Genomic DNA, 56,606 nt, shown 5'->3' on the forward strand with positions numbered 1-56,606 from the left:
GACGGCACTCGACACTGGGCTATAAGAGCCCCGTCGAGTTCGAGGAGAAAGCCATATTAGCTTAACCTCGTGTCCGACAAACCGGCAGCAGGCCAGTCTGGCTGGATAATGCGCAGTGCATCGTTGACCCCCATGATGGTAGGCCGCTTTGGGCCTTTAGCGGCTGCGCCGGGGCAGGGGTTCGGACGTCCGCTAAGGGCCGAAAGCGGCAGCGGTGGGGCAGGGTTCCGAACGGCGGCTTCGGGGAACCCGCACCGCAGCGCAGCCTCTCCTCGTGAACGGCAGGTAAGGGTCGGGAGCGTCTGTGGCGGGGCAGAGGCGGGACGGGCGCTTTGGGGCGACGAGCCACAGTCAACCGGAGCGCTAGGGCCTGCCGCGCAAGGAAGGTCAGGCGCTCTGCCCTGCGGTGCAGCGAAGGTCAGCTTCGAGCCGAAACTGGGCTTTCACATCCGGAATTGAAAGCTATTCAAACAAGAGAAACGACGATTTTTTCGCCGGAAACACCGGTCTTCTGGAGGGCCAACGCGTCCTGAAGCGCGTGAAGCCCATGGCCTGCGACCCGCGGTTTCGGTGCGGCTTGGTAGCGGCCTTGGGCCAGCGCGGCGGGCAGGAAATCTCGGTATATCATTGGTCCGACATTATCGTCCTTAAGCGCTGTGCCGTGGATGTGGCCAACGACGACGTCTTTGCGGAAACCCTCGGGTGCCGGGAGTGTCGCGGCAATCATCTTCCTGCCTTCCGCGCGGCTGACGACCTCGGCGCAGTCATGCAGGTTGCCGGTGGCATGCAGCGTCCCCGCAAGGCGGCGTCCCTCCAGTGCGGAGATCAGGCGCTCGGAGCACGTCTCATTGGTGTAATCGAAGACCTCCGCCGCGCCGAGTTTCTGTAACATCCCGGCATTGGACGCCGAAGCGGTAGCAAAGACGGTGTAGCCGGAGGCTACGGCCAGCTGGATGGCATTGCAGCCCACGCTGGAGGACCCTCCCCAGACGAGAACCACTTCGTCCTGCGCCTCTGGCGAGAGAGACGGCGGCAGCAGGGCAAGCTGCGTCTTGCCGTAAAGCCCCCCGGCCGCCGTGCCGAGCCCCAGTGGAAGCACGGCGGCCTCGGCAAAGGATAATGTCGCGGGGATCGGCGCGGCCATGTGATCGGCCACGATCGTGTATTCCTGGAATGCGCCTTCGGCGGGCCTGTTGACCGTGGTGCTAACGGCCTGCCCAACCACGCGGTCACCAATCGCGAAACGGGTGACATCGGGCCCGACTGCCGCCACAGTGCCCGCCACATCGCTGCCGGTGATTATCGGGAAGGTCAACCACGGGAGGCTCATTCCGCTCTGCAGTAGCCAGTCCAGTGGATTGATCGCGATGGCGGCGTTCTCGATCAGGATCTCGTTGCCTTGCGGCGTGGTGATCGGGGCGGCGGCAATTTGCAGCGTCGACGCGTTATCGTGCTGCCAAGCGGCCATTTGGGTGGGTTCGGTATGCATCGCACTCTCCAGAGGTTTGACAGGTCCTAGATGGCCCTGTTCGGCATGGATATTAATGGGCATAATAATCATCGTATCATTGACTTGAGGGAACGAATGATCGGCGGTGGAGAATATGCTGAATTGCGGGCGTTCATCATGATCGCCGAGACCCGCAGCTTTCGCGAAGCAGCCGGACGGTTGGGCGTGACACCCTCTGCTCTCAGCCGGACGATCAAACGCCTCGAAGGGCGCCTCGGTCATCGCCTGCTGAACCGCACGACGCGAAGCGTTTCTCCGACTGAGGCGGGACAGTCGCTATACGCCCGCCTCCTGCCCGCCGTCGCCAGCCTTGAGGAGGCTGTCGATGACACCCTTGCCCGGCGGGGCGATGCTAAGGGAACAGTAAGGCTCAATCTGCCGCGGCTCGCTGCAGAGGTGCTGTTGATGCCGCGGCTCGCGGAATTCTCGGCGCTCCACCCTGGCATCCACCTCGATATCGTGATGGACGATGCGCTGAGCGATGTCATCGGAAGGGGATTCGACGCGGGCATCCGTCCCCAAGAGTTGCTGGAAAAGGACATGATCGCCGTCCGATTGACCCCGCCTTTCCGCAACGCCGTTGTCGGCACGCCCGGTTATTTCGCCGTACATGACGTTCCGCAGTCTCCGCAGGACCTGAAACGACACCTCTGCATCAATTACCGCTGGGCAGACAGCCGTCAGCCATATCGCTGGCCGTTCGACGGCCCGGACGGCCCCTTCGAAATCAACGTCGAGGGGCCATTTTCGGTCAACGATACCGGCCTCTTGAAAGACGCGGCGCTCTCCGGCACGGGCCTGGCCTGCCTCAGTGAACCGATGGTGGCGCCGCATGTCGCGCGCGGTGAACTCGTCGAGGTTCTCGAGCCATGGTGCAAGCAATACGCGGGGTTCTTCCTCTATCATCCGAGCCGACGTCAAACACCTCTAGCGTTACGTGCACTGATTACGTTTTTGACCGAAAGCCAAGCTCGCAGAGGAGCAGTTGCTCCGGCGCCGTGACGCTGACGACGGACATAGGAACTCAACGCCCCCCCGGAAATTCCTGAAGGCCGTCTGGTGGCGATCCGATTGTGCGACGGGCGCTTGCGCTACCCGCTGAGCACCCTTGCGCGCATCAGGCCAGCATCGCGGGCGGGCGGCACGCCGAACTCCCGGGCATATTCGCGAGAAAATTGCGAGGGGCTATCGTAGCCGAGCTCGAACGCCAGGCGGGCGACATGGGTGGGTGTGGCATGCAGCCTGCGCCGCGCCTCGTAGAGCCGCAGGCGGGTCCGGTATTGCAGCGGCGACATGCCCGTCTCTGCCTTGAAGCGCCGGTAGAAGGTAGGCACGCTCATCCCCGACGCGCTGGCCAAGTCCGCGGCCCGCAGAGGCCCTGTGTAGTCTGTCCTTATCCGTGCGATTGCCTTTGCGATGCCCGAGTGCCGCCCCCCATTTGCGACCAACTTGCGCAGGATCGGGCCTTGAGGGCCCTGAAGGAGCCGAAACAGGATCTCCTTTACGATCAGCGGACCCATCACGTCCAGATCTTCGGCCCTCTCGAGAGTTTGCAAAAGCCTTCGATAGGCATCGAGCAGGTCCTTATCCGCCGGATGGACGGCGAAGGCCCGTGTACCGGATCTGGGCACCATGGGCTCTGAGCGCTGTGCCAGATCGGCGATCAGCGCGGGATCCGGGCGCAGTGTCATCGCGAGGTAGGGGCGCGTTCGCGAACATCCCAGAATCTCGATCCGCGTGGGCAGATCGATTGCGGAGGTATATGTGTCGCCGACACGATAATGCAGGGCGTCATGTCCGATCGAAAGGCGCTTCTCGCCTTGAAGGGTGAGGCTGACAATGGGGTCCTGCACCTCGGGGACCAGCTCGCCGGGCGTGATCACCTTGAGAAAAGACACTGATCCAAGGGCCGTACGTGTCTCGCCCTTGGGCAACCGGTTAGCCAGGCGGCTCACCAGCTTTGGGAAAAGTGAAGTCATGGACAGCACGCTGGTCATCACTTTGCCTTACAGCAAAATGAGAATATTATGCAAGCTATCGAGTATATCGGGCACGTCTCGATCTCCTTCGTCCTCCATATCAGGGAGGCACTCCGGCATGTCCTGCGGTCCCGGCAGGGGCGGCCGTGCCTCAACTTGACAAAGCAAGGAGACCCCTCCCATGGATATCGAGAAATCCACCATCCTCATCACCGGCGCGTCGTCCGGCATTGGTCTGGCGACAGCCACCGCGGCCATCGAACTGGGCGCACGGGTTGCCCTGATCGCCCGGCGCGCGGACCGTCTGAGCGAGATCGCGACACGGCTTGGTCCAGATGCCATGGCGGTTGCATGCGACGTCACCGACCCTGCCCAGATCGCGCGCTGTGTGCAAACGGTCCTCGACACGTTTGGCCGGATCGACGTCCTGGTAAACAACGCCGGCCGTGGCTTCTATGCCAACATCGACGAGATCGACATCGCCGGATATCGGGAGCTTCTGGAGCTCAACACGATTGCGCCATTGGCGATGATGCAGGCCGTGCTGCCTCAGATGCGACGGCAAGGGCGGGGGACGATCGTCAATGTCAGCTCCGGTGCGACGTTCGGTGCCCTTCCGGGGGCCGGTGGCTATACCAGTTCGAAGGCCGCGTTGAACATGCTTTCGGATGTAGCGCGGATCGAATTGGCCGAGACGGGCATAACCGTTTCCACGATGTATCCCTTTGTAACCGACACCGAGTTCTATGGCGCCGTCCAGACAGGGGAAAACGCGGCCGAAGCGGAGCTTGAGGCCGTAGGCCAAGCGATCCACGCCCCGGACCGCGTCGCAGCAAAGATTCTGGGGTTGATCCGATCCGGCGAAGGAAAGGATGATCTTGTCCCGAAATCATTCGGCGGAAGCCTGGAGGTGTAGCCCTCGGGCTTGATGGGCGTAGCCCGGACACGGGAATTCCTTGGAGGATTGCAGCGAAAGCTGCCATTCGGCGTGTAAGCGCGAACGGCAGCTTCGTCCCGCATAGCGGTCGTCTGGGCGGTGGAGATGCTGCGCGCCTCGCGCATGTCCGGTTCGGTGAAGCCGCGCTGCGGCGATGAGCCGACCGGCGAAAGGCAGCTCAGGGCCGGAAGCGCCATGGGGCAGGCAGGGACCGGACGTCCGCTGTGAGCCGGTAGCTACGGCGGCCGCGCGGGGTGGCATGGCGGCTTCGGGCCGAGAGTGACGGCGGTTCGGTGGCTGGCTGAACGGCGGCTATGGGCTTAGAGACACTGAGCACTTCAAGTTTGGTCACGCAGTTCACCGCAAAGCCGCGTCAAGCCTACGAGCCATTGCGGTCGTTCGGGTTTCGTAGCCATACTGCTGCGATGGCATCTTGCCGAGGGCTAGCTGAAACGGCGAGGAGTGCTCCTTGGATAGCATTACTGTGCAGGAGAGATTTTGATGCCGGAATGGTTGGTGGATTTAACTCAGCCTCAGGCCACGCTTGGATCTGGAGTGATTACATTTCTGGGGGCTATCGCAGCCGTTGTACTTGGTTGGTTGTTGTTCAGCGGAAAAGTTAAGGACATAAAATCAGCGCTCGACACCACAGATCAGCTTTTGACAGCACATCAAGCCAGAGTTCAGCAGTCGCTTGCAGACGTTGAAGAAAAGTTGAGCAGCTTGACTGCTAGCACTGCGCAAATCAGAGCGGACGTATCGGATCGGCAGGCAATTGATGAAGAAGAGGCTGAAGCGCCAGACGTACAAGCTGGTATACACGAGCTAAATTTCGAGGACCTGTCTTTCAACTGGTTGAAGATCCGAGATCGTCTCGAAGAAATCGCATCAGACACACGAATCGACGGTCGAACAGCAGCGAAGTACTCCCGTATAGACCGCAGAAAATACGCAGACCTTGTTGCCTCTCTGAACAAGGATGGCGAGCTCGGAGACAAAGGAGAAGAGTTTCTAGAAGCTGCTCAGATTTGGGCGTCGCACCGGTCGAGAAAGAAGGAACCGACACAGGACTCTATCCAACGCATGATTGACTTGGCACTTCTACTCGCTCCTGCGTAGCTGGTTTCAGGCGTTTGGCTCGGCTTAAAGGGCGCGTTCACATTATTTACGTCGGCAAGACCCGCACCTTCGACTTTATTCTGTCAGGCTATGCTTCACGCATCCAAGGGTGTCCGCTCCGACAAAGCTGCGCCACAGCGTCGGGACGCCCCTTGAGCGGCAGCTTTGGGCCGGAAGCAGACCAGCGGAGGTCCGCTTCGGGCCGGCAGCGAGGGTGGTCGGGCAGGGTCCCGAACTGCGGCTTTGGGCCGGTAGCGTCTGCGGAGGGGCAGTAGCTGGACGGCCGCTGTGGGGCGACGAGCGACAGTCAGCCGGAGCGCATAGGGCCTGCCGCTGGGGTACGGTCAGGCACTCTGCCCTGCGGTGCAGCGAAGGTCAGCTTCGAGCCCATACCCACCGTCGCACGTTATGGTAGGCTGATCGAATGACCGCGTCCCGGGACTATTCATTTCGCAAAGCGATCCTGGACGATCTTGCCTTGCTAACGGCGTGGCAATCGAACCCGCATGTTCGAGAGTGGTGGGACGCAGACGAGCCGTATGCCGAAGCGGATTTGGCCGACCCTCGGGTCGCTCGCTGGATCGTTTCATTGGGTATGCGGCCCTTTGCGTTCATGCAGGACTACACGGTCCACGGCTGGGAAGAGCACCATTTTGCCCATCTTCCCAGAGGATCGCGGGGGATCGATCAATTTATCGGTGACCCCGGCATGGTCGGCATCGGGCATGGCTCGGCGTTCATCGAGATGAGAATGCGGGTTCTCTTCGATGAGGGCACACCTGTGATCGCGACCGATCCGCATCCGGACAATGCAAGGGCGATAGCGGTTTACAAGAAGCTCGGTTTCGAGCCGTCAGGACCGCCCCAGAAGACCGGATGGGGCTTGATCTTGCCAATGACTGCACGGCGGTAGGCAGAGCGGGTCCAACGACAACTTTGTCCGCACAGCTGACCTCCGCGGACTAGCCGATGTCGCATGGGCGTGGCAACGGCCGCTTCTGGGAAGCTGCACCGCGGCCTCGGCTAGGCACGTGAAGGTCCGCAATGGGCCGGAAGCGGCGGAGGCCAGGCAGGGTACCGAACGTCGCCTCTGGGCCGGATGCGTCATAACTCTGACAGGCTCGATGACGTCCGCCTTGAGCAGCGTCCGACTTAAGGTCCGGCAGGGCTCGAAAGACCTGCTCGGATCAAGAGCCGGTGTGCGTGACCACGCTGACGGACGGCAGGTTTGAAGAGGAACAGGCGGCCCTTAGCCTAGGCGATGGGCCGACTGTTCTAGAGGCCAAGCACGTGCAGGCTACGGCAACTGAGCAACATTTTCTTTGGGGGTGTCCGCAAACCGTGTTGGTTCGCTTCGTCATGACCCAAAAGGGCCCATCTTCCTCCGCTTTTCCAGCGGAGGACGCCCTTGCTACACCGAGACTTTCGCCGTTTTCTGGATGCCCTCGGCGACCTGAACCCGGCTCAGATCGAAGACGCACAGACGAAAATCCGGGATCTTCGCCACAAGACGGAGGCGATCTCGGAGATCCAAGCACGGACAAACCAACACCACAAGTGCCCGTTCTGCGGCGACGGTCGTCGCCAGAGATGGGGCCGCACACGAACCAAGGTCCAGCGCTACCGATGCTCGGGCTGCAAGAAGACCTACTCGGGCCGGACCGGGAGCGCCATCGGCCGCATCCATCGCCCTGACCTATTCGTGGCCGCTCTGAGAGATATGCTGGGACTTCCGCACCGCAGTCGGTGCGAAAGCTCGCCAAGCAGCTCGACCTCAACAAACACACGATCTGGCGTTGGCGGATGCTCGTGTTCTCGATCATCGGAAACAGCAGCGTAGGGGCGAGCTTCTCCGGGATCATCGAAGCCGATAAGACCTATCAGCGGGAGTCGCGTAAAGGCTCACGGGAGTGGGTTCGATACTTCGCCGACACCCAGAAAGTGCCGCAGCCTCCGCGTCCCCGATGGGAAGACTTTACCACCAAGGGGCTGAAGATGATGCGCGGCCTCTCGAAGTGGCAGCTTCCCATCCTGACCGTCGCCGACCGCGGTGGCTCTCGCCTTTTCCGGAGACTGCCGAACCGCAAGAGCGTAACCGTAGAGCGCGCCATGACGCCCCTGGTGCCGAATGACGCTGTGCTCTGCTCGGACGGAGGCAATGGCTACAAGAATCTCGCGTCGGCGCGGGGCCTGGAGCATTTCGTAGTGGGCAGCAAGCCGGGCACGCGTGTCGCGGCTGGCTGCTACCACATCCAGAACGTCAACTCGCTCCACGCCCGATATGGCAAGTTCATCAAGCCGTTCTGCGGGCCGGCCACGAAGAACCTCGACGGCTATATCCGCTGGTTGGAGGTGCGGCTGGCGGGGATGCGCCCGGCGGAGATTGTTCGCGCAGCGTAGAAGTGGTGTCGCGTAAAGGTCCCCTTCGAGGCTATTTGCACTGATGCCGCGTCGCACACGAATTGCGGCTGCGATGGATCTTTCTGCGACTGTCGCAAGGGGTCGCGTGCGAAAACCCCGCACCTGCTGGCGGCTCGAATATTGCGGCTAACCCGAGACGGCGGAACCGCTCAATCCGACTGTCTTTGCGACGCGCCCTCTAACAAACCACTGACCGATGATCTGTTGACGCTCATTCGTGATCCCTCAACATTAGGCCATGAGCAGCCAACCGAAGATCGCCGGCAGAACTTCGACACCGATGCGGCCCGCCGATCCAGACCCTTTCTTGCTAAGCGGTCTAACCGCCATTGCCGACCCGACCCGACTGCGCATCCTGACCGCGCTACGCGAGGGTCATGAGGCGTGTCGCGAGATCGAGGGGTATGTCGGCATCCACGTCTCGGACCTCGCCCGGGTCGTCGCCATGACCCAACCGGCCGTGTCGCAGCATCTCGCACGTTTGCGGCAAGCGGGTTTGGTCAAGGTTACCAGAAAGGGGCAATACGCTTATTACCTGCGTGATGAAGGTGCGCTGGCACGGTTGCGCAAAGCGATCGCAACGATTTGACGGCCGGAGCCAGGCTATCGACACTGCATGCAACCTTACATAAGTTATTGCGCATAGACTTATGAATGGTGGCCCGCATGTCTTTCTTCACCATAGCTCGCACCATCCGTGCGCCACTCATGGCCTTCTTCGCGATGGGCATCTTCTGGGGGGCGTGGCACGCCCTTGTCCCTGACGTGAAGATCGCCGTGGGGGCCGATGACGGCGCGCTCGGCCTGGCGCTCCTCTGCGTCGCGCTTGGGGCTGTCCCGGCCATGGTTCTGGGCGGACGTCTGGTGGACCGGATCGAGCCGGGGCTACTGCCGGCGACCGTTTTGGCCTTCGGCGTCGCGGCCGTACTGCCAGGCCTTGCCGGCTCGCCAGTAGAACTCGGCGCTGCCCTGTTCGTCCTGGGATTGGCGTCCGGTATGATGGATGTCGTGATGAACGCGCGTATCGGGGCGATCGAGGCGGCAACGGGCGTGCGCGCGATGCATATGGCGCACGCCCTGTTCGCGGTCGTCTACCTCGTAGTGGCGCTCGGCACCGGCGCGGCGCGCGACGCGGCGCTGGACCCCCCGGTGATCCTTACGAGCGTCGGCGCTGCGATCGTCGCGTTAGGTCTGGTCACGGCACGCCTCGGCCGCGAGGATCGGATCGCAAGGCCGGACTTGGACGACGTGACACCCGACGCCGATGGACTCGTTCGCCGCCGGATCGACGGTCCTGTCCTGTTGTTGGGAATCATCGCCTTTGCCGCCTTCCTGTCCGAAAACGGGTGGCAGTCCTGGAGCGCCTTGTTCCTGGAGCGGACCTTCGAGGTCGATCCGTGGCTGGGATCAATGGGACCGGCCGTGGTCGGAACGGCCCTCGCCGTGGGACGGTTCGGCGGCCAGGCGCTGGCTATGAAGGTCAGCGATGCCGCCCTGATTGCCGGGGCAGCCATCGTCGCCATCGCGGGCGGTACGGCGATGGCCCTGGCACCGTCCCCCATTGTCGTCTTCGCTTCCCTTTTCGTCGCGGCGGCGGGCGCGTCGGTCATCGCACCCTCCGCGCTGAGCCTCGCTGGACGCACAGCGGAGCCGCGCCGCCGTGGTGCGGCCGTCGCGACTGTCGGGGTGATCGCCTATACGGGCTTCTTCGTGGGGCCTGCGATGCTGGGCTTTGTTGCGGACGCCGCGGGATTGCGCACCGCCCTCGGCATGATCGCCGTCGTCCTGGCGTTCGTCATTCCGTGCTTGTTGGTCCATCACGCCTGGTCGGACGCTTATTTGAAGCGCCCGGTTTCGACGCAGAGGAAGGACGGTCTCTCGTAACGGATGTCCATGCTTATGCCGCCTGAACCGATCCTTCGTCCATAGCACAGCGAACGGCAGGAAAGTCTTGCATAGCGGACCAACACGGATTGCGGACACCCCCTTTTTTTTATGGGGCCCAATAAGGTGAGCCTGATCCTGCCGTAATTGGCGGCGCAGCACAAAAAGATGAGGTGTCCTGACCTCGGGCGCCGTCTGCGGTGTGACAACCAAGTGGTCTCTGGTTCGCTGAATTTGGGGAGCGAGGGCAATTGGGTGAGGATGATCGTTGACGTGCTCATTGCGAAGCGGTCCTTGCGCCTCCTACCAGCAAGTTGCGCAGGGGCCGCAGTGTAAACATCGGGGACGTTGACGATTCAAGGTCGACATCAGCCACCATCGCTCAGGTTCGTCAGTACTCGCACGATGGTGCAGTCGCCGATCGTGCAGAGTGGCGACTGGTCCCGTTTTGGTGCGGATTGACCCGTAGCAGGTGCTCCCATGAAGGCCAAAACGGTGAACATCTACGGGGTATCCGGCGAACATTACCTCTGACGCTGCCCTCCGAAGGCAGAGGCCATAGGTTCGAATCCTATCGGGTGCACCATTTCCCAAGCGACCGAATTCGAAGCGTTAGCTTTCCATCGGTGAAGAGCCGAGTTTCCAAGCATCTGCTCCTGTTCTGCGCCGCGAACGACCCCAACGCAGTCGGCGGCTGGGGTGTCGTGGGCGATCTCCGAGAGACGTGAATCTCATATTCACGCGCTAGTCTGGCTTGTTCTTGTACCGACTTCGGCAAGTGCGGCGGCGCACGGTGTCCACGGCCCTGTCGACCGGGGGCACCGTGCGTCCCCCAGCACTACCAGCGTTGGTGGACGTGCGGCGCGATGCGTGTCTCGTAGATGTCGCGAACCGCATCCATCGCATCGGCCGAAAGCGGCGCCAGGCCTCCTGCCGTGGCGTTGGAGCGTGCCTGGTCGGGAGTCTTGGCTCCTGGGATGGCGACCGTCACACCGTCGTTCATGAGGATCCAGCGCAGCGCGACCTGGGCCATGGGGACATCCGCCGGCAAGACCTCCTTCAGAGCGTCGACCGCATCGAGCGCCACGTCGAAGGGGACACCCGCGAAGGTCTCGCCCACGTCGAAGGCCTCGCCCGCGCGGTTGAACTTGCGGTGGTCGTCGTCGGCAAAGGTGCTGTCCTTGGACATCTTGCCGGTCAGAAGGCCCGACGCGAGGGGCACGCGGACGATGACGCCGACGCCTTTCTCTTTCGCGCGCGGCAGGAACAGGTCCGCCGGCCGCTGGCGGAACATGTTGTAGATCATCTGAACCGAGACCACGCCCGGATACTCGATTGCCTTCAGACCCTCCTCGACCTTCTCGACCGAGACGCCGTATTCGCCGATCTTGCCCTTCGACTTGAGGTCGTCGAGCGCGCCGAAGACCTCGGGGCGATAGAACACCTCGGTCGGCGGGCAGTGCAGCTGCACGAGGTCCAGGCGCTCGGTGCCCAGGTTGGCCAGGCTGCGGTCGACGAAGCCCTCCATATTCTTGGCGTTGTAGCCATCGGCCTCATGCGGATCCAAGCGGCGGCCGAGCTTCGTTGCGACGAGGGGTTTGTCGCCGCTCCGCTCGCGCAGGACCTGGCCGATGATCTTCTCGGACCGTCCGTCACCGTAGACATCCGCGGTGTCGATGAAGGTCACACCCTCATCGAGGGCCGTGTTCAGCGCCGCCCTCGCATCCTCCTCCGAGACCTCGCCCCAGGTCCCCCCGATGGCCCAGGCGCCGAAGCCGATCTCGGAGACCGTCCAACCGGCCCGTCCGAATGTGCGCGTTCCAACCATGAGATGCTTCTCCTCCATTAGACTGGACCGGGTACGTAGTCCCTGGACGACGCTTGAGAAGGCGACGGGCCAGAGGAAGGGGATTGCCGGAAGGGCAGGGGCTTTCACAAAAGGCCGGTTTGGTGGTCTGGAGCGTTCAGCTCCCGCTTGTGGGAAAGCGTATGCGAGGCCAACGCTGCGGTCTCGACCTCCATCCCCGGAGGGCGGGGGGGCTGACCTGCGCTGCGCCGGGTGCGGAGGTCGCCTAAGGGCGGATAGTCGCCATTCACCGTATTGAGCATCAACGAATAGGGTAGAAAACTTCACGCGCGATTTGAAAACGAACCATGTGCTTCAACTTTGACAGGTCCGACGGCGAGTCAATCTTGTGGATCATGCGGTGGCAGGTTGGGCAGAGTACCATGAAGTCATCTGGCACCTTGTAACGCCTTGTTTCCCCCTCGCTGAGACCATGCAGTGGTGCGGCATGATGTACGTCGAGCGGCGTTTCATAGGCGGGACCATTAAAACCATAGTCGCGTTTGGGATCGAGACCACAGCATTCGCAGATCGGAGGTTTCGCTTTTAAAACTTCTTTACGCACTTTTGCGGAGCGTTCAATCCGACAAGAAAGAACGTAGCGTCGCGTCTCATCTATATCTCGCCCGTTTGCCTCTTCCTGCATCACCTCACTTGGTGTCGTTCCACCACGGTTCACCAGCGCTTCGTATGCGCGAAGCATCTGATGTAGGTCAGCTTGAAGAATGTCATCAGTGAACATGCCTGCCGTGTAGGTCTTCCCAAAAGAATGTCCGGCCTCATACCCGGCTGGAAGTCCAGCAATAGAGCCAAGATTAATAGGAGCCTCAGAAAAGTGCTTTGCAAATTCAGGGACGCGATCAGCCATATCGCGTGCCCGACGTTTCAGTACATCGCGACCGCGGGTCTGTCCGAAGTCATTATATATGGCCGTAGTTCCCTGGTTCATCGATAGTGTGATCGTCTGCTCGTCCGGATTGATCAGGTAAACTACGTAAAAGCCCTTTGTCGCAGTTTCGGTAATTAAGGGGTCAAAAAAAGCCAGCCAGGGTACGGACGCCCATACGCCCTGTCCGACGCTAGCTCTGACCTTTAGATCAACGGAGCGAAAGGTCAGGAGATTTTTTGCCTCCACAGCTATGTCGCGTCTTACGAAGTCGCCAAATTTCGAATTTGTAAAAGGCTTCGCGCGCTCATAGGTGTATTCCATGGCGAGGCGAGAAAGTTGTTCTGCAAGCATGGTGAACCTAACTCCGATAGGCGCTACCATACGTCATGAAATTTGCTGCGCAACCTGTTTGAAAGGTTCTGATTTTAATTACTCGCTGCACTTACTGGCGTTCGCCGACTATCCGCCGTCGGGCTGACTGGGTTCATTTGCCGCGACACACACGAACGGTAGCTTAGGGCCGCAATCCGACGAAGGTGGGCCGCTGGTCTAAGGTCGGGAAAGGCCGATATCCTGCAGGCTTACGGCATCCACCTCATCCGCAGGGTCAGCCTCCTTGACCCGGCCCGGGGAAAGGCTTCTTTATCCAGCATGACTGACCTCTCCACCCAATCGCTCGATCAACTCACCATTGACGAGGCGTCCCGGCCGTCGGCTCCGCCTGTACCGGCGGCGACGGACAGGCATCGCCGTCAGGGGCGACAGCTGGCGGCGATCCATCGGCACTACCTGATGGAGATGGCGCAGATCGGCGCGGTCCTGGCGCGGATCGAGGCGAAGGACAGTCCTCCCGAGCATCTGAAGCGGATCGTGCTGTCTCTCGACATGGCCGAGAACCTTCGCGCCTTTGGCTCCCTTTGCGGGCATGAGTGCCAGGTGCTCAAGTTTCATCACGATATCGAAGGCGCCGACATGTTCCCCCGGATCGAGGCCGCCGGCGGAGGCATGTTTCGGGAGGTCGTGGCCAAGCTGCTCTCCGAGCACGAGGTGGTGCACGAGCTGATTATTCGCCTCGATCAGGTCGCTGACCGGTTGGTCGAGGATCCAGGGGAGGCCAACTTCCTTGAGGCGGCCGCCACCTATCGAAAGCTGGAAGAGGTCGTGCGCTCTCATTTCAAATACGAGGAGACGGAGCTGGTCGAGGCCATCGGCTATTATCTCGGATCGATCTGACGCTGCACGCCCGTGATGGCTTCTGTACGTCAACTTTGGCCTGTCGACGGCTGAACCCGGGCGGGGTGCCGACGGTCAGCCAAGGGCCGCCTGTGTCGACAGTCCATGATGGTCGTCGATGCAGACCTGCGCCGTCGCAGGCCGCTTCAAGCGCGACTGGTGCTACGCCTCGAGGATGCGCGGGCCCGCATCTCGTCCAGCGCGTCCCCGTTCTTGCGGCCCCAGTCATAGACCAGATCGACCAGATCGACGAAGCGCCGACCGAGCGGCGTGAGGCTGTAGCGCACCGCGGGCGGCACGACGCTCTCGACGTGGCGCTCGATCAGCCCGCTGGCCTCCATCTCGCGCAGGGTCTGGACCAGCATCTTCTTCGAGATCCCCGGCAGGCTGCGCTGCAGAACCCCGGTCCGCGCCTGACCCCCATGCAGGGCGTGCAGCGTGTGCAGGATCATGCTCGTCCATTTTGTCGAGAAGATCTCCAGCACCCGCCGTGGGGCGCAATCCTCGCGCCATTCCTGCTCTTCGCTGCCAGACTGCATGGTTACCTCTTGGTGCCTACGTCCCGTTTTGGTGCCGTCTAGCGCGGCACCGCCGGGACTCCTAGGTCGGATGCGACACGCGATGGAGAAAACGACATGACGAAACGCGCATTGGTGGTTGGCGTCACAGGCATCCAGGGCCGGCCTCTCGCAGATCAACTGGTCGCCGAAGGGTGGCAGGTTTACGGCCTCGCTCGAACGCCCGGGCAGCAGGCCGGCGTGACCCCGGTGGCGGCCGACTTGCTGGACCCCGACAGGCTCGCAGAGGCCCTTGAAGGCGTCGCCCCCACGCATGTCTTCCTCACGACATGGATGAGGATGGACACCGAGGCGGAGAACATCCGCGTCAATTCAGAGATGGTTCGCAACCTTCTCAATGCCCTGCGCCCCGCGGGCTCGGTCGAACATGTCGCCCTGGCAACCGGGCTCAAGCATTACCTCGGCCCCTTCGAGGCCTATGCCAAGGGCGCGCTGCCCAAGACGCCGTTCCGCGAGGATCAGGGCCGTCTCGAGGTGGAGAACTTCTACTACGCCCAGGAGGACGAGGTTTTCGCCGCTGCCGAACAGGATGGCTTCAGCTGGAGCGTCCATCGCCCTCACACGGTCATCGGCAGCGCCCTCGGCAACGCGATGAACATGGGCCAAACACTCGCCGTCTATGCCACGATCTGCCGCGAGACGGGGCGGCCCTTCCGCTTTCCGGGCTCGCAGGTGCAATGGAATGCGCTGACCGACATGACCGATGCCGGTCAGCTCGCGGCGCAGATGGTCTGGGCCTCGACGACGCCGGAGGCGAAGAACGAGGACTTCAACATCGTCAACGGCGACATCTTCCGCTGGAGCTGGATGTGGAGCCGCCTGGCGGAGTGGTTCGGCGTCCAGGCCGAGGAGTTTGACGGGGTTGAGCGCCCCCTTGAACAGGAGATGGCCGGCGACGCCGAGATCTGGGCCGAGATTGCTGACCGCCATGGTCTGGCCGAGCGCGACCTGGGACGGCTGGCCTCGCCATGGCACACGGACGCGGATCTGGGCCGCCCGATCGAGGTGGTCACGGACATGTCCAAGAGCCGCAACCTCGGCTTCACAGGCTACATCGCGACGGACAGGGCATTTTTCGACCTGTTCGAGAAATTGCGTGCCGACCGGATCATTCCCGGCGCCTGATCCGGTTCCGGGGCCCGGGGGGCGTTATGGCTCCCCGGGGTGGCTGCAGATCCAGAGGTCATGATGTTGGGCGAGGGGAGGCCAGAAGGCCCCGAGGCTACTCCTGTGCCCCGGGAAGGGACCCGCGGATGATCGGCTGCATCGGCACCAGCGTCTCGACCTCTTCCATCGTCTCTTGCAGGAGGTAGCGCACCGCCCTCGCGCCCATCTCCTCGTGCGGCAGGGCTATGGTCGTCAGGCCCGGGCGCAGGTAGCCGGCGATCTCGTCGTCGTCGAAGGAGACCAGCGCGACCTCTTCGGGGATGGCCAGCGCCGCCTCGCCGAGCGCCTGGTATGCCCCGAAGGCGAGGCGGTCGTTCAGGCACAGAAGCGCGCGGGGCCGGGTGCGGCGGCGCAGCAGGCGCTGCGTCAGGGTATGGCCATTCTGCGGCTCCCAGTTCCAGGCGCTCAGCTCCACCTCGAAGGCCATCCCGCGCGCGGCCATCTCGTCGCGGATGCCGGCGAGGCGGCGGATCACGGATTGCGAGCGGAAGAGGCCTTTCTCGGCCCCCGGCTCGTGCCCCAGAAGCGCGATGCCCTCGGTCACGCCGGCCTCGGCCAGAAGCGTGACGGCTGCCCTCCCGCCTTCGTATTCGTCGGGCAGCACGGCGGTGGGGCACTGCTGGCTGGTCCCGTTGAGCATGATCGCCCGCAGGCCGGGCGGTATTTTCGGCATGGAGACCTCGCGCGCGCGCATCGAGGCGAAGACGATCCCGTCGACCTGCCGGTCGAGCGCCGTCTCGATCGCCTGCGCCTCGCGCCCCGGCTCGCCGCGCGTCTCCAGCAGCAGCAGCATGTGATCCGCCTCCTCCGCCGCGGAGAGGGCGCCACGAACCAGCCCGCTGGCGAAGCGGGTGCTGGCGACATGGTCCGAGATGAAGGCAAAGCTCTTGGTACGGGCGGTGCGCAGGGCGCGCGCGGCGACGTTTGGGCGGTAGCCCAGTTCGGCCGCGGCGGCATGGACGCGCTGATGCGCCTCGGGCGAGAGGCGGGTGTCGGGGCGTCCCGTCAGGATCATCGAGGCCGCGGCCGAGGACAGGCCGGCCCGCCGTGCGACATCGGCCAGCGTCACACGCTTGCGCCGCGCGCCGCGCGGCGCCGGGGGAGGGGCATCTTCTGGTGACACGCGGGTAGATAGCCGGTCAGCCAGATGCTTGACAAGTTGCTAAATCCGTTTAGCAGTCCGCGACATGAGTTTCGAACACGCCGATCACTGGGTCTGGGATATCTGGTTCGCCGAGGACGGCGACCTGTTCCACATGTTCTACCTTCATGCGCCCCGGGCGCTGGGGGATCCGCACCTGCGGCACCGGAACGCGCGCATCGGCCACGCCACATCGGCCGATCTTCGCGACTGGACCGATCACGGGCGCGTCTTCGACGCGGGTCCCGAAGGGTCTTTCGACGCCTCAGCCACCTGGACCGGCAGCACGCTGCGCGGCGACGACGGGCTCTGGCGCATGTTCTACACCGGCTCGGTGTTCCTAGAGCCGGACACCCACGCCAATATCGAGATGATCGGCCTCGCCGTGTCGCGCGATCTTCAGCAGTGGGGGAAGCGGCCGGGCGTCGTCCTCGCCGCGGACCCGGCGCTTTACGAAACGCTCGGCACCTCGGACTGGCCTGAGGAGGCCTGGCGCGACCCCTGGGTCTTCCGGCCCGAGGGCGAGACGCTCTGGCACATGCTGGTCACGGCGCGCGCGACGCATGGCGCGGGCGACGACCGGGGCGTGATCGGCCACATGACCTCCGAGGATCTGGAGCATTGGACGCCGCAGCCGGCCCTCAGCGCGCCCGGCGCAGGTTTCGCGCATCTCGAAGTGCCGCAGGTCGTGGCGGTCGAGGGGCAGCGCTTTCTCGTCTTCTCCTGCGACGGCGCCAAGCTCTGCGGTGAGCGGGCGGGCCAGCGGGGCGGCGTCTGGGCCGTCGCCATCGAGGCGGATCTGCCCGCGGGCGGCTACCCGATCCACGAAGCGCGGCTGATCTGCGACGAGAGGCTTTATGCCGGGCGCGTGGTGATCCGGCGCGACGGGCAGGCCGTGCTGATGGCCTTCGAGAACGAGGGGGAGGGCGGCTTCATCGGCCGCGTCGCCGACCCGGTCCCGCTGACGCTCTCTGCCGACGGTCGCGGGCTGGTGCCCGCGCAGGAGGTGTCGGCATGACGGAAATAGCGGGCACCAGCGCCGCCGGATTTGGTGCTGTCGAAGAGGCCTTCCGCGCCGCCTTCGAGGGGCTGCCGCAGATGGGGGCCGCTCTTTCCGTCTGGCGGGACGGCGTGCCGGTCGTCGACCTCTGGCGCGGCGTGGCGGATGCCCGCACCGGCGCGGGGTGGGAGCGGAACACGGCGGCTGTCGTCTTCTCCTGCACCAAGGGCCTCATGTCGATCCTGATCGCCCAGGCCGTCGAGGCGGGGCGGATGACCTACGACACGCCCGTCGCCGCGCTCTGGCCGGAGTTCGCACAGGCCGGGAAGGGCGATGTGACGGTCGGCGATGCGCTGGCCCACCGTGCCGGCCTTTCGGCGCCGCGGGACTGGTTGTCCGAGGATGACATCGTCGACTGGGGGCGGATGACCGCGCGTCTCGCCGCGCAGGAGCCGCTCTGGTCGCCGGGGCAGGGCTACGCCTACCACGCGATCACGCATGGCTGGCTGGCGGGCGAGATCCTGCGCCGGGCCACCGGCCTGATGCCGCGCGAGGCGGTGGTGCAGGGGCTGTCGGGCCCGATGGAGGCCGACGTCTGGCTGGGCCTGCCCGAGGCGCTAGAGCCGCGCGTCGCGCATAGCCGGACCGCGCCCTCGATCGTCCAGATCTGGGCGCAGGAGGCGGGGCGAGACAGCCCCGAGGACCCGCATTGGCCCTACCGCGCGATGACGCTGGGCGCCGCGCTGCCGCCCGAACTGGTGACGGAGCAGGGGGGCTTCAACGCGCCCCGGCTTCACCAGGCGCAGATCCCCGGCGCCGGCGGCATCGCGACCGCCCGCGGCCTTGCCTCCGTCTGGTCGGGCACTGTCGCCGGCGCGGGGCGGCTGCTCTCGGCGCCGGTGGTGGCGGAGGCGACGCGCGAACGCTCGGGCGGCGCGCCGGTCTTCGACGCGCCCGGCCCCTACGCCCGCTGGGGCGCGGGCTTCCAGCTCGACTCGGAGGCGAGGCGCTACCTGGGGCCCGCCAGCTTCGGCCATGACGGGGCCGGGGGGCAGGTGGCCTTCGCCGATCCCGACGCGGGCATCGGCTTTGCCTTCGTGACCAACTGGATGATGGCGACGGAAGATACCCGCGCCACCCGCATCATCGACGCTCTGAGGGACGCGGTATGAGCGGGGCGGGATCAACGCGCCGGACGGCCGCCGGCTGAAACCTTTCAGCGGGCGGAGACTGCCAAGTGTACTTCAGAGGAGGAGACGACACATGACCACGATCCGCACCTTCACGACCCGCTCGCTCGCCGTTTCGGCGGCCGCGCTGATCGCCGGCGCCGCTGCCGCGCAGGACGCCCCCGGCTGCGGCACCGAGCCGGTGGAGCTGAACGCCTACTTCGAGACAGGCTTCCCGCTGCCCAGCCGGCTGGCCGAGGCCTTTACCGCGCAGTTCCCGGATGTCACCTTCGACATCCGCGAGGACCAGTTCGCCAACCTGATGGAGAACTCGCCCCGCCTTCTTTCGCAGCCCGGCGCGCCCGACCTGATCCGCCTGCCGTCGATCAGCGATCTCGTCGCCAACGACCTGCTGCTGAACCTCGATCCCTATTACGACGCCTACGGCTGGGACGCCTTCCCGGAAGGCAACCTCGTGCAGATCCGCGTCGCCGATGGCGGCCGGCCCCGCGGTGTCGGATCGCTCTACGCGATGGGGCTGAACTACTCGCTGACCGGCGTCTTCTACAACGCCGCGCTGGCCGAGCAGATCGGCATGACCGAGGCGCCGCAGACCCTGGAAGAGCTGGACGCGCTCCTCGCCGCCGCCAAGGAGGCCGGCGTGCAGCCGATCGTCCAGTGGAACAAGGACACCGGCGGTCTCGCCTTTCCGCTGCAGAACCTGATGGGCAGCTACGGCGACCCCGAACCGATCAATGCCTGGATCTTCCAGCAGGAGGGCGCGACGATCGACACGCCCGAGAACCTGCAGGCCGCCGAGCATCTGCAGGGCTGGGTCGAGGCGGGATACTTCACCCGCGACGCCAACGCGCTCGATTACTTCACCATGATGAGCCGCTTCACGAACGGGCAGGGCCTGTTCATGTTCAACGGCGACTGGGAAAGCGCCAACCTCGAAGAGCAGATGGGCGACGATGTCGGCTTCTTCCTGATGCCGCCGCTCGAGGAGGGCGGGCGCCAGGCGACCATGTCCTCGCCTCTGACCTTCGGCATCGGCGCCAATGCCGCGCATCCGGACTGTGCCGCCGCCTTCCTGAACTGGGTGGCGACGGACCCCGAGGCTCGGCAGCTCAACGTCGAGATCGGCGGCTCCAACCCCGGCGGCCCCGCCGACATGGCGCTGCCCGAGGTGAACCAGGACTCGCTGATCGCCGAGACGCTGGAGGCCGGGCAGGTCATCGCGGCCGACGACGGCGCGATGGACTTCATCGCCAATGCGACCGGCGCGATCTTCGCCGCCGGCTGGACGCCCGAGCTGCAGAAGCTGGTCGGCGGCGTGCAGGACGCCGAAGGGCTGCTGGACGCGGTGCAGGACGAATACGAGACGCAGCTGTCGCGCTGATCCATGACCAGTCTCGCTGATCACAACCCAGGCCCGCGACCGATGCGGGCCCGCACCCCGGCCCCGCCGCCCTCGCGGCGGCGGGCCGCGGCGCGGCGGCAGGCGGTGCTTTTCATCGCCCCCGCCTTCCTGGCCTATGCCTGCTTCGTGCTGGTGCCCCTGTGCATGTCGCTGTTCTACTCGACCCTGAACTGGGACGGCATCGGCGAATGGAGCTTTGCCGGCCTGTCGAACTACGTCACGGTGCTGACCGACGACGACCTGCTGCAGATCATCGGCAACGCCTTCGAGCTTGTCCTGTGGTTCACCGTCGTGCCGGTCTGCGTCGGCCTCGCCGTCGCCTCGGCGATCCGGGGCCAGATGGCCGGACGCTTCGGCACCGCCACCCGGACCATCCTCTTTCTGCCGCAGGTCATCCCGCTGGTTGCCGCTGGCATCGCCTGGAGCTGGATGTACGACTGGAACGGCGTGGTGAACCAGGCGCTCGTGCTGGTCGGGCTGGAAGATCAGGTGCGGGGCTGGCTTGGTAATTTCACCTTCGCGCTGCCCGCCGTGGGGCTGATCGGCGCCTGGGTCCTGCTGGGCCTGTGTACCATCCTGCTCGTGACCGGCATCGCCAAGATCGACGGCTCGCTCTACGAGGCGGCCAAGCTGGACGGGGCGCGCCCGCGGCACGAGTTCCGTTTCATCACCCTGCCGGGGCTGCGGCAGGAGATCGGCGTCTGCGTCACCGTCACCATCATCCAGGCGCTGTCCTCCTTCGACATCGTCTATGTCGCGACCTCGGGCGGGCCGGGGATCGAGACGACGGTGCCGGGGCTGGAGATCTACCGTCTCGCCTTCGCGCATCGGCAGGTCGGCCTCGCCTCGGCGCTGGCGATCGTGCTGATGATCCTCGTGCTGGTCTGCGTCCTGCCGATCCAATGGGCGGTGAGGGAGCGGAAATGAAACGCTGGATCGCGACGACACCCTGGGCCTCTCGCGGGCTGATCCTGATCCTGATGGCGCTGACGCTGCTGCCCTTCCTGTCGATGCTCTCGGCCGCGCTGGCGCCCTCGGGGACCTACCCCTCGGGCCTCGAATGGCCCGAGGCGCCGGCCTGGGGCAACTTTGCCCGGGCCTGGGAGGTGGCGAACATGGGCGCGCTGCTGTGGTCGAGCACGCTGATCGTGCTGGGCACCGTGCCGGCCGCCGTGCTCTTCGCCACCATGGCGGGCTTCGGCCTTGCGCGGCTGACGGCGGGGCGGGGGCGCTGGTTCTACCTCGTCTTCGTGCTCGGCCTGACGCTGCCCTTCGAGGCGGTGATCACGCCGCTTTACTACGAGATCCTCGCCCTCGGCCTGCTCAACACGCGGCTCGCGATCATCCTGCCGCTGATCGGCCTCTTCATGCCCTTCTCGGTCTACTGGATGCGCGCGCATTTCCTGAACGTGCCGGCGGACCTGTCCGAGGCGGCGCAGCTCGACGGGGCGCGGCGGTGGCAGGAGTTCCTCCTGGTGCAGGTGCCGCTGGCCCGTCCCGCGATCATGTCGCTGTCGATCCTGCTGTTCCTCTGGACCTGGAACCAGTTCCTGCTGCCCGTCGTGCTGGTGCAGGACCCGGACCGCCGCACCATGGCCGGGGCGCTGGGCGCCTTTCAGGGCCAATGGGGCACCGACATCCCGCTGCTCTGCGCGGGCTCCCTCATCATTCTGGCGCCGACGGTGATCCTGTTCCTGATCTTCCAGCGCCAGTTCGTCGCCGCCCTGCTGCAGGTCGCCGTGAAAGGATAAACATGGCCGGTCTGACACTACGCGACGTTCGCAAGACCTACGGCGGGGCCGAGGTGATCCGCGGCGTCGATCTGGAGATCGCCGAGGGCGAGTTCACCGTATTCGTTGGCCCCTCCGGCTGCGGCAAGTCCACGCTCTTGCGGATGATCGCCGGGCTCGAGGAGATCTCGGACGGCGAGATCGAGATCGGCGGTGAGGTCGTCAACGACGTCGAGGCGCGCGACCGCGGCGTGGCGATGGTCTTCCAGTCCTATGCGCTCTACCCGCATATGACCGTGGCCGAGAACATGGGTTTCGGCCTGCGGCTGGCCAAGGTGCCCAAGCCCGAGCGGGCGAAGGCCGTCGAGGAGGCCGCCCGCATCCTGCAGATGGAGCACCTTCTGGATCGCCGCCCCGCGCAGCTGTCGGGCGGGCAGCGCCAGCGCGTGGCCATCGGCCGCGCCATCACGCGCCAGCCCGAGGTCTTCCTCTTCGACGAGCCGCTCTCGAACCTCGACGCGGCGCTGCGCATGGACATGCGGATGGAGCTTGCGGCGCTGCACCGCGACCTGAAGGCGACGATGATCTACGTCACCCACGACCAGGTCGAGGCGATGACGCTGGCCGACCGCATCGTGGTGCTGGACAAGGGCGTCGTGCAGCAGGTCGGCAGCCCGCTCGATCTTTACGACCGGCCCGTCAATGTCTTCGTCGCCGGCTTCATCGGCTCGCCGCGCATGAACCTGATCGAGGTCCGCGTGGATCGCGCCGATGCCGCTGGCGCCGTGGTCTCGGGCGCCGATCTGGCCGAACGGGCGATCCCGGGCCTTCGGGTCGAGGCCGGAGAGACATTGACCCTTGGCATCCGTCCCCACGCGCTGCGCGCCGTCCCCGACGGGCCGCTGCGGGGCACCGTCGATCTCATCGAGCGGCTGGGCCACGAGACGGTCGCCGGGCTGCGGCTGCCGGGCGGGGCGCAGGTCACCGCCGCGCTGGGCGGGCGCACGCCGCTGAAGATCGGCGAGCCGGCGACCCTCGATTTCGACGACGAGGAGCTTCACGTCTTCGGCCCGGACGGCGAGGCCATCCGCTTCAGGGACTGACCGGGCTTAGCTGCCGGGTTCCCGAACAGCGGCGCGGGGCGGGATCACCCGCGCCGCGCCGTGCGTGGGTCGAGGATCGCTCGCGGGATGCCGCGGGCGACGGCACCACGCGCCGTCAGCGCCGGGCGAAGACGACGTAATCGTCGAGGTACTGCCAGACCGTCCCGGCCTCGCGCAGGCCCGCGCTGCGCAGCGCCTCGATGTGGTAGCCCAGCGTGACCTTGGCAGGCGGGGCCTTCCCCTCCCAGACGCGAGCGCGGGCTTCTGCCGCTGCGGAAAGCCAGGGCTGCGCCTCGGCCAGGGCGAACCAGGCGTCCCAGGTGTCGGTGCCGGACCCGAAGGCGGCCTCTTGGTTGGCGGCATCGTCAGCCTTCGCAAGGCGGTCGAGAAGAGGCTGCGTCTGCGCGTCGAAGTAAAGGTGGTCGGCGTTCATGAAGATGCCGCCCTCGCGCAGGAGGTTCGGCAGCCGGAAGTAGAGCGCCGAGAGGGCCTGCGGCGAGAGCCAGTGCAGCGCGGTAGAGCTCACGACGGCATCGAAATCCCCCAGCGCCGCAAGCGCCTGCGCATCGTCGAGATCGGCCTCGCGGACCTCGACCCGCGCGTCGCCGGCGAAGACCCCGCGCGCGATCTCCAACAGCACCGGGTCCTTGTCGACGGCGGTGATCTGCGCCTTGGGCAGGTGCTGAAGGATCGCGGCGCTCAGCGAGCCCGGCCCGCAGGCGAGATCCAGCACTCGCGGTGCCTCTCCGGCCGTTCCCGCGATGAGGTCGGTCATGATGTCGAACCGCTGGTCGCGGTGCTTGATGAAGGCGGTCTGCTGGGCGTCCCAGCGGCGCAGCAGCTCTTGCGGTGAGAGGCTGGCGTCAGTGGTGGGCATGGAAAAGCTCCTGGTTCTGGCCGTCCAGCGGCCGTTCGGCAAAGATAAGGTGCAGCCCGCTGTCGCGGCGCGGCAGGGTCGTGACCGAGACCTGCCAGACCGGCTCCAGCAGGGCGGGGGTCAGCACCGCCTCGGGCGGGCCGGAGGCGATCACCTGCCCCCCGTCCAGCAGGGCGAGGCGGTCGCAGTAGCGGGCGGCAAGGTTCAGGTCGTGCAGCACGATGACCACCGTCAGCCCGAGGCTGCGGATCAGGCCGAGCACCTCGTGCTGGTAGCGCAGGTCGAGGTGATTGGTCGGCTCGTCCAACAGCAGGATCGGCGCCTCCTGACACAGCGCGCGGGCGATCAGCCCGCGCTGCGCCTCGCCCCCGGAGAGGGAGGCGAAAGGACGCTCCGCCATGGCGCCAAGGCCGACACGCTCCAGCGCGTGCTGCGCGGCGGCGGCGCCCCCGGCCCCGAGGCCGGGCATCAGCCCGCGATGTGGCAGCCGCCCCAGCGCCACGACCTCGCGCAGGCGCTGGCCGCTGTCGTCGGGGCGCTCCTGCGGAACGACGGCGATGCGGCGGGCGATCTCGCGGCGCGGCAGGGCGCCGATATCCGCGCCCCCCAGCCGGACCTCCCCGGCATCGGGGGCAAGGGCGCCGTAGAGGCAGCGCAGCAGTGTCGTCTTGCCGCTGCCGTTCGGCCCGATCAGGCCGAGCACCTCGCCGCGGGCGACGCGCAGACCGGCGTCCCGGATCAGCCAGCGGCCGCCCCGCGCGACACCGAGTCCGCGCGCCTCGATCACTGGAGGGCGTCCAGCTCTTGCGACAGGCGCTCCGCGCCTTCGACCGACAGCGGCGACGGCGGATCGGTGAAGGGGAACGGCAGGGCGACGACGCGCCCCTCCTGCACCGCCTGCAGCCCCGCGAGGCTGGGGATTGCGGTAAAGGCATTGATCTGCGTCTCTGGCGCGCCGCTGGAATAGAGCAGCACGACCGTCTCGGGGTCGCGGTCCAGCAGGTCCTCGACACTCACGTCGAAGACGCGCTCGGGCATGTCGGCATAGACGTTCTCGAGGCCGGCTGCGGCGAAGATCGGCGTGATCATCGACTGCGCGCCATAGGGGCTCAGCTGCTGGCCGCCCGACCAGACGTAGATCGCCGCCGCGCGGGCCGCGTCCCGCTGCGGGCGGGCCTCCAGCCTGTCCAGATCGGCAGTCAGCGCCGCATTGGCCTCCTCCGCGGCGGCGCCGAGGCCGAGCATCGCGCCATAGGTCGCGACTTCGTCCGTCACCCGCTCGAACCCGGCGGGCTGCGCGGTATCGAAGGCGGGGCTGTCGCAATAGGCGGGCGGCGAATACGTCGCGATGCCGGCCTGTGCCAGCAGCGCGCGGTCGACGGCGTTCTCGGGCGCGAGGACGAGGTCGGGTTCCGCGTCGAGGATGCTCTCGATCGAGATGACCGCGCCGCCGGTGGCATTGGTCTCGGAGGTGATCAGCGGGATCTCCGCCAGCGCCTCGTAGATCGCGGGATCGTAGATGCCTTCCAGCGGCTCGGAGGTGCGGGCGACCACGCGGTCCAGCCCGCCGACCGCCGAGAGGAGCGGGATCGCGTCGCTGTTCACCATGAAGATGCGCTGCGCGGGCGCTTCAAGCGTGATCTCGGTGCCGCAATTCTCGAGCGTCAGGGGAAAGCCGTCCTGGGCGAGCGCGGGGCCCGCGCAGAGCGCGGCAGAGAGGGGGAGGAGCATCCGGAGCAGTATCATCACGGGCCTTTTTCTTGGGGTCAGGGTCTTGGGGCGGCGTTGCGCAGCAGAAGCAGCAGCAGCGGCGCGCCGATCAGGCCGGTCACGACGCCGATCGGCATTTCCTGCGGCGCAAAGAGCATCCGGGCGAGAAGATCGGCCAGCAGCAGCACGATGGCGCCCAGCAGCGCGCAGGTGGGCAGCAGGATCGCATGCCGCGCCCCGGTGAGGGCGCGCGCCATATGCGGCACGACGAGGCCGACGAAGCCGATCCCGCCGGAGCCCGCGACCATGACGCCGACCGCGAGGGAGGTCCCGACCATCAGCGCCAGCCGCGCCGCACCGGGCCGCAGCCCGACCGCCAGCGCCGTCTCGTCCCCCGCCGCAAGCGCGTCGAGCGGGCCAGAGGCGAAGGCCATGAAGACGAGGGTCACTGCCGCGACCGCCAGCGCCACCTGCGCCGTGATCCAGTGCACCGAGGCCAGCGACCCCAGCAGCCAGAACATCACTGACCGGCTCGCCTCGGGCGAGTCGGAGGCGAAGATCAGGAAGCTCGTCGCCGAGGTCAGGGCGTAGCCCACCGCGAGACCGGCCATGATCAGTCGAAAGGGCACGACCTCGCCCCGCGCGCCGCCGATCACCAGCACCAGCAGCATCGCCAGCACGGCGCCGGCGAAGGCCGAGGTCGACAGAAGCAGGATGCCCGTCCCCGAGAAAACGAGGATCGCCAGCGCCGCCCCGGTCGAGGCGCCTGCGCTGACGCCGAGGACATAAGGGTCGGCCAGCGGGTTGCGCACCACCGCCTGCAGCGCGGCCCCCGCCAGCGCCAGTGTGGCGCCAACGGCGATGGCCATCAGCACGCGCGGCAGGCGAGAGAGCCAGACGATGGCATCGGTGCTGGCCGGCCAGTCGCCTTGCACCGGCCAGTCGAGGAGATGGTGGCCGAGGACGCGCAGCACCGTCCCCGGCGGGATCGACACGGGGCCGAGGCCGCAGCACAGCATCGCCGTCAGCGCCAGCAGCAGCGTGAGGGCCGTCAGGATCGCCGCGTCTCGTGTCAGGGGGGTAATCGCGCGAGAGGGGCCTGCCATGCGGCGCCGCCGGACCGCTTGGCCCGCAGCGCCGCCCGGCGGGATCGGTCGGTCGGTCATCGGCGGCCCAGGTCTCGTCGTCAGTTACATTATGTTATACCGTATCATAGGCTGGGCCAGTAGCGGGGGCAAGGGGACCGTCATCTCCCGCAACGCGCGGCTGTCTCGGGAGAGGGGGCGGCGCGACAGCCCTGTGCCGGCCGGGGTCAGACCCGGCCGGCGCGGCAAAACGGTCAGCCGATGCGGCCGCCGCCCTGCTTGGTGATCGCCACGACCGAGGGGCGCACCGGCAGCGCCTCGTCGAAGTCGGGCCAGCGGGTCGAGAGGTCTTCGTAGTAGGAGGGGCGGCCGAAGCCTTCCCAATCGTCGCCGCCGTCGCCCGGGTGCTGCACGGCGACGAAGAAGGTCGCCATGTCGGGCGTCGGCTGCGGGCCGCACATCTCGGCGCCGACCGGCACGCGGTAGAACAGGCGCGAGGTGCCGCGCGCCTCGCCCTCGGTATCGACGGCCCAGACGCCGTCGGTGCGGCCCGTGGCGCTGGCGCTGTTGCCGTCGGTGGTGACCCACAGCCGCCCGTCGGCATCGACGGCGCAGTTGTCCGGCATGCCGAACCAGCCGTTCTCGGTCGTCTCGGTCGAGAAGGTCGCGCCGACCTCGGCGATCGAGGGATCGCCGCATTGCACCAGGATCTCCCAGGTGCCGGTGGTGGCGGCGAAATCGCCGCCCTCTTCGGCGATCTCGATGATATGGCCGAAGGCGTTCTCGGGCCGCGGGTTCGCGGCATTGGCCTCGTCGCGCTTCGTGTTGTTGGTCAGCATGACGTAGACGCGGCCATTGGTGCCGTTGGGCTCGATGTCCTCGGGGCGGTCCATCGGGGTCGCGCCCAGAAGGTCGGCGGCGCGGCGGGTCTCGATCAGGACATCGGCCTGGCTCTCGAAGCCGTTCTCGGCGGTCAGCGGGCCCTCGCCGAAGGTCAGCGGCATCCAGGTCACGCTGCCATCCTCGTCGAAGCGGGCGACGTAGAGCGTGCCGTCGTCGAGAAGGTCCATGTTCGCGGCGCGGTCGGCCTCGTCATAGGTGCCGGCGGTGACGAACTTGTAGACGTAGTCGAAGCGCTCGTCGTCGCCGAGATACATGACCACCTGGCCGCCGGGGGCGACGATGTTCTGCGCGCCCTCGTGCTTGAACCGGCCAAGCGCGGTGCGCTTCTTCGGCGTGGAGGTTGGATCCTCCACGTCGACCTCGACGATCCAGCCGAAGCGGTTCGGCTCGTTCGGCTCCTGCGCCAGGTCGAAGCGGGTCTCGAAGTTGCCCCACTCGTAGCTGCCGCCCGGCACGCCGTAGCGGTCGTAGTTGCCGGCCTCGGCCTGGCCCTCGGGCAGCACGCCCAGGAAGTAGCCGTGGAAGTTCTCTTCGGCCATGATGTAGGTGCCCCAGGGCGTCACGCCCCCGGCGCAGTTGTTCACGGTGCCCAGCACGCGGGTGCCGGCGGGATCGGCGGCGGTCTGCAGCCGGGCATGGCCGGCGGCGGGACCGGTGATCTCCATCGGGGTGCGGGCGGTGATGCGGCGGTTGCGCGCGCCGTCGAGGACGACCTGCCACTTGCCGCTGTCCTTGCGGATCTCGACGACGGTGCCGCCATGCGCGGCCATCTCGACACCGACGCGCCATGCGTCGGCGGGCGCGATCGACAGCTCGGCATCGCCCTCGGCCAGCTCCTGATCGGCCTTCGTGACCACGCCCGGGAACATCAGGTGCTCGTTGGTGTACTCGTGGTTCACCACGAGGATGCCGTGCTCGGAGGAGCCGTCGATCGGGATGTAGCCGACGAAGTCGTTGTTGTAGCCGAACTGCCGCTCCTGCGACTGCTCGGACTGGTTGTCAGGGTCGAACGCGGGCGCGTCGGGGAACAGAGGATCGCCCCAGCGCAGCAGGACGTCGGCGTCATAGCCCTCGGCGACGTGGTGGTCCGCGTCGACGCCGGCTGTCACCTCGGGAAAGGAAAAGGCGCTGCCGGAGGTCTGCGCGGCGGCGGGCGCGGCGTCGAAGGCGGTGCGCCCGACGGTGGCCGCGATGGCGGTCGTCGCCAGAGAACCTTGCAAGAAGCCCCGGCGCGAGAAGCGGGCGGCGATGATCTCGCCCATCGTGCGGCTGTCGGTCGGGTTGCGACCCGGTCCGTCGGCCGCCTCGAGCTGGCTTGTGCGGAAGGTCTGGCTGGGTTTGCGAGTCATCACGGCGTCCTTGCCTGGAAGGTGGAGACGGCGGCCCGGGGCCGCTGCGTGGCCCGACCCGTAAGGCGATGTGATGACGGTGCGATGACACTCGGGCCGGGCGCCGGCGGCCTGTCGCGCTTGCCGCGGACACGAAGGTCGGCCTGAGGGGCTGGCCGTTCGCCGAGGGAGTGGCCCCGTCTCTCCGGAACTTGATCTGATCCCATGGCCAGGGCGTGTTAACGAATTCGGCATAGCCTGCACGACGCGGCAGGCGGTGCGGTCCCAAGGGGAGACAAAGATCATGCGGTCATGTCGTTCAGCCTGAAGCTCGAAAGCGTCAATCGCAGGACCGACAGGGCCGTGTTCCGGCTGATGGATGGGCCGCTCGGCAACCGGCGGGTGGTCTCGGTCGAGATCCCCGTGCCCGCCGAGGCGCGCGGCCGGCCCGACCGCGAGATCATCGAGATGCTCGAACCCGAGCTGGAGCATACCCTGCGCCAGGCGCTGAACAGGGTTCTCAGGGACTAGCGCGCCCCCTGATGCCGCCGCCGCAACAGGGCGGTTGCAATGCTGTCCCACCCGCGTAGCCTGACGAGGATACGAGAGGGGGACATGATGAAACGTCACGCAGTGATCGCGGCCTTGCTGGCCGCCGCGCCGGCCACGGCGCAGCAGGCGGCCGATGCCGTCACCACCGAGGGCACCTCGACCGGGGAATTCCAAGGCCTGGGAGAGGCCGCCTCTGCGGCCATGCAGTCCAAGATGGACGGCCAGCCCACCGAGGCGCAGGACTGGATGGTTGCCGCCGCCAACCCGCTCGCGGTCGAGGCCGGCGCCGAGGTCCTGCGTCAGGGTGGCACGGCCGCCGATGCCATGGTCGCCGTCCAGACCGTGCTGGGCCTGGTGGAGCCGCAGAGCTCCGGCCTTGGCGGCGGTGCCTTCCTCGTCTGGTACGATGCCGAAAGCGGCGAGCTGACGACGCTCGACGGGCGCGAGACGGCGCCCATGGCCGCCACGCCGCAGCTGTTCCAGGACGAGAGTGGCGAGCCGCTGTCCTTCTACGACGCCGTCGTCGGCGGGCTGTCGGTCGGCACGCCCGGCACGCCGCGGCTGATGGAGGCGGCGCAGGAGAAGTGGGGCACAGCCGAATGGCCGACCCTCTTCGATGCCGCGATCGACCTGGCCGAGGGCGGCTTCGCCGTCTCGCCGCGCCTCGCGACGCTGGTCTCCGATGACGCCGAGCGGCTGCAGCGCTTCGACGAGACGGCGGCCTATTTCTTTCCGGGTGGCACCGCCATCGCCGAGGGCGACATGCTGGTGAACCAGCCCTATGCCGATGTGTTGCGGCGCCTCGCCGAGGAGGGCTCCGCCGCGTTCTACGAGGGCGAGATCGCGCAGGCCATCGTGGACCGCGTGCAGGGGGCAGAGGGCAATCCCGGTGTCCTCTCGCTTGAGGACCTGCGGCTTTACGACGTCGTGGAGCGCGATGCCGTCTGCGCCGATTATCGCAGCTTTGAGGTCTGCGGCATGGGCCCGCCGTCGTCCGGCGCACTGACCGTCGGGCAGATCCTCGGGATGATGGACAGCTTCGACCTCGCCTCCATGAGCGCGCAGGATGCCGAGGCCTGGCGCCTGATCGGCGATGCCTCGCGCCTCGCCTTCGCCGACCGCGGCCGCTACATGGCCGACAGCGACTATGTCCCGATGCCGACCGAGGGGCTGGTCGATCCCGCCTACCTTTCGGGGCGGGCCGAGCTGCTGGAGGGTGACGATGCCCTGCCGGAGGTCACCGCGGGCGAGCCCGAGTGGCAGCACGCGATGCTCTGGGGCGACGATCAGTCGATCGAGCTGCCCTCGACCAGCCATATCTCGATTGTCGACAGCTACGGCAACGCCCTGTCGATGACCACGACCATCGAGAACGGCTTCGGCTCGCGCCTCTTCACCAACGGCTTCCTGCTGAACAACGAGCTGACCGACTTCAGCTTTGCCACGCATGAGGACGGCTATCCCATCGCCAACCGGGTGGAGCCGGGCAAGCGGCCGCGCAGCTCCATGGCGCCAACCATCGTGATGGAAGACGGCGCGCCCGTCCTCGTCGTTGGCAGCCCGGGCGGCAGCCGGATCATCGGCTATGTCGCGCAGGCCATCGTCAACTGGGCCGATTTCGGCATGGACGTGCAGCAGGCCCTGGCCGCGCCGCACCTCGTGAACCGCTTCGGCACCTTCGACCTTGAGGCCGGGACGGAGGCCGAGGCGCTGGAAGGCCCGCTGCAGGATCTGGGCTTCGAGACGGAGGTGCGCGACCTGACCTCCGGCCTGCATGCCATCGAGATCACCGAGGGCGGGCTGCGCGGCGGCGCCGATCCGCGGCGCGAGGGCATCGCGCTGGGCGAATGACGAAAGGGGCCGGCGCCGCGCGCGCCGGCCAGCCTCAGCCCGCGAAGCGGGCGCGCGTGCGGTTGGCGAAGGCCACGAGCGAAAGCATGACCGGCACCTCGACCAGCACGCCGACGACCGTGGCCAGCGCCGCCCCCGAGGACAGGCCGAAAAGGCTGATCGCCACCGCCACCGCCAGTTCGAAGAAGTTCGAGGTGCCGATCATCGCGCAGGGCGCGGCGATCCGGTGCGGCACCTTCAGCGCCCAGGCCGCGCCATAGGCCAGCGCGAAGATGCCGTAGCTCTGGATCAGGATCGGCACGGCGATCAGCGCGATGACGCCCGGACGATCCAGGATGGTCTGCCCCTGCAGTCCGAAGAGGATCAGCACCGTCACCACCAGCCCGATCACCGAGGCCGGCTTGGCCCGCGCGGCAAACCCCTCGATCGCAGCCTCGCTGCCCAGCCAGCGCCGGGTCAGCAGCCCAGCGATCAGCGGCAGCACGACGTAAAGCACCGTCGCCAGCACCAGCGTGGACCAAGGCACCGCGATCTCTGTCACGCCCAGCAGCAGCGCGACGATGGGGGCGAAGGCCACGACCATGATCAGATCGTTCACCGAGACCTGCACCAGCGTGTAGGTCGCATCCCCGCGCGTCAGCTGCGACCAGACGAAGACCATGGCCGTGCAGGGCGCGGCGCCCAGCAGGATCAGCCCCGCCGTGTATTGCGCCGCGTCCTCGGGCGCGATCCAGGGCGCGAAGACATGCTCGAAGAACAGCACCGCGAGGGCGGCCATGGTGAAGGGCTTGATCAGCCAGTTCACCGCCAGCGTGACCAGCAGGCCCTTCGGCTGGCGGGCAACCCCGGCCACGGCGCCGAAATCGACGCCGACCATCATCGGATAGACCATGGCCCAGATCAGCACCGCCACCACGAGATTGACCGAGGCAACCTCGGCCGCCGCCACCGCCGCGACCAGCTCCGGCGCCAGCGCGCCGAGGGCGATGCCCGCCGCCATCGCCAGCGCGATCCAGAGGCTGAGGTAACGGTCGAACCCGCTCATGCCGGGACCTCCTGTGGGGGGCGCAGCCGGTCCGCGCCAAGCCAGCTCAGGCCGACGAGCAGCGCGGCGGTGCCGAGGCAGGCGGGCAGCCCGCCCAGCTGGTAGGTCAGCCCCGAGAGCAGCGTGCCCAGAAGCCGCCCCGCGGCATTGGCCATGTAGTAGAAGCCGACGTCCATCGTCACCCGCTCGGTCGTGGAGAAGGCGAGGATCAGGTAGGAGTGCAGCGCGGAGTTCACCGCGAAGAGCGCGCCGAAGACCAGCAGCCCCGCGACCAGCGCCAGTGTCAGCCAGGGCGAGGGTGCGCCCGCCGCCCAGACCAGCAGCGCCAGCAGCGCCGGCACCGCGAAGAGAAGCCCGGCCCAGCGGCGGGCGTCGCGCACCAGCGCCGCCTCGGGACGGGTTGCGGCGCGCAGCAGGCGCGGGGCACTGGCCTGTACGCCGCCGTAGAGGATCGTCCAGAGGGCCATGAAGCTGCCGATCATGAAGAAGGCGGCGCGGTTGCCGGCCTCTGACCCGTCGGAGAGGACGGCGTAGAAGTAGATCGGGATGCCGACCACGAACCAGACGTCGCGCGCCCCGAACAGGGCCAGCCGCGCCGCCGAGAGCCAGTTGATGTTGCGGTCCGTCGAGAAGACCTCGGTGATCTTCGCGCCCTTGCGGCCCTGCGGCAGGCCGGCGGGCATCTTCCAGACGAGCAGGCCGAGGATCAGCGCCAGCACCCCCGCCATGGCCAGGACCGAGGGCACGAAGCCCGCCAGCGCCAGCAGCATGGCGCCCAGCAGGAAGCCCAGCCCCTTCACCGCGTTCTTCGACCCAGTCAGCACCGCAACCCAGCGGAAGAGGCCGCCCTGCGCGCCGGGCGCCAGCAGCTTGACCGCGCTCTTGGCGCTCATCTTCGACAGGTCCTTGGCGACGCCCGAGGCGCCCTGAACCGCCATGACGTAGCCGACCGAGGGCCAGAGCGCCCATGCCGGGTCCAGAAGCGCCAGCGCCAGCAACGCCGCCACTTGAAGCCCCAGCCCGGCAAAAAGCGTCGAGGTCAGGCCGAAGCGGGCGGCGATCCAGCCGGCGCAGAGGTTGGTGACGATGCCCGCGACCTCGTAAAGCACGAAGAGATAGGCCAGCTGCACCGGCGAGAAGCCGAGGGCATGGAAATGCAGCAGCACCAGCATCCGCAGCGCGCCGTCCGTCAGCATGAAGGCCCAGTAGGCGGCGGTGACGGCGATGTAACCCGTCAGCCCTTCGGGGCGCGCGGTAGTCATCGCGCGGCGGCGACCATGCGCACGACATCCGCAAGGCGGTGCGCATAGCCCATCTCGTTGTCGTACCAGGCGTAGATCTTCACCTGCGTGCCCGCCACGACCATGGTCGAGGGCGCGTCGACGATGGCAGAGCGGGTGTCGTTTACGTAATCGGCCGAGACGAGGGGCCGCGTCTCGTAACCGAGGATGCCCTTCAGCGGCCCTTCGGCGGCGGCGCGCAGGAGGGCGTTCACCTCCTCCACGCTGGTCTCGCGCGCGACCTCGAAGACGCAGTCGGTCAGCGAGGCATTCAGCAGCGGCACCCGCACAGCATGGCCATTCAGCCGGCCCGTCAGCTCGGGGAAGATGGCGGTGATCGCCGTGGCCGAGCCGGTGGAGGTCGGGATCAGCGAGTTCAGGGCGCTGCGCGCCCGGCGCAGGTCCTTGGCCGGGCGGTCGACGATGGTCTGGGTATTGGTCACGTCGTGGATCGTGGTGATCGAGCCATGGCGGATCCCCAGCCCCTCGTGGATCACCTTGACCACCGGCGCGAGGCAATTGGTCGTGCAGCTTGCGGCGGTGACGATGCGGTGGGCGGCGGGATCAAAGGTGTCCTCGTTGACGCCGTAGACGATATTCGCCGCGCCGTCCGCCTTGACCGGGGCGCTGACCACGACCCGCTTCACGCCGGCTTCGAAATAGGGCGCCAGCGCCGCCTCGGTCCTGAAGCGTCCGGTGCAGTCGACGACCACATCGACGCCCTCCAGCGGCAGGGCACCGGGCCGGGCCTCGGCATGGACGGGCAGGCGGCGCCCGTCGATGGTGATGCCGGTCTCGTCGGCGGCGATGTCTGCCGCCCAGCGGCCATGGACGCTGTCGAATTCCAGCAGATGGGCATGCATCGCCGGATCGCCCATGGCATCGTTGATCCAGGCGATCTCGAGGCCGCTGTCCAGCAGCGGGCGGAGGGCCAGCTTGCCGATCCGGCCGAGGCCGTTGAGCGCGATCACGGTCATGGGGCGGTCTCCTCGATGAGGGCGGGTTCGGTGCCGCCGATCTCGTCGGCGCGGGCCTGCAGCGCGGCGCGGTCCAGCGTCTCGACCGGCAGGGCGGTGAAGGCGAGGATGCGGCGCCGCAGCGCGCCATAGGCCTGCTGCAGGGCGAGGCTCCGCTCGGCCTCGGTGCCGCCGGCCTGCGCCGGGGCGGGCATGCCCCAATGGGCGCTGATCGGCTGGCCGGGCCAGGCGGGGCAGTCCTCGTTCGCGGCCTTGTCGCAGAGGGTGACGACGAAGTGCATCGCGGGCGCGCCCTCGCCCCGGAAGGGCGCGAGCGCCTTGGGCCGCAGCGGGGCGGTATCGTGCCCCTTGGCCTCCAGCATCTCGATCACGGCAGGGTTCGGGGCGGCTTTGGGATCTGTGCCGGCGGAATGGGCGGCGAAGCGATCCCCCGCCTCCGCCCGGAGGATCGACTCGGCCAGAAGCGAGCGGGTGGCATTGCCGGAGCAGACGAAAAGCACGTTGAACCGGCCATCCGCGCCGGGGGCGCCGGGTCCGGCGCCGGCGGGCAGGGGCGAACAAAGCTCGGCCCGGCCGCGGCAGCAATCGGCGAAAAGATAGGACATCAGCCCGCCGGTCTGCGCCATCTCGATCCGGTACAGCAGGGACCGGCCCCGGCGGGTCTGGTCGATCAGCCCGGCCTGGCGCAGCGTCGCGAGATAAGCCGAAAGGGTGTTCTGCCGCACCCCGAGGCTGGAGACCAGCTCCCCGGCGGGGACCCGGTCGGGGTAGCGGCGCATCAGCAGCCTGAACAGCGCGAGGCGCTGGGGATGGGCGAGGGCCGCGAGCTGCTCTGCATGCATCTGTTCCATATATCTCGAATAGGCGATATATCAGCAGCGAGCAAGAGGTCGCGGCACGGTTGGCCGTGCGTGGCTAATGGTCCCTTGGCTGGTGCAGGCTACCGCCCTTGCCCGGGGGCTTGGCCGAGCGCCTCCGCACGGGTCCAGTCGCAGATCGCCGCGAAGCTGGCGGCTGCGCGGGCCGAGCCATGGCGCGCCCGCAGGTAGCCGTGGACGAGCTGCGGCTCGTTGCGCAGCTGGGCGCGAATGCCCGCCTCCGTCAGCGCGGCGTGATAGGCGGTGCCGTCATCTCGCAGCGGATCGACATCGGCGGTGACGATCAGGGCCGGCGGCAGGCCGGCGAAGCTGCCCGCGCGCAGCGGCGACGCCTCGGGCTCGCTGCGCTTGAGGGCGAGGTCGCCGCCGGTGATCGTCGCGGCATAGCCGGTCACGTCGCGGGCGCGCAGCAGCGGCGCTTCGGCGTTCTGGGTGTAGGAGGGCGCGTCGGTGTCGCCGCCAAGCCCCGGGTAGATCAGCACCTGGGCCAGGGGCATCGGCCCCTCCAGCCGCCGCATCCGCAGGCACAGCGCGGCTGACAGCGTGCCGCCGGCGCTGTCGCCCATCACGATGCCGGGCCGGCCCTGCGCCGTCTCGGCCAGCCAGACGGCGGCGACATCCTCGATCTGCGCGGGAAAGAGGTGCTCGGGCGCAAGGCGGTAGTCCACGGAGACGACCTCGCAGTCGGTGGCGACGGCCAGCTCGGCGCAGACGTCATCGTGGCTGTCGAGCGATCCGACGACGAAGCCGCCGCCATGGGCATAGAGCACGAAGGGCCCCGCTGCATGGCCCTCGGGGCTGTAGCGGCGGATCGGCACGCCTGCGGCGGTCTCGTCGCGCACAGCCAGCCCCTCGGGGCGCGGAGCCCGGAAGAGCGCGCACATGGCGTCGTAGAGACGCCGGTTCTCGGCGGCATCGGCGCCATTGGCCTCGGGCGGATAGGCGGCCTCGGTCATCTCGATGAAGCGCAGGACCTCGGGATCGGTGATCGTCATGCCTTGGCCCTTTGCGCGACGGTGCGGTCCAGCCAGTCGGGGTCCATCTCGGGGACGGAGCCGAGAAGCTGCTCGGTATAGGGGTGATGCGGCGGGGCGAACATCGCGTCCCGCGGCGCCTGCTCGACCACACGGCCCTCCTGCATGACCACCACGTCGTCGGCGATGGCGCGCACCGTGGCGAGGTCGTGGGTGATGAAGATATAGGCCAGGTCGTGCTCCTCCTGCAGGCGGCGCAGCAGCGTCAGGATGCCCTCGGCGACGATCTGGTCGAGGGCCGAGGTCACCTCGTCGCAGAGGATCACGCGCGGCTCGGCGGCCAGCGCGCGGGCGATGCCGATGCGCTGCTTCTGCCCGCCAGAAAGCGCGCCGGGCCGCCGGTCGATGAAGGTGTCCGGATCCAGCTCGATCGCGGTCAGAAGCTCGCGGATGCGGTCCTCGAGCGCGGCGCCGCGCAGGCCGCGGTAGAAGCGGATCGGACGGCCGATGATCTCTCGGATCGTCTGCTTGGGGTTCAGCGCGGTATCGGCGGACTGGTAGATCATCTGCACCTGGCGCAGCTGGTCCTTGCTGCGCCCCGCGAGTTGCGGGGGCAGGGGAGCGCCGTCGAGCTCGATCGCTCCGTCCGAGGGCGGCAGCAGGCCGGTGATCACCCGCGCCAGCGTGGACTTGCCCGAGCCGCTTTCGCCGACCACGGCGAGGGTGCGCCCGGCGTGGATATCGAAGCCGACCTCCTGCAGCACCGGGGTGCCGCGGGTGTATTCGGCGCCGACGTCCCGGACCCGCAGCACGGGCACCGCCTCGGCCGGCGGCGCGGGCCGCGCCGGGGCGGCATGGCTGCGCACCGCCCAGAGCGAGCGGGAGTAGTCCTCTTGCGGGGCCGAGAGCATGGCGCTGGTCTCCTGCTCCTCCACCTCCTCGCCGCGCAGCAGGATCTTGATGCGGTCGGCCATCTGCGCGACCACGGCAAGGTCGTGGGTGATGTAGATCGCCGCCGTTCCGACCTCGCGCACCGCGCCCTTGATCGCGCTCAGAACCTCGATCTGGGTGGTGACGTCCAGCGCCGTCGTCGGCTCGTCGAAGATGATGAGGTCGGGCTTGCAGGCCATGGCCATCGCCGTCATCGCCCGCTGAAGCTGCCCGCCCGAGACCTCGTGCGGGTAGCGAAAGCCGATCTCCTGGGGGTTCGGCAGGCGCAGCGTCTCGTAAAGCGCCTGCGCCTCGCGCAGGGCCTCGGGGCGCTTCATCAGGTGATGGATCGCCACGGGCGCCTCGGCATACTGGTCGATCAGGCGATGCGCCGGGTTGAAGTTGGCCGCGGCGCTCTGCGCGACATAGGCGATCCGCTTGCCCCGCAGGGCGCGGCGGCGGCGCGCACTCAGCCCCAGCAGGTCCTGCCCGTCAAAGCGGATATCGCCGCCCGCGATGCGGGTGCCGTCGCGGGTATAGCCCATGGCGGCGAGGCCCAGCGTCGATTTGCCGGCGCCGGATTCGCCGATCAGGCCCAGCACCTCGCCGCGGTGCAGGTCGAGGTCGATGCCCTTGACGATGGGCTGCCAGTCGCGGCCCTGGCGGCCCTCGATCCAGAGGTCGCGGATGCTCAGAAGCGGGTCGGTCATGGGATCAGTCCTCCAGCCCGGATGCGCGGTGCAGCATCCAGTCGACGACGAAATTGATGCTGACGGTCAGCAGCGCGATGCAGCCCGCGGGCAGCAGCGGCACCACCTCGCCGAAGGTGATCAGCTGGGCGGTGTCGCGCACCATCGAGCCCCAGTCGGCGGTGGGCTGCTGGATGCCGAGGCCAAGGAACGACAGCGCCGAGATGGCGAGGAACACGAAGCAGAAGCGCAGCCCGAACTCGGCCACCAGCGGCGCGGTGATGTTGGGCAGCACCTCGCGGCGCAGGACCCAGAACAGCCCCTCGCCGCGCAGGCGCGCCGCCTCGACGTAGTCCATGACTGCGACGTCCATCGCCACCGCGCGGGTCAGTCGGAAGACCCGCGTCATCTCGAGCACCGCGACGATCAGCACCAGCATCGGGATCGAGGTGCCGAAGATCGACAGCAGCAGCAGGGCGAAGACCAGCGAGGGGATCGAGATCAGCAGATCAATCAGCCGCGCGAGGATCTGGTCGGTCCAGCCCCCGAGGCCCGCCGCCAGCAGCCCCAGCGCTGTGCCGGCGAGGAAGGCCAGCACGGTCGTCGCCAGCGCGATCCCGACGGAATTGCGGGCGCCGAAGATCAGCCGCGAGGCGATGTCGCGGCCAAGGCTGTCGGTGCCCAGAAGGTAGTCGCCGCCCCATGGCTCGAACCCCAGGCCCACGACCTCCGTCTCGCCATAGGGCGCGATGAAAGGGGCGAAGAGGCCGGTGAGGGCGACGAGAAGGATCACCGCCATGCCGAAAAGCGCGGTCGGCGGGGTGGATTTCACGGCATGCAGGTCCATCGGGTTACCTCCGGCTCATCAGGCGCGGATTGGTGGCGATGGCCAGCAGATCGGCGCAGAGGTTGAGAAGGATGTAGATGCCGGCAAAGACCAGGCAGCAGGCCTGCACCAGCGGGATGTCGCGGGTGGTCACGGAATCCACCATCAGCTGGCCGAGGCCGGGGTAGACGAAGACCACTTCGACGATGACCACGCCGGTCACGAGATAGGCGAGGTTCAGCGCGACGACGTTGATGATTGGCGCCAGCGCGTTCGGCAGCGCATGGCGCAGGATCACCCGCATCGGCGAGGCCCCCTTGAGGCGGGCCATCTCGATATAGGGCTGCGCCAGCAGGTTGATGATCGCGGCGCGGGTCATCCGCATCATATGCGCGGTCACCACCAGCACCAGCGTCAGCGCCGGCAGGAAGGTGCGGTAAAGCATCGTGCCCAGCCCGGCATCCGGCCCGATATCGGCGATGGAGGGGAAGAGGCCCCATTTCACCGACAGCAGCAGCATCAGGATATAGGCGACGAAATACTCCGGAAAGGAGATCGAGGAGAGGGTCGCGACGTTTACCGTCCGGTCGAACCAGCTGCCCCGGTAAAGTGCCGCCAGAAGCCCCAGCACCAGCGCCAGCGGCACCGCGATGGCGGCGGCATAGGCGGCAAGGAACAGCGTGTTGCCGAGGCGCGCGCCCAGCAGCCCCGCGATCTCGCGCCCGTTGGCGAGCGAGGTGCCCAGATCCCCCTGCGCGATGCCGCCGAGCCAGGCGAGGTAGCGCTGCACCGGCGGCTGATCGAGGCCGAGCCGCTCGCGGAAGGCGGCCACGGTCTCGGGCGTGGCGGACTGGCCCAGCACCTCCTGCGCGAGATCGCCGGGCAGCAGCTCGATCGCGAAGAAGATCAGCAGCGTGATCGCGAAAAGCGTCAGAAGGCCGAAGCCCAGCCGCTGCAGCGTCATGGTCAGAAGGGGATGCATCCTCATTCGGCCTCCGGTTCCGGCCAGCCGATGTCGCGGATCGGGCGCCCGGCATGACCCGGCGCGGCGATCCCGCGCTGCCCGGGCGAGAGGGCGGCGAGGCGGTCTGTCAGCGGCGCCTCCATCGGCGCCGCGCGCCCGGCCTTGGTGTCGACATGCATCAGCATGTGCTCTGCCGTGGCCTGCACCTGGCCCGCGGCATCGACCATCTCGTGATGGATACGGATGCGCTTGGCATCATGGCCCAGCACCGTGGTCCTGACCGTCAGCGCTGTGCCCGGCCCGGTCTCGGCCAGGTGCCGCAGGTGGCTCTCGACCGTGTAGACGGAGCGTCCGGCGCCCATGTAGCCCGCGTCCATTCCGATATGGGCGAGGAAGGCGTCGGTCGCATCGCCGAAGACCTGCAAGTAGCGGTGCTCGGTCATATGGCCGTTGTAGTCCAGCCACTCGGCGGGCACCGTCGCCCGGTGCAGCGCCAGCGGGGCAGCGGGATCGGGCGCTTCGGCGGGGACGGCGCGGTCGCGCATCCGCGCTTCCATCGCAGACAGGGTCTGGCCCGCGCCCCAGTCGTTCTGCTTCAGCGCCTGGAAAATGCCGATCAGGTTGTCGTCGCGAATGCGCTCAAGCTCGCGCAGCGAATGCTGGCCGGACTGGGCGTCGGACTGGTCGCCGATCTTGGTGGCCAGCGCGTCGGTCATCTCGGGCACGTCCATCAGCTTGGTCCAGGGCCATTCGAGGGCCGGGCCGAACTGCTCGATGAAGTGCTTCATCCCGGCCTCGCCGCCGGCGATGCGGTAGGTCTCGAAGAGGCCCATCTGCGCCCAGCGAAGGCCGAAGGAATAGCGGATGACGTCGTCGATCTCTTCGGTGGTCGCGACATCGTCCTTCACCAGCCAGAGCGACTCGCGCCAAACGGCTTCCAGCAGGCGGTCGCCGATATGGGCGTCGATCTCCTTGCGGACGCGCAGGGGATGCATGCCGATCTCGCGCTGGATCTCGGCGGCGCGGGTCAGGGCCGCCTCGTCGCTCGCGGGGCTGCCCACCAGCTCGACCAGCGGGACGAGGTAGACGGGATTGAAGGGATGCGCCACGAAGAGGCGTTCGGGATGCGTCATCCCCGCCTGCAATTCGGAGGGCTTGAAGCCCGAGGTGGAGGAGCCGATCAGCGCCTCTGGCCGGGCCGCGGCCTCGATCGCGGCGAAGACCTTGTGCTTCAGATCCAGCCGCTCGGGCACGCTTTCCTGGATGTAATCGGCATCGGCCACGGCCTCGGCGAGGGTGTCGTGGAAGGTCACCCGCCCCTCGGGTCCGCGCGGGACCGAGAGCATGCGGTCCCAGGCGCGGCGCGCGCCCTCCAGCACCTCTTCGACGATGCGCCGGGCCTCGGGGTGGGGGTCATGAACCGCCACGTCGATGCCGCTGAGGGCAAAGCGGGCGATCCAGCCGCCGCCGATGACGCCGCCGCCGATGCAGGCGGCCTTGGTGATGATCTGGGACATGGGGGGCCTCTTTGTCATGGGTACAGCGGGGGCCCCGCCGTGGGTGCGGCGGGGCGGGGCCGGATCAGGCGGCCACCCACCAGCGCTCGATCGCCTTCCAGCCGTCGAGGAAGCGGTTCGAGGCGAGGGTGCCGTGCTGGATGCGCTCGGCCTTGCCGTCGATGAAGTTGGCGAACATCGGGATGATCGCGCCGCCGTCGTCGCGGCAGAGCTGCTGCATCTCGGCGTACATCGCCGCGCGTTTGCTCTCGTCCAGCTCGACCCGCGCCTCGCGCAGCAGGGTGTTGAACCGGTCGTTCTGCCAATGCGTCTCGTTCCAGTTCGCGCCCTGGGCGTAGACCATCGAGAACATCCAGTCCTCGGTCGGGCGGCCGTTCCAGTAGCCGGCGCAGAAGGGATCCTTGAGCCAGACGTTCGACCAGTAGCCATCCGCGGGCTCCGTCTGGACGTTCAGGTTGATGCCCGCCTCTGCAGCGCTTTGCTGGAACAGGACCGAGGCATCGACCGCGCCCGAGAAGGCCGCGCTCGAGGTCGAGAGCGTCACGTCGAGGCTGTCGAGACCGGCTTCCCGCAGGTGATGCCGCGCCCGGTCCGGGTCGTAGCTGCGCTGCTCCAGACTGGCATCGTGAAAGCGGTAGGCCGGGCCGATGGGCTGGTCGTTGCCCACCACGCCATGGCCGCGCAGGACCTTCTCGACAAGCTCCTCGCGGTTGATCGCGTGCTTGAGGGCGAGGCGGACGTTCACGTCGTCGAAGGGCGCCGCGTCGCAATGCATCGGGAAGGGATAATGCGCAGAGCCCGTCACCTCGACGATGTCGATACCGGGGCGCCGCTCGAGCAGGTGGACGGTGCTGGTCGGCACGCCGTTGATGATGTCGACCTCGCCCGTCACCAGCGCATTCTGCCGCGCGGTGGGGTCGTTGATGGTCAAGAGCGTGACCTCGTCGAACCAGGCGCGGTTCTCCTTCCAGTAATCCTCGCGCCGGGCCAGGCGGATGCGCACGCCGGGCTCGTGTTCTTCCAGCGTGTAGCCGCCGGTGCCGATGCCCGACTGCCAGTCGAGCCCGCCATCGCCGTTCGCGGGCATGATGACGAGGTGGTAGTCCGCCGCCACGAAGGGGAAGTCGGCATTGCCCGAGGCCAGCTCGAAGACCACGGTGCGCTCGCCCTCGGCCCGGATCTCGGTCACGTCGGTCAGCAGGTCCTTGGCGCCCGAGGTCGTGCCGTCGCCGCGGTGGTGGTTGAACGAGGCGATGACATCCGCTGCCGTCAGCGGCTTGCCGTTCGAGAAGGTGACGTCGCGCAGGCGGACGGTCCAGGTGCGGGTATCCTCGCTGGGCTCGATGCTTTCGGCCAGCTCGGGCTTCACGGCGCCGGTCTCGTCGATCTCGACGAGGTTGTTGCACACCCCGCCCAGCATCGCGAGGACGAGCGGCCCGGCGGCATAGGTCGCCGGGTCCATGGTGTCCGAGGTGGCGCCGCCCGAATGGCCGATGCGCACGGAGCCGCCGCGCTGCGGGGCAGGTTGGGCCATGGCGCCGCTGCCCAGCATCGGCGCCATGCCGAGGCCGAGCGCCGCGGCGGAGCTGCCGCGCAGGAAGCCGCGGCGGTCGAGGTCATGGGTGGACATGGTAAAATTCCCTGTCGTTGCGGGGCCTTGTGGCCCCTTGTTCCGGCCGGCGGTCTTACCAGCGCTTCTTGAGGTTCAGCTGCTCGCGCACCTGCGCGGGGGTCTTGAGCCCGACGTTCATCGCCGAGAGCATCGTCGCCGCCCGCTCGACCAGCTGGCCGTTCGAGGCGGGGACACCCTTCTCGAGCCAGATGTTGTCCTCCAGCCCGACGCGGATATTGCCGCCCGCCAGAACCGATTGCGCGGCATAGGGCAGCTGCATCCGGCCGATCGAGAACATCGAGTAGACCCAGCCCTCGGGCATGTTGTTGACCATCGCCATCAGCGTGTTCAGGTCGTTCGGCGCGCCGTAGGGGATGCCCATGCACAGCTGCACCATCACCGGATCGTCGATCAGACCCTCGGCGACCAGCGCCTTGGCCAGCCAGAGGTGGCCCGTGTCGAAGACCTCGATTTCGGGCTTCACGCCGGCGGCCTGGATGCGCTGCGCCATGGCCCGCAGGGTGCCGGGCGTGTTGGTCATCACGTAATCGGCTTCGGCGAAGTTCATCGTGCCGCAATCGAGGGTACAGATCTCGGGCAGCAGCTCCTCGACATGCACCAGCCGCTCGGTCGCGCCGATCAGGTCGGTGCCACCCTTTTTCAGCGGCAGCGGCGCCTCGGCAGAGCCGAGGACGATGTCGCCGCCCATGCCGGCGGTCAGGTTCAGGATCACGTCGGTGCCGCTGTCGCGGACACGGGCGACGACCTCGCGGTACAGCGCCGGATCGCGCGAGGGGGCGCCGGTCTCGGGGTCGCGGACGTGGACATGCGCCACGGCGGCGCCGGCCTTCGCCGCCTCGACGCAGGCCTCGGCGATCTGCTGCGGCGTCACGGGGATCTTGTCGCTCTTGTGCTGGCTTTGCCCGGAGCCGGTCACGGCACAGGTGATGAATGCGTCCCAGTTCACGTGGGCCCTCCATGGATCTCGATTGTCTTGATGGGGCGAGGCTAGGGGCCCTGCCGGCTTTACCTTTTGCCCAGACCGTCGCAAACGATGCCCATGACGCCAGATGCCCCCACGTCGATCAGCTTCGCCGTCTTCGACGGCTTCTCGAACATGGTCCTCGCCAGCGCGATGGAGCCGCTGCGCGCGGCCTGCGCGATCTCGGGACGGCCCCTTTTCGAGTGGCGGGTCCTGACGCTGGGCGGCGCGGCCGTGCAATCCTCATCGGGGCTGGTGCTGCAGGCCGACGGGGCGCTGGGCGATGCCGCTGCCGCCGACCTGCTGGTCGTCGTCGCGGGATACGGCGCCCGCGCGCAGGCGGCAGAGCCGGGGCTGCGCTTTGCCCTGCAGGCGGCGATCCGGCAGGCCGAGATCGTCGCCGGCCTCGACATGGGGCCATGGCTCATCGCGGCCTGCGGCGCGCTCGACGGGCGGCGGGCCACCGTGCACTGGCAGGAGGTGGAGGCCTTCGCCGAGACCTTCCTCGAGGTCGAGGTCGTCGACGAGAGCAGCGCGGTCGATCAAGGCCGCTGGAGCGCCGGCAGCGCCACCTCGGCCATGGCGCTGATCCTCGATCTGATCCGCAAGGCCGGGGGCGAGGTGCTGGCCTATGACGTCAGCACGCTCTTCGTCTTCGACCCCGCCGAGACGCGGATGCCGGCCAGCGGCGCCGTCTCGGCCCCGCTGCACCGCGCGCTCAGGATCATGCTCCGCAGCATCGAGGAGCCGCTGCCGCTGCGGCAGATCGCAGAGCGGGCCGGCGTCTCGCCCCGGACGCTGGAGCGGGCCTTTGCGCGCGAGCTGGGGGTGACGGCGGGCCGCTACTACACCACGATCCGGCTGTCCCATGCGCAGAACCTCGCGGTCGAGACCGAGATCCCGCTGCACCTGATCGCCGCGCGCTGCGGCTTTGCCTCGGCGGCGACGCTGGGCCGGGCCTTCCGCGCCGCCTATGGCCAGACGCTGAGCGAGGTGCGGCGCGCCGCGCGCGGCTGACCGGCTCGGACCCGCACTAGGCGCCGGGCGGGTCGGTAAGCACCTCGTGCCCAAGGACCTCCAGCGCCGTGACGATCCGGCGGTCCACCGCCTCTGCCGCCGTCTGCCCCTCGCGCCCCATGAGGGCATCCACGATGATCGGCGCGAAGGTCAGGTCGAGAAAGCGGTCCGCCACCGCGTCGGCCCGCGCCCGGACCTGCGGATCGGGGGTCTCGGGCACGAGGGCGCGCGAGACGACCTCCAGCACCCTGCCGCGCGAGATGCGCTCGACCTGCGCGATCAGCGCCGGGAACCGTCGCGCCTCGGCCATGAAAAGCCGCATCAGCTCCAGCGGGACGGGTTGCAGCGCCTGCGACAGCACCGCCCGTCCCGCAAGGGCGAGGCGCTCTGCGGGTGGGGCATCCCGCGTCTCGGGGCCTTGCCAGCGAAAGCTGCGGCCCTCGAGGGCGTGCTGGACCACCGCCTCGAAGAGCGCCTCCTTGCCGGCGTAGCGCGCATAAAGGCTGGCCTTGCCGACGCGCGCCCGCGCCGCCACCGCCTCGCAGCTGGTGGCGGCCAGCCCCCTCTCGAGAAACAGGTCCGTCGCGGCGGCGAGGATGCGGGCATTGACCGCGCCCGCCTCGTCGCGCCTAGGGCGCCCGACACGCGGGACGGGGGAGGTGGGCGGCGGCATGACCATGCCGTTACCATAGCGGCACGCCGAGGCGGATAAAATAGAACGGTGCCGTTTCATTTACCTTATTGCGCTTTACATGCTGCCCCGGAGCAGTTCCGCCGGAGGCGACAGATATGAACGACAGGGTGATCGTGCTGGCCGGGGCGACCGGCGATCTGGGTGGCCGCATCGGCGCCGCGCTGGCCCGCAGGGGGGCAGAGGTCCGCGCCATCGTCAGGCCCGGCACCCCGGCCAAAGCGCGCGGGCGCCTAGAGGGGCAGGGGATAACCTTGGTCGAGAGCGGCTATGATGCGGTTACTCTGCGGGCCGCCTGCGAGGGCGCGGGCTGCATCGTCTCGGCGCTGAACGGGCTCGAGGCTGTGATGCTGGGCCAGCAGGGCACCTTGCTCGAGGCCGCGGTGGCGGTGGGTGTGCCGCGCTTCATCCCTTCCGACTTCTCGCTCGACTACACCAGGACGCGCCCGGGCGAGAACCGCAACATGGACCTGCGCCGCCGCTTCCGCGCGAGGCTCGACGCGGCGCCGATCCGGGCGACCTCGGTGCTCAACGGCGCCTTCTCGACCGTGCTGACCGAGGATGCGCCGATCCTGTTGCCGAAGATCGGGCGGGTGATGCACTGGGGCGAGGCCGGTCAGGTGCTCGATTTTACCACCAAGGACGACGTGGCTGACTTCACCGCAGAGGCTGCGCTGGATGCCGAGGCGCCGCGCGATCTGCGCATCGCCGGCGGCAGCGCCTCCGCGCGCGAGATCGCGCGCCTCGCCACGGAGGTCTCGGACTGGCACTACCGCACCCTCAGGGCCGGCGGTATCGGCCGGCTCGGTCTCGCGATCCGGGCGGCGCGGGCCTTCGACCGGTCCGGCGACGCGGTCTTCCCCGCCTGGCAAGGCATGCAGTACCTGCGCGACATGATGAGCGGACGCGGCCAGCTCGATCCGCTGGACAAGGCCCGCTACGGCAAGAGCGACTGGACCGGCATCCGCGCGATGATCGCCGAGGTCGTCTGATCCGTCGGTCCCCTGACGCGTGCCCCGGTGCAGTTCTGCGGCCACGGAGCAAGCGGCTTGGCCGGACCGTGGCGTCCATGCCGAAGCAGGTAGCATCAATAGAAAACCGAACGCACCCGAAGGTGCTGTCTTGCCGCGCTTGAATGCGATTAGGTCTTGCCCATGACGCGTCATCCCGATTCAGGAGCAATTGAATGAACCGCCGGCACGTCTCGTGATCGACCTTCAGCCTCTCGTCATTTTGCGCGAGATCGACCGAACCTCCAGCCTGACAGAGGCGGCGGATCGTCTGAACCTGACTCAGTCGGCGGTCAGCCATGCCGTCCGCCGCTTCGAGGAGCGGCACGGTGTGACGCTCTGGGAGCGTGAGGGGCGCAAGCTGCGGCTGACGCCGGCGGGGGAGTACCTGCTCGGATTGGCCGCGCGGGTGCTGCCGCAGCTGGAACACGGCGCCTCGGTGTTGGAGGATTACTCACGCGGACGGCGCGGGGCGATCCGGGTCGGCATGGAATGTCACCCCTGTCAGGACTGGCTGATGCGGCTCGTCGATCCGTTCCTCGTCGAATGGCCGGATGTCGATCTGGACGTCACCTCGGCCTTTCAGTTCGGTGGGCTCGCGGCACTGCTGGGGCACGAGATCGACTTGCTTGTCACGCCCGACCCGATCGAAAGTCCGGGCGTCGGCTACCGGCCCGTGTTCGACTACGAGCTGGTCCTCGCCGTCGCCAAGGACCACCCGCTTGCCCGCGTGGGGCAGGTCGCGCCCTCTGACATGGCGCGCGAGACGCTCATCACCTATCCTGTCCCGCGCGAAAGGCTGGATATCTACACCCGGTTCCTCGTGCCCGCGCATGCCCGGCCGCGCAGGCATCGCACGGCCGAGACCACGGATCTTATGCTGCGGCTGGTCGCTTCGGGCCGCGCCGTCAGCGCCACGCCGGACTGGCTCCTGCGCGATGCCAAGGGGGTGACGGGCGTCCGCATCGGCTCCGGCATCCAGAAGTCCATTCATCTGGGGTACCGGACCGGGGCGCTGCCGCGCTATCTTGAAGAGTTCATGCAGCTGGCGGAAACCGTGGATATCTGACGGTCTGACCTCCGACCGGCAGCCGGCTCGGGTATGCATGACAGCGAGTCACGTTTACCCTAAAAACTTTCATTTTTATTCATGCCCCCGCTGCGGCAGAAGGAGCTATCGCCAGATCAGCCGGGTCATCGACCCTCCGCCACTGGCTTCAGGACCTCTGACAGGACGCGGGACCGCCATGACCGACCCTTTCGCATTCCGGATCAAGAGCCTCCGGTTCGATGAAACCTACACGCCCGACAGCGGCACGCGGCTGACCACGAATTTCGCGAACCTCGCGCGCGGTGAACATCGGCAGCAGAACCTCGCGAACGCGCTGCGCATGATCGACAACCGGTTCAACGATCTCGCCAGCTGGGACAACCCGCAGGCCGACCGCTACGCGGTCGAGCTGGACATCATCTCTGTCGATCTGGATCTGGACGGAAGCGGCGATGCCTTCCCCGCGATCGAGGTGCTGCAGACCACGATCCTCGACCGCAGGACCGGCACCCGCATGCAGGGGCTCGTGGGGAACAACTTCTCGTCCTATGTGCGGGACTACGATTTCAGCGTCGTCCTGCCCGAGCACAACAAGGGGCGCGACAGCTTCAGCCTGCCCGAGGACTTCGGCGCGCTGCATGGCAAGATCTTCAAGGCCTTCGTCGCCTCGGAGGCCTTCACGGCGCGGTTCCGCAAGCCGCCCGTGATCTGCCTGAGCGTGTCGGAAACCAAGAGCTACGAGCGCACCGCAAACACCCATCCCGTGCTCGGGGTCGAATACGTTCCGAGCGGCGCGTCATTGACCGAGCAGTACTTTGGCCAGATGGGTCTGCAGGTGCGCTACTTCATGCCGCCGAAAAGCGTCGCGCCGCTGGCCTTCTACCACTCCGGCGATCTGCTGAACGATTACACAAACCTCGAGCTGATCGGCACGATCAGCACGATGGAGGCCTTCCAGAAGATCTACCGCCCCGAGATCTACAACGCCAATTCCGTGGCGGGACAGGTCTACCGGCCCAGCCTGAAGCACCGGGATTTCTCGCCGACCCTCGTGGTCTACGACCGCGAGGAACGCGCCCGGCTTGCGACCGAGCAGGGCAGGTTCGCCGAGGAAGCCTTCATCAAGCCGTACCGCGCCCGGTTGACCGAATGGTCCGCCGAGGTCGCCGCCTGATCCGGGAACCGGGAAAGACATCACCATGACCAAACTGCTCCCCACCTCCACCGCTGGCAGCCTGCCCAAACCCGCCTGGTTGGCCGAGCCCGAAAAGCTCTGGTCCCCCTGGAAGATGGAAGGCGAGGCTCTGGCGCAGGCCAAGCAGGATGCGCTGCGCGTGACGCTTGGCGAACAGCGCGGCGCCGGCATCGACATCGTCAGCGACGGCGAGCAGACGCGCCAGCACTTCGTCACCACCTTCATCGAAGGGCTCGACGGCGTGGATTTCGAGAAGCGCGAGACCGTGCGCATACGGGATCGCTACGACGCCAGCGTGCCGACCGTGGTCAGCGCAGTGTCCCGCCCGCGATCCGTCTTCGTCGAGGATGCCAAGTTCCTGCGCGCGCAGACGGACGCGCCGATCAAATGGGCGCTGCCCGGCCCGATGACCATGATCGACACGCTGTATGACGCGCACTACCGGAGCCGGGAAAAACTGGCCTGGGAATTCGCCGGGCTTCTGAACGAGGAAGCAAAGGAGCTGGAGGCTGCCGGGGTCGATATCGTCCAGTTCGACGAACCGGCCTTCAACGTCTTCTTCGACGAGGTCAACGACTGGGGCATGGCAACGCTGGAACGGGCGATGGAAGGCCTCAGATGCCAGAAGGCCGTTCATGTCTGCTATGGCTACGGCATCAAGGCGAACACCGACTGGAAGGCGACGCTCGGCTCGGAGTGGCGGCAATACGAGATGATCTTTCCGGTGATCCAGAAGTCCAGCGTCGATCTGGTCTCGCTCGAGTGCCACAACTCGCATGTGCCGATAGAGCTCATCGAGATGCTGCGCGGCAAGAAGATCATGGTCGGCGCGATCGACGTGGCCAGCACCACGGTCGAGACACCGGAAGAGGTCGCGGGAACCCTGCGCAAGGCGCTGCAATTCGTGGATGCGGACAAGCTTTATCCCTGCACCAACTGCGGGATGACGCCGCTGTCGCGTCAGGTCGCGCGCGGCAAGCTCCAAGCGCTGAGCGCCGGGGCCGAGATCATCCGGCGCGAATTGGGGGCTTCTGCTGCGGCATGACCATCGCGGTCCGTGATATCGACCCAAGGGCGCTGCGCGAGTGCTGCGGCCGTTTCGCCACCGGCGTGACGGTCGTCACCACCCGCACGGCGGCAGGCGATCACGGCATGACGATCAGCGCCTTCATGTCGGTCTCGCTCACCCCGCCGCTCGTCTGCATTTCGGTGGGGCGCGGGGCGCGACTGTTGCCGAAGCTGCGCGGCTCGGGGCGCTTCGCGATCAATATCCTGTCCGAGGACATGCGCGCACATGCCCTGCATTTCGCCGGGCGGCCCGAGGCGGCGCTGAACGATCCCTTCGAGGACCGGCATGGCCTGCCGATCTTGCGCGATGCGGCGGCGGTGCTGGTGGCGGATGTGGCGCGAACGGTCGAGGCTGGGGATCACGTGCTCGTCCTCGGCGCCGTCCGGCACCTCGAGCACAGGCCGGGAGCCCGGCCGCTTCTGCATCACGCCGGCCAGTTTGGCGGCATCGCCGCTCAGGCGCGCTAAGCCGCATCGGGTCGCCATCGCGGCCCGGTCAAGATCGACCCCATCGGCTGACCGTCGGACCGCCGAGAGTGAGGGACGTAAATCCGCACGACCTCGTGACGCTTGCCCTCCAGCCGGATGACAACAGCGGCCCTCTATGCGATAGACCCACCCGCACGTTCGCGCTCGATGACAAAACCCGTCGACTACACGCCCCTGCCGCCATTTTACGCCGTAGTGCAAAGCCGGGATCAGGCGGGTAGTCGAGGCGGGACACGGTATGATGGCGGGCGAAGATTACGCAGGGTACAGCCAGTGAACCAAGGCCACATCAACACAGAAACGGCTAGCCGCCTGTCCGTGGCCCCGATGATGGACTGGACTGATCGGCATTGCCGCGCGCTGCATCGGAGCCTGTCGTCACGGGCGCTTCTCTATACCGAGATGGTGACGGCGCCGGCGGTGATCCATGGCGACCGGGACCGGCTTCTGGGCTTCGACGCGGCCGAGCACCCGGTGGCGCTGCAGCTGGGCGGCTCGGACAAGGCGGAACTTGCGCAGGCGGCGCGGATCGGGGCGGACTGGGGCTACGATCAGATCGACCTCAACTGCGGCTGCCCCTCGGACCGGGTGCAATCGGGCAGCTTCGGCGCGGTGCTGATGAAATCGCCGGACCTCGTGGCCGATTGCGCCGCGGCGATGATCGCCGCGAGCCCGGTGCCGGTGACCGTGAAATGCCGCATCGGCGTCGATGAGCAGGAGCCGCGCGAGGCGCTGCCCCGCTTTCTCGAGGCGGTGCGGGAGGCCGGCGTGCGGCGGGTCACGATCCACGCCCGCAAGGCCTGGCTGCAGGGGCTGAGCCCGAAGGAGAACCGCGACATCCCGCCGCTGGACCACGATCTCGTCCTCGAGATGAAGCGCGCCTATCCGGACCTCCACGTCTCGATCAACGGCGGCATCGCCAGCCTCGAGCAGGCGCAGGCGCTGCTGGGGCAGGGGATCGACGGGGTGATGATCGGACGCGCCGCCTACCACGATCCCGGCGCGGTGCTCGGCGATGCCGACCGCGCGATCTGGGGCGAGGGGGCCGAGACCACGCCCGAGGAGGCGGTGCAGGCCATGCTGCCGCATATCGAGGCGCATCTGGCGCAGGGCGGCCGGCTGCACCACGTCACGCGGCACATGCTGGGCCTCTTCACCGGGCGGCCCGGCGCGCGCGCCTGGCGGCGCATGCTCTCCGAAGGGGCGAGCGATCCGGATGCCGGCCCGGACCTCGTTCTGCGGGCGCTGGGCATGGTCGAGGGGGCACGCAGCGCCGCCTGAGGCGCGCGGCCCCTTGCAGAGAAGCGGCGGCGCGGGCAGGGAAGGCGGGCTTTCAGGAGGTTGCCGATGCCCGATCCCATGCTTTTACTTCAGATGGCGGCGATCCTCGTCGCTCTGGGCGCCTTTGCGGGCGTGCTGGCCGGCCTTCTGGGCGTCGGCGGCGGCATCGTCCTCGTGCCCGGCTTCTACTATGCCTTCACCGCGCTCGGCTATGCCTCGCCCGAGTTGATGCGGATCTGCCTCGCGACCTCGCTGGCGACGATCATCGTGACCTCGGCGCGCTCCGTCGCGAGCCATAACCGCAAGGGCGCGGTGGAATGGGGCGTGCTCAAGGGATGGGCGCCGGGACTGATCATCGGCGCGCTGCTGGGGGCCGTGGCGGTTTCGCTTCTGAACACCCGCAGCCTGCAGGCGATCTTCGGCGTGCTGGCGCTGATCGTCGCGCTCTACATGATCTTCGGCCGCAACCACTGGCGCCTCGGCAGCACGTTGCCCAAGGGCCCCGCCTGCTGGAGCCTCTCGGGCGGCGCGGGCTTCCTGTCGGTGCTGATGGGCATCGGCGGCGGCAGTTTCGGCGTGCCGGCCCTGTCGCTTTTCGGGCTGCCGATCCACCGCGCGGTGGCGACGGCGGCGGGCTTCGGCATCCTGATCGCCGTGCCCTCGGTCATCGCCTTCCTGCTGGGTCCGACGCCGGACCTCGCGCCGCCCTTCACGCTGGGGGCGGTGAACGGGCCGGCCTTCTTGCTGACGATCTGCACGACGATGGTGACGGCGCCGCTGGGTGCGGCGCTGGCGCATCGCACCGATGCCGCCCGGCTTAAGCGGGGCTTCGGCGTCTTCCTGATCCTTGTGGCGCTGAACATGCTGCGCAAGGCGCTGCTGGTCTGACGCGGCGCCTGCGCGCCGGCCGGGTTACTCCGGCCGGTGCAGCGTCATGAAGACGCTGTCGGACCACTGCCCGTCGATGCGGTAGGTGTCGCGGGAAAAGCCGGTGACGGCAAAGCCCAGCCGCGTGAGCAGCCCGACCGAGACGGCGTTGTGGGGATCGGCTTCGGCGGTCAGCCGCGGCCAGCTCGTCGTGGCGAAAAGGTGCGGGACCACCGCCTCCATCGCCTCGCGCCCCAGGCCCTGACCCCATTCGTCGGGATGCAGGATGAAGCCGACCTCTGGCGGGCGGTGAGCGCCGGCCTTGCCGATGACCGCGCCGTCCTTCTCGATGACGAAATCATGGCCCTGCGGCCGGTCCATCATCCGCTCCAGCCACTCCTGCGTCTCGTCGAGATCGCGGTGCGGCGGCGTCGACCAGTGCCGCATGGCACGCGCATCCGACAGGATCGCGTGCAGCGGCTGAAGGTCCTCCGCCCGGGCCGGGCGGAGGGTCAGGCGCAGCGTCTCGAGGACGGGCTCAGCGCTGGTCGAGGGGGACATAGTTGCGCTCCGTCTCGCCAAGGTAGAGCTGCCGCGGACGGCCGATCTTCAGCTGCGGATCGGCGAGCTGCTCTTTCCACTGCGACACCCAGCCGACGGTGCGGGCAACCGCGAAGATCGGCGTGAACATCGAGGTCGGGAAGCCCATCGCATCGAGGATGATGCCCGAGTAGAAATCGACGTTCGGGTACAGCTTGCGCTCGGCGAAGTACTCGTCCTCGACCGCGATCTTCTCCAGCTCCTTGGCGACCTGAAGCGTGGGGTTGTTCTCGACCCCCAGCAGATCCAGCACCTCGTCGGCGCTTTCCTTCATCACCTTCGCCCGCGGGTCGAAGTTCTTGTAGACCCGGTGGCCGAAGCCCATCAGGCGGAAGGGATCGTTCTTGTCCTTGGCGCGGGCGATGAACTCGGGGATGCGGTCGGGCGTGCCGATCTGGCGCAGCATCTCGAGCGCGGCCTGGTTCGCGCCGCCATGGGCGGGGCCCCAGAGGCAGGCGATGCCGGCGGCGATACAGGCAAAGGGGTTCGCGCCGGACGAAGAGGCCAGCCGCACCGTCGAGGTCGAGGCGTTCTGCTCGTGATCGGCATGGAGGGTGAAGATCCGGTCCATGGCCTTCGCGAGGGTCGGGTTCACCTTGTAGGGCTCGGCCGGCACCGAGAAGCACATGTGCAGGAAGTTCGACGCGAAATCGAGGTCGTTGCGCGGATAGACGAAGGGCTGGCCTACCGAATACTTGTAGGCCATCGCAGCGATCGTCGGCATCTTGGCGATCAGCCGGATCGAGGCGACCTCGCGCTGGTTCTGATCGTGGATGTCGGTGCTGTCGTGGTAGAAGGCGCTCATCGCCCCGACCACGCCGGTCATCAGCGCCATCGGATGCGCATCGCGGCGGAAGCCGCGGAAGAAGTTGTGCATCTGCTCGTGGATCATCGTGTGATTGGTCACGACGTGCTGGAACTCTTCCATCTCCTGCTTCGACGGCAGTTCGCCGTAGAGCAGCAGGTAGCAGACCTCGAGGAAGCAGGACTGACCGGCGAGCTGGTCGATCGGATAGCCCCGGTGCAGCAGCTGCCCCTTGTCACCGTCGATGTAGGTGATCGTGGAATCGCAGGAGGCGGTCGAGGTGAAGCCCGGATCGTAGGTGAAGACGCCCGCCTGCGCATAGAGCTTGCGGATGTCGATCACGTCGGGCCCGGCGGTGGGCGACAGCATCGGCAGATCGTAGCTGTCGCTGCCGATGGTCAGCTTCGCGGTGGTGTCGGCGCTGCCGGCTGTAGTGTCTTCGGGCATCGATGGCTCCTTGCTTTGCGCGCCGATTCACCGGGCCGCGCTGCCGATCCTAGCGCGCCTCGCGCCGGGCGTAACTCCCGTTATGCGCGAACCGCGGTCAATACCCTCTGCAGCACGGGGCCGCAGGGGGCGATAGCCTGGGCTGGTCGGCTCAGGGCTCGAAACGCCGGGGCAGGAGGGCGGTCAGACAACCGCCTCGGGGCTGCCCTGCGCGGCTTCGGTAATCCGCGCGAGCGACTCGTCCCGACCCAGGACCAGCATCATGTCGAAAACGCTCGGTGTGGCCGTTCGGCCCGCCAGCGCCGCGCGCAGGGGGCCGGCCAGCTTGCCCAGCCCGAGGCCTCGCGCTTCGGCCGCCGCGGCGACGATGGCCTCCAGCGCCTCTCGCGTCCAGCTAGCATCCTGCATCGGCGGCGTCAAATCCGCCAGTATGCCACGGGATTCCGCGTCCAGCGCCTTGGCGGCCTTTTCGTCCGGTACGATCGGCCGCTCTGCCAGGGCAAACTCCGCCTTTTCAAGGAGTTCGGGGAAACCCTTCGCGCGCTCCTTGAGGTGCGGCATGGCCAGCAGCACCCGCTCTTTCTGGCCCGGCTTCAGCGGCGCGGCACCCGTGGCAACAAGGAAGGCCTCAAGCTCCTGCATCAGCGCGGCGTCATCGGCAGCGGCGATGTGCTGGCGCGAGAGGTTATCGAGCTTCTTGAAATCGAGGCGGGCCGGCGCGCGGCCGATGCCGGAGAGATCGAACCACTCCCGCGCCTGCGCATCGGTGAAGAACTCGTCGTCGGCATGGCTCCAGCCGAGGCGGGTCAGGTAGTTGCGCATCGCCGCTGCGGGGTAGCCGAGGGCCTGATACTCCGCCGCGCCGGTGGCGCCATGCCGCTTCGACAGCTTCTTGCCGTCGGGGCCGTGGATCAGAGGGATATGGGCGAAGACCGGAAGGTCCCATCCCATCGCGCGGTAGACCAGCATCTGCCGGAAGGTGTTCGACAGGTGATCGTCGCCGCGGATCACATGGGTCACGCCCATGTCGTGATCGTCGACCACAACCGCCAGCATGTAGACCGGGCTGCCGTCGGAGCGCAGCAGCACCATGTCGTCCAGCTGGTCGCCGCCGACCGTCACGCTGCCCTGCACCGCGTCCTCCAGCGTCAGACTGCCGTCCAGCGGCGCCTTCACGCGGATCGCGTAGGGGGCATCGGGATGCTCCGCCTCCGGCACGTCCCGCCAGGGAGAGCGGAACAGCGTGCTGCGCCCCTCGGCGCGCGCGGCCTCGCGGAAGGCGTCGATTTCCTCCTGCGTGGCGAAGCACTTGTAGGCCGTCCCCTCGGCCAGCATCTGCTGCGCCACCTCGGCATGGCGCGCGGCGCCCTCGGCCTGGCTCACCGGCTCTCCGTCCCAGTCGAGGCCGAGCCAGCTCAGCCCGTCGAGGATCGCCTGCCGGTTCTCGGGGGTGGAGCGGGCGCGGTCGGTATCCTCGATCCGCAGCAGGAAGGTCCCGCCGTGACCGCGCGCGTAAAGCCAGTTGAACAGCGCGGTGCGGGCGCCGCCGATATGCAGCGCGCCCGTGGGCGAGGGGGCGAAACGGGTGACCACCGGGCTGGATGCATCCATCGGGATTAACCTTTCGTCAACCATGAGGGGGCGAAGCTGCGAGGCAGCGGGTTCGCGCCCGGATACTGGAGGCAGGAGGGCAGGACAAGTGCAGCGCCCGCTGGGCAGGATGCCGCGCCTTCGGGTGCCGGAGGCGGGCTGGCTGCGGGACGCGCTGGCGGCGCAGCGCGGTCACCTGATGCTCTGGGTGCCAGTGCTTCTGGGGCTCGGCATCGGGATCTACTTCTCGCTGCCGGTAGAGCCGGCGGCGCCGCAGCTCTGGGCGCTTGCGGCGCTGGCCCTGCTGGGCCTCGCGGCGGCACTGCGCTGGCCGCGGCTTGCGCCGCTGCCGCTGGGGGCCGGCCTCGTGGCGGCAGGGCTGGTGC

Annotated in this window: 52 protein-coding genes, 1 tRNA gene and 1 pseudogene (1 of these 54 running past the window's edge); 28 read left to right on the top strand and 26 right to left on the bottom strand. The window is 67.5% G+C overall.

Annotated elements, in window-relative coordinates; genetic code table 11:
- Positions 1–466: 466 nt before the first annotated feature.
- Positions 467–1,489 (bottom strand): zinc-binding alcohol dehydrogenase family protein, encoded by a 1,023-nt coding sequence (locus DFP88_RS14080; protein ID WP_110815344.1) that lies wholly within the window; start codon positions 1,487–1,489, stop codon positions 467–469.
- Positions 1,490–1,519: 30 nt separating this feature from the next.
- On the opposite strand from DFP88_RS14080, the gene DFP88_RS14085 reads away from it, so the two are divergent.
- Positions 1,520–2,512, top strand: a complete 993-nt coding sequence (locus DFP88_RS14085) for a LysR family transcriptional regulator (protein WP_220032344.1) — start codon at positions 1,520–1,522, stop codon at positions 2,510–2,512.
- 89 nt (positions 2,513–2,601) lie between these two features.
- On the opposite strand, the gene DFP88_RS14090 is transcribed toward DFP88_RS14085, so the two are convergent.
- Positions 2,602–3,507, bottom strand: a complete 906-nt coding sequence (locus DFP88_RS14090; protein WP_110815345.1) for an AraC family transcriptional regulator — start codon at positions 3,505–3,507, stop codon at positions 2,602–2,604.
- A gap of 163 nt (positions 3,508–3,670) precedes the next feature.
- On the opposite strand from DFP88_RS14090, the gene DFP88_RS14095 reads away from it, so the two are divergent.
- From DFP88_RS14095 to DFP88_RS17095, 8 genes and pseudogenes are all read left to right on the top strand, one after another.
- Positions 3,671–4,405 (top strand): SDR family oxidoreductase, encoded by a 735-nt coding sequence (locus tag DFP88_RS14095; protein ID WP_110815346.1) that lies wholly within the window; start codon positions 3,671–3,673, stop codon positions 4,403–4,405.
- 522 nt (positions 4,406–4,927) lie between these two features.
- On the top strand, positions 4,928–5,545 hold the full coding sequence (locus tag DFP88_RS16910; protein WP_146227516.1) for a hypothetical protein: 618 nt from the start codon (positions 4,928–4,930) through the stop codon (positions 5,543–5,545).
- Between the two features lie 424 nt (positions 5,546–5,969).
- Entirely contained in the window at positions 5,970–6,458 is a 489-nt protein-coding gene (locus DFP88_RS14100) for a GNAT family N-acetyltransferase (protein WP_146227517.1), read from the top strand.
- A gap of 495 nt (positions 6,459–6,953) precedes the next feature.
- Positions 6,954–7,181, top strand: a pseudogene (locus tag DFP88_RS17555) (hypothetical protein); the annotation flags it as partial.
- Positions 7,182–7,243: 62 nt separating this feature from the next.
- Complete coding sequence (locus tag DFP88_RS14105) at positions 7,244–7,945, top strand: IS1595 family transposase (protein ID WP_110815347.1); 702 nt, start codon at positions 7,244–7,246, stop codon at positions 7,943–7,945.
- A 259-nt stretch (positions 7,946–8,204) separates the two neighbouring features.
- On the top strand, positions 8,205–8,555 hold the full coding sequence (locus DFP88_RS14110; protein ID WP_110815348.1) for an ArsR/SmtB family transcription factor: 351 nt from the start codon (positions 8,205–8,207) through the stop codon (positions 8,553–8,555).
- 65 nt (positions 8,556–8,620) lie between these two features.
- Positions 8,621–9,850, top strand: a complete 1,230-nt coding sequence (locus DFP88_RS14115; RefSeq protein ID WP_110815349.1) for an MFS transporter — start codon at positions 8,621–8,623, stop codon at positions 9,848–9,850.
- Positions 9,851–10,318: 468 nt separating this feature from the next.
- Positions 10,319–10,436: transfer RNA gene (locus DFP88_RS17095), tRNA-Arg, on the top strand.
- Positions 10,437–10,688: 252 nt separating this feature from the next.
- Here DFP88_RS17095 and DFP88_RS14120 read toward each other — a convergent pair.
- Both DFP88_RS14120 and DFP88_RS14125 read right to left on the bottom strand, forming a co-directional pair.
- On the bottom strand, positions 10,689–11,678 hold the full coding sequence (locus tag DFP88_RS14120; protein ID WP_181418660.1) for an aldo/keto reductase: 990 nt from the start codon (positions 11,676–11,678) through the stop codon (positions 10,689–10,691).
- A 280-nt stretch (positions 11,679–11,958) separates the two neighbouring features.
- Positions 11,959–12,906, bottom strand: coding sequence for an MrcB family domain-containing protein (locus DFP88_RS14125; protein ID WP_181418661.1), 948 nt, complete (start codon positions 12,904–12,906; stop codon positions 11,959–11,961).
- Positions 12,907–13,236: 330 nt separating this feature from the next.
- On the opposite strand from DFP88_RS14125, the gene DFP88_RS14130 reads away from it, so the two are divergent.
- Positions 13,237–13,818 carry a hemerythrin domain-containing protein gene (locus DFP88_RS14130; RefSeq protein WP_110815352.1) on the top strand — a complete coding sequence of 194 codons (582 nt, stop codon included), beginning with the start codon at positions 13,237–13,239 and terminating at the stop codon, positions 13,816–13,818.
- A 146-nt stretch (positions 13,819–13,964) separates the two neighbouring features.
- Here the strand turns inward: DFP88_RS14130 and DFP88_RS14135 are convergent, their stop codons facing one another.
- A complete protein-coding gene (locus tag DFP88_RS14135) occupies positions 13,965–14,357 on the bottom strand; it encodes a winged helix-turn-helix transcriptional regulator (RefSeq protein WP_110815353.1) in 393 nt (130 codons plus the stop codon).
- Positions 14,358–14,453: 96 nt separating this feature from the next.
- On the opposite strand from DFP88_RS14135, the gene DFP88_RS14140 reads away from it, so the two are divergent.
- Entirely contained in the window at positions 14,454–15,521 is a 1,068-nt protein-coding gene (locus tag DFP88_RS14140) for an SDR family oxidoreductase (protein ID WP_110815354.1), read from the top strand.
- Positions 15,522–15,618: 97 nt separating this feature from the next.
- Here DFP88_RS14140 and DFP88_RS14145 read toward each other — a convergent pair whose 3' ends face one another.
- Entirely contained in the window at positions 15,619–16,686 is a 1,068-nt protein-coding gene (locus tag DFP88_RS14145; protein ID WP_220032345.1) for a LacI family DNA-binding transcriptional regulator, read from the bottom strand.
- Between the two features lie 64 nt (positions 16,687–16,750).
- On the opposite strand from DFP88_RS14145, the gene DFP88_RS14150 reads away from it, so the two are divergent.
- The 6 genes from DFP88_RS14150 to DFP88_RS14175 all read left to right on the top strand — a co-directional run bounded on the left by DFP88_RS14150 (position 16,751) and on the right by DFP88_RS14175 (position 23,129).
- Positions 16,751–17,722 (top strand): glycoside hydrolase family protein, encoded by a 972-nt coding sequence (locus DFP88_RS14150; RefSeq protein ID WP_110815355.1) that lies wholly within the window; start codon positions 16,751–16,753, stop codon positions 17,720–17,722.
- Positions 17,719–18,876 carry a serine hydrolase domain-containing protein gene (locus DFP88_RS14155; RefSeq protein ID WP_110815356.1) on the top strand — a complete coding sequence of 386 codons (1,158 nt, stop codon included), beginning with the start codon at positions 17,719–17,721 and terminating at the stop codon, positions 18,874–18,876. The genes DFP88_RS14150 and DFP88_RS14155 overlap by 4 nt, the downstream gene beginning before the upstream one ends.
- Positions 18,877–18,967: 91 nt before the next feature.
- Positions 18,968–20,275, top strand: coding sequence for an ABC transporter substrate-binding protein (locus tag DFP88_RS14160; protein ID WP_110815357.1), 1,308 nt, complete (start codon positions 18,968–18,970; stop codon positions 20,273–20,275).
- A 42-nt stretch (positions 20,276–20,317) separates the two neighbouring features.
- The gene (locus DFP88_RS14165; protein WP_110815358.1) at positions 20,318–21,223 is read left to right on the top strand and encodes a carbohydrate ABC transporter permease; all 906 of its coding nucleotides are present in this window, start codon (positions 20,318–20,320) and stop codon (positions 21,221–21,223) included.
- Entirely contained in the window at positions 21,220–22,047 is an 828-nt protein-coding gene (locus DFP88_RS14170; RefSeq protein WP_110815359.1) for a carbohydrate ABC transporter permease, read from the top strand. Before DFP88_RS14165 ends, DFP88_RS14170 begins: the two co-directional genes overlap by 4 nt.
- Positions 22,048–22,049: 2 nt before the next feature.
- Positions 22,050–23,129: an ABC transporter ATP-binding protein gene (locus DFP88_RS14175; RefSeq protein ID WP_110815360.1), complete on the top strand. Its 1,080-nt coding sequence runs from the start codon at positions 22,050–22,052 to the stop codon at positions 23,127–23,129.
- A 115-nt stretch (positions 23,130–23,244) separates the two neighbouring features.
- On the opposite strand, the gene DFP88_RS14180 is transcribed toward DFP88_RS14175, so the two are convergent.
- From DFP88_RS14180 to DFP88_RS14200, 5 genes are all read right to left on the bottom strand, one after another.
- Positions 23,245–24,006, bottom strand: a complete 762-nt coding sequence (locus tag DFP88_RS14180; protein ID WP_110815361.1) for a class I SAM-dependent methyltransferase — start codon at positions 24,004–24,006, stop codon at positions 23,245–23,247.
- Positions 23,993–24,793, bottom strand: coding sequence for an ABC transporter ATP-binding protein (locus tag DFP88_RS14185; protein ID WP_110815362.1), 801 nt, complete (start codon positions 24,791–24,793; stop codon positions 23,993–23,995). Before DFP88_RS14185 ends, DFP88_RS14180 begins: the two co-directional genes overlap by 14 nt.
- Complete coding sequence (locus DFP88_RS14190; RefSeq protein ID WP_110815363.1) at positions 24,790–25,752, bottom strand: ABC transporter substrate-binding protein; 963 nt, start codon at positions 25,750–25,752, stop codon at positions 24,790–24,792. Before DFP88_RS14190 ends, DFP88_RS14185 begins: the two co-directional genes overlap by 4 nt.
- 20 nt (positions 25,753–25,772) lie before the next feature.
- On the bottom strand, positions 25,773–26,882 hold the full coding sequence (locus tag DFP88_RS14195) for a FecCD family ABC transporter permease (protein WP_110815364.1): 1,110 nt from the start codon (positions 26,880–26,882) through the stop codon (positions 25,773–25,775).
- A 173-nt stretch (positions 26,883–27,055) separates the two neighbouring features.
- Positions 27,056–29,056 (bottom strand): PhoX family protein, encoded by a 2,001-nt coding sequence (locus DFP88_RS14200; RefSeq protein ID WP_110815365.1) that lies wholly within the window; start codon positions 29,054–29,056, stop codon positions 27,056–27,058.
- Between the two features lie 288 nt (positions 29,057–29,344).
- Between DFP88_RS14200 and DFP88_RS14205 the strand changes: the two genes are divergently transcribed.
- Positions 29,345–29,563, top strand: a complete 219-nt coding sequence (locus tag DFP88_RS14205) for a hypothetical protein (protein WP_110815366.1) — start codon at positions 29,345–29,347, stop codon at positions 29,561–29,563.
- A gap of 87 nt (positions 29,564–29,650) precedes the next feature.
- Positions 29,651–31,435 carry a gamma-glutamyltransferase gene (gene ggt / locus DFP88_RS14210; protein WP_110815440.1) on the top strand — a complete coding sequence of 595 codons (1,785 nt, stop codon included), beginning with the start codon at positions 29,651–29,653 and terminating at the stop codon, positions 31,433–31,435.
- A gap of 34 nt (positions 31,436–31,469) precedes the next feature.
- On the opposite strand, the gene arsB is transcribed toward ggt, so the two are convergent.
- The 11 genes from arsB to DFP88_RS14265 all read right to left on the bottom strand — a co-directional run bounded on the left by arsB (position 31,470) and on the right by DFP88_RS14265 (position 44,094).
- Positions 31,470–32,480: an ACR3 family arsenite efflux transporter gene (gene arsB / locus DFP88_RS14215; protein WP_110815367.1), complete on the bottom strand. Its 1,011-nt coding sequence runs from the start codon at positions 32,478–32,480 to the stop codon at positions 31,470–31,472.
- Positions 32,477–33,742: an organoarsenical effux MFS transporter ArsJ gene (arsJ, locus tag DFP88_RS14220; RefSeq protein WP_110815368.1), complete on the bottom strand. Its 1,266-nt coding sequence runs from the start codon at positions 33,740–33,742 to the stop codon at positions 32,477–32,479. Before arsJ ends, arsB begins: the two co-directional genes overlap by 4 nt.
- On the bottom strand, positions 33,739–34,737 hold the full coding sequence (locus DFP88_RS14225; protein ID WP_110815369.1) for an ArsJ-associated glyceraldehyde-3-phosphate dehydrogenase: 999 nt from the start codon (positions 34,735–34,737) through the stop codon (positions 33,739–33,741). The genes arsJ and DFP88_RS14225 overlap by 4 nt, the downstream gene beginning before the upstream one ends.
- Positions 34,734–35,588, bottom strand: a complete 855-nt coding sequence (locus DFP88_RS14230; protein WP_110815370.1) for a metalloregulator ArsR/SmtB family transcription factor — start codon at positions 35,586–35,588, stop codon at positions 34,734–34,736. The genes DFP88_RS14225 and DFP88_RS14230 overlap by 4 nt, the downstream gene beginning before the upstream one ends.
- Before the next feature lie 89 nt (positions 35,589–35,677).
- Positions 35,678–36,610 (bottom strand): alpha/beta hydrolase, encoded by a 933-nt coding sequence (locus tag DFP88_RS14235; protein WP_110815371.1) that lies wholly within the window; start codon positions 36,608–36,610, stop codon positions 35,678–35,680.
- The gene (locus tag DFP88_RS14240) at positions 36,607–38,229 is read right to left on the bottom strand and encodes an ABC transporter ATP-binding protein (RefSeq protein ID WP_110815372.1); all 1,623 of its coding nucleotides are present in this window, start codon (positions 38,227–38,229) and stop codon (positions 36,607–36,609) included. The genes DFP88_RS14235 and DFP88_RS14240 overlap by 4 nt, the downstream gene beginning before the upstream one ends.
- Before the next feature lie 4 nt (positions 38,230–38,233).
- On the bottom strand, positions 38,234–39,055 hold the full coding sequence (locus tag DFP88_RS14245; protein ID WP_110815373.1) for an ABC transporter permease: 822 nt from the start codon (positions 39,053–39,055) through the stop codon (positions 38,234–38,236).
- 4 nt (positions 39,056–39,059) lie between these two features.
- Complete coding sequence (locus DFP88_RS14250) at positions 39,060–40,016, bottom strand: ABC transporter permease (protein ID WP_181418668.1); 957 nt, start codon at positions 40,014–40,016, stop codon at positions 39,060–39,062.
- Positions 40,017–40,018: 2 nt separating this feature from the next.
- Entirely contained in the window at positions 40,019–41,515 is a 1,497-nt protein-coding gene (locus tag DFP88_RS14255; protein WP_110815375.1) for a carnitine 3-dehydrogenase, read from the bottom strand.
- A 64-nt stretch (positions 41,516–41,579) separates the two neighbouring features.
- Positions 41,580–43,145, bottom strand: a complete 1,566-nt coding sequence (locus DFP88_RS14260; RefSeq protein ID WP_110815376.1) for an ABC transporter substrate-binding protein — start codon at positions 43,143–43,145, stop codon at positions 41,580–41,582.
- A 55-nt stretch (positions 43,146–43,200) separates the two neighbouring features.
- Positions 43,201–44,094, bottom strand: coding sequence for a beta-keto acid cleavage family enzyme (locus DFP88_RS14265; RefSeq protein ID WP_110815377.1), 894 nt, complete (start codon positions 44,092–44,094; stop codon positions 43,201–43,203).
- 93 nt (positions 44,095–44,187) lie between these two features.
- Between DFP88_RS14265 and DFP88_RS14270 the strand changes: the two genes are divergently transcribed.
- Entirely contained in the window at positions 44,188–45,126 is a 939-nt protein-coding gene (locus tag DFP88_RS14270) for a GlxA family transcriptional regulator (protein WP_110815378.1), read from the top strand.
- Positions 45,127–45,142: 16 nt separating this feature from the next.
- Here DFP88_RS14270 and DFP88_RS14275 read toward each other — a convergent pair whose 3' ends face one another.
- The gene (locus DFP88_RS14275; RefSeq protein ID WP_110815379.1) at positions 45,143–45,859 is read right to left on the bottom strand and encodes a TetR/AcrR family transcriptional regulator; all 717 of its coding nucleotides are present in this window, start codon (positions 45,857–45,859) and stop codon (positions 45,143–45,145) included.
- Positions 45,860–45,915: 56 nt separating this feature from the next.
- Between DFP88_RS14275 and DFP88_RS14280 the strand changes: the two genes are divergently transcribed.
- From DFP88_RS14280 to DFP88_RS14310, 7 genes are all read left to right on the top strand, one after another.
- Positions 45,916–46,809, top strand: a complete 894-nt coding sequence (locus DFP88_RS14280; protein ID WP_110815380.1) for an NmrA family NAD(P)-binding protein — start codon at positions 45,916–45,918, stop codon at positions 46,807–46,809.
- Between the two features lie 214 nt (positions 46,810–47,023).
- Positions 47,024–47,896, top strand: coding sequence for a LysR family transcriptional regulator (locus DFP88_RS14285; RefSeq protein WP_110815381.1), 873 nt, complete (start codon positions 47,024–47,026; stop codon positions 47,894–47,896).
- A 178-nt stretch (positions 47,897–48,074) separates the two neighbouring features.
- Complete coding sequence (locus tag DFP88_RS14290) at positions 48,075–49,052, top strand: DUF1852 domain-containing protein (RefSeq protein WP_110815382.1); 978 nt, start codon at positions 48,075–48,077, stop codon at positions 49,050–49,052.
- A 25-nt stretch (positions 49,053–49,077) separates the two neighbouring features.
- The gene (locus DFP88_RS14295; protein WP_110815383.1) at positions 49,078–50,118 is read left to right on the top strand and encodes a methionine synthase; all 1,041 of its coding nucleotides are present in this window, start codon (positions 49,078–49,080) and stop codon (positions 50,116–50,118) included.
- The gene (locus DFP88_RS14300) at positions 50,115–50,609 is read left to right on the top strand and encodes a flavin reductase family protein (protein ID WP_110815384.1); all 495 of its coding nucleotides are present in this window, start codon (positions 50,115–50,117) and stop codon (positions 50,607–50,609) included. The genes DFP88_RS14295 and DFP88_RS14300 overlap by 4 nt, the downstream gene beginning before the upstream one ends.
- A gap of 294 nt (positions 50,610–50,903) precedes the next feature.
- Entirely contained in the window at positions 50,904–51,911 is a 1,008-nt protein-coding gene (gene dusA / locus DFP88_RS14305; RefSeq protein WP_281268198.1) for a tRNA dihydrouridine(20/20a) synthase DusA, read from the top strand.
- Between the two features lie 66 nt (positions 51,912–51,977).
- Complete coding sequence (locus DFP88_RS14310; RefSeq protein WP_110815386.1) at positions 51,978–52,799, top strand: sulfite exporter TauE/SafE family protein; 822 nt, start codon at positions 51,978–51,980, stop codon at positions 52,797–52,799.
- Positions 52,800–52,823: 24 nt separating this feature from the next.
- On the opposite strand, the gene DFP88_RS14315 is transcribed toward DFP88_RS14310, so the two are convergent.
- The 3 genes from DFP88_RS14315 to gltX all read right to left on the bottom strand — a co-directional run bounded on the left by DFP88_RS14315 (position 52,824) and on the right by gltX (position 56,241).
- Positions 52,824–53,339 carry a GNAT family N-acetyltransferase gene (locus tag DFP88_RS14315; protein WP_110815387.1) on the bottom strand — a complete coding sequence of 172 codons (516 nt, stop codon included), beginning with the start codon at positions 53,337–53,339 and terminating at the stop codon, positions 52,824–52,826.
- Positions 53,317–54,630 (bottom strand): citrate synthase, encoded by a 1,314-nt coding sequence (locus tag DFP88_RS14320; RefSeq protein WP_110815388.1) that lies wholly within the window; start codon positions 54,628–54,630, stop codon positions 53,317–53,319. The genes DFP88_RS14315 and DFP88_RS14320 overlap by 23 nt, the downstream gene beginning before the upstream one ends.
- A 183-nt stretch (positions 54,631–54,813) precedes the next feature.
- The gene (gene gltX, locus DFP88_RS14325; protein WP_110815389.1) at positions 54,814–56,241 is read right to left on the bottom strand and encodes a glutamate--tRNA ligase; all 1,428 of its coding nucleotides are present in this window, start codon (positions 56,239–56,241) and stop codon (positions 54,814–54,816) included.
- 109 nt (positions 56,242–56,350) lie between these two features.
- Between gltX and DFP88_RS14330 the strand changes: the two genes are divergently transcribed.
- A protein-coding gene (locus DFP88_RS14330) for a ComEC/Rec2 family competence protein (RefSeq protein WP_110815441.1) crosses the window boundary here: on the top strand, positions 56,351–56,606 show its 5' end (the start). The gene runs 1,793 nt beyond the window's last position; the window shows 256 of its 2,049 coding nt (coding positions 1–256); the start codon lies at positions 56,351–56,353; the stop codon falls past the right edge of the window.

Source organism: Pseudoroseicyclus aestuarii (genome assembly GCF_003217255.1).
Taxonomy (GTDB): domain Bacteria; phylum Pseudomonadota; class Alphaproteobacteria; order Rhodobacterales; family Rhodobacteraceae; genus Pseudoroseicyclus; species Pseudoroseicyclus aestuarii.

Coding starts and splice junctions, on each gene's coding strand:
- DFP88_RS14280 (WP_110815380.1), top strand. CDS start 45,916: ATGAACGACAGGGTGATCGTGCTGGCCGGGGCGACCGGCGATCTGGGT.
- DFP88_RS14195 (WP_110815364.1), bottom strand. CDS start 26,882: ATGACCGACCGACCGATCCCGCCGGGCGGCGCTGCGGGCCAAGCGGTC.
- DFP88_RS14190 (WP_110815363.1), bottom strand. CDS start 25,752: ATGATACTGCTCCGGATGCTCCTCCCCCTCTCTGCCGCGCTCTGCGCG.
- DFP88_RS14205 (WP_110815366.1), top strand. CDS start 29,345: ATGTCGTTCAGCCTGAAGCTCGAAAGCGTCAATCGCAGGACCGACAGG.
- DFP88_RS14260 (WP_110815376.1), bottom strand. CDS start 43,145: ATGTCCACCCATGACCTCGACCGCCGCGGCTTCCTGCGCGGCAGCTCC.
- DFP88_RS14320 (WP_110815388.1), bottom strand. CDS start 54,630: ATGCCCGAAGACACTACAGCCGGCAGCGCCGACACCACCGCGAAGCTG.
- DFP88_RS14310 (WP_110815386.1), top strand. CDS start 51,978: ATGCCCGATCCCATGCTTTTACTTCAGATGGCGGCGATCCTCGTCGCT.
- DFP88_RS14155 (WP_110815356.1), top strand. CDS start 17,719: ATGACGGAAATAGCGGGCACCAGCGCCGCCGGATTTGGTGCTGTCGAA.
- DFP88_RS14290 (WP_110815382.1), top strand. CDS start 48,075: ATGACCGACCCTTTCGCATTCCGGATCAAGAGCCTCCGGTTCGATGAA.
- DFP88_RS14230 (WP_110815370.1), bottom strand. CDS start 35,588: ATGGAACAGATGCATGCAGAGCAGCTCGCGGCCCTCGCCCATCCCCAG.
- DFP88_RS14255 (WP_110815375.1), bottom strand. CDS start 41,515: ATGTCCCAGATCATCACCAAGGCCGCCTGCATCGGCGGCGGCGTCATC.
- DFP88_RS14250 (WP_181418668.1), bottom strand. CDS start 40,016: ATGCATCCCCTTCTGACCATGACGCTGCAGCGGCTGGGCTTCGGCCTT.
- DFP88_RS14160 (WP_110815357.1), top strand. CDS start 18,968: ATGACCACGATCCGCACCTTCACGACCCGCTCGCTCGCCGTTTCGGCG.
- DFP88_RS14175 (WP_110815360.1), top strand. CDS start 22,050: ATGGCCGGTCTGACACTACGCGACGTTCGCAAGACCTACGGCGGGGCC.
- DFP88_RS14080 (WP_110815344.1), bottom strand. CDS start 1,489: ATGCATACCGAACCCACCCAAATGGCCGCTTGGCAGCACGATAACGCG.
- DFP88_RS14090 (WP_110815345.1), bottom strand. CDS start 3,507: ATGACCAGCGTGCTGTCCATGACTTCACTTTTCCCAAAGCTGGTGAGC.
- DFP88_RS14295 (WP_110815383.1), top strand. CDS start 49,078: ATGACCAAACTGCTCCCCACCTCCACCGCTGGCAGCCTGCCCAAACCC.
- arsB (WP_110815367.1), bottom strand. CDS start 32,480: ATGAGCGGGTTCGACCGTTACCTCAGCCTCTGGATCGCGCTGGCGATG.
- DFP88_RS14170 (WP_110815359.1), top strand. CDS start 21,220: ATGAAACGCTGGATCGCGACGACACCCTGGGCCTCTCGCGGGCTGATC.
- DFP88_RS14130 (WP_110815352.1), top strand. CDS start 13,237: ATGACTGACCTCTCCACCCAATCGCTCGATCAACTCACCATTGACGAG.
- DFP88_RS14235 (WP_110815371.1), bottom strand. CDS start 36,610: ATGACGATCACCGATCCCGAGGTCCTGCGCTTCATCGAGATGACCGAG.
- DFP88_RS14275 (WP_110815379.1), bottom strand. CDS start 45,859: ATGAAACGGCACCGTTCTATTTTATCCGCCTCGGCGTGCCGCTATGGT.
- DFP88_RS14115 (WP_110815349.1), top strand. CDS start 8,621: ATGGTGGCCCGCATGTCTTTCTTCACCATAGCTCGCACCATCCGTGCG.
- DFP88_RS14085 (WP_220032344.1), top strand. CDS start 1,520: ATGGCCCTGTTCGGCATGGATATTAATGGGCATAATAATCATCGTATC.
- gltX (WP_110815389.1), bottom strand. CDS start 56,241: ATGGATGCATCCAGCCCGGTGGTCACCCGTTTCGCCCCCTCGCCCACG.
- DFP88_RS14125 (WP_181418661.1), bottom strand. CDS start 12,906: ATGGAATACACCTATGAGCGCGCGAAGCCTTTTACAAATTCGAAATTT.
- DFP88_RS14180 (WP_110815361.1), bottom strand. CDS start 24,006: ATGCCCACCACTGACGCCAGCCTCTCACCGCAAGAGCTGCTGCGCCGC.
- DFP88_RS14150 (WP_110815355.1), top strand. CDS start 16,751: ATGAGTTTCGAACACGCCGATCACTGGGTCTGGGATATCTGGTTCGCC.
- DFP88_RS14095 (WP_110815346.1), top strand. CDS start 3,671: ATGGATATCGAGAAATCCACCATCCTCATCACCGGCGCGTCGTCCGGC.
- arsJ (WP_110815368.1), bottom strand. CDS start 33,742: ATGACTACCGCGCGCCCCGAAGGGCTGACGGGTTACATCGCCGTCACC.
- DFP88_RS14300 (WP_110815384.1), top strand. CDS start 50,115: ATGACCATCGCGGTCCGTGATATCGACCCAAGGGCGCTGCGCGAGTGC.
- ggt (WP_110815440.1), top strand. CDS start 29,651: ATGAAACGTCACGCAGTGATCGCGGCCTTGCTGGCCGCCGCGCCGGCC.
- DFP88_RS14245 (WP_110815373.1), bottom strand. CDS start 39,055: ATGGACCTGCATGCCGTGAAATCCACCCCGCCGACCGCGCTTTTCGGC.
- DFP88_RS14140 (WP_110815354.1), top strand. CDS start 14,454: ATGACGAAACGCGCATTGGTGGTTGGCGTCACAGGCATCCAGGGCCGG.
- DFP88_RS14270 (WP_110815378.1), top strand. CDS start 44,188: ATGACGCCAGATGCCCCCACGTCGATCAGCTTCGCCGTCTTCGACGGC.
- DFP88_RS14135 (WP_110815353.1), bottom strand. CDS start 14,357: ATGCAGTCTGGCAGCGAAGAGCAGGAATGGCGCGAGGATTGCGCCCCA.
- DFP88_RS16910 (WP_146227516.1), top strand. CDS start 4,928: ATGCCGGAATGGTTGGTGGATTTAACTCAGCCTCAGGCCACGCTTGGA.
- DFP88_RS14225 (WP_110815369.1), bottom strand. CDS start 34,737: ATGACCGTGATCGCGCTCAACGGCCTCGGCCGGATCGGCAAGCTGGCC.
- DFP88_RS14165 (WP_110815358.1), top strand. CDS start 20,318: ATGCGGGCCCGCACCCCGGCCCCGCCGCCCTCGCGGCGGCGGGCCGCG.
- DFP88_RS14120 (WP_181418660.1), bottom strand. CDS start 11,678: ATGGTTGGAACGCGCACATTCGGACGGGCCGGTTGGACGGTCTCCGAG.
- DFP88_RS14315 (WP_110815387.1), bottom strand. CDS start 53,339: ATGTCCCCCTCGACCAGCGCTGAGCCCGTCCTCGAGACGCTGCGCCTG.
- DFP88_RS14110 (WP_110815348.1), top strand. CDS start 8,205: ATGAGCAGCCAACCGAAGATCGCCGGCAGAACTTCGACACCGATGCGG.
- DFP88_RS14100 (WP_146227517.1), top strand. CDS start 5,970: ATGACCGCGTCCCGGGACTATTCATTTCGCAAAGCGATCCTGGACGAT.
- DFP88_RS14240 (WP_110815372.1), bottom strand. CDS start 38,229: ATGACCGACCCGCTTCTGAGCATCCGCGACCTCTGGATCGAGGGCCGC.